At 68.0% G+C, this 47,541-nt stretch carries 45 protein-coding genes and 1 tRNA gene (1 of these 46 cut by a window edge); 10 read left to right on the top strand and 36 right to left on the bottom strand.

Annotated features, from left to right (window positions below):
• Positions 1 to 428: 428 nt before the first annotated feature.
• A complete protein-coding gene (gene murA, locus PV766_RS17320; RefSeq protein WP_064063585.1) occupies positions 429 to 1,709 on the bottom strand; it encodes a UDP-N-acetylglucosamine 1-carboxyvinyltransferase in 1,281 nt (426 codons plus the stop codon).
• Between the two features lie 57 nt (positions 1,710 to 1,766).
• Between murA and PV766_RS17315 the strand changes: the two genes are divergently transcribed.
• Positions 1,767 to 2,339: a cob(I)yrinic acid a,c-diamide adenosyltransferase gene (locus tag PV766_RS17315; RefSeq protein ID WP_421097506.1), complete on the top strand. Its 573-nt coding sequence runs from the start codon at positions 1,767 to 1,769 to the stop codon at positions 2,337 to 2,339.
• 10 nt (positions 2,340 to 2,349) lie between these two features.
• Here PV766_RS17315 and PV766_RS17310 read toward each other — a convergent pair whose 3' ends face one another.
• From PV766_RS17310 to prmC, 13 genes are all read right to left on the bottom strand, one after another.
• Entirely contained in the window at positions 2,350 to 2,784 is a 435-nt protein-coding gene (locus PV766_RS17310) for a DUF2550 domain-containing protein (RefSeq protein ID WP_421097505.1), read from the bottom strand.
• A gap of 39 nt (positions 2,785 to 2,823) precedes the next feature.
• Positions 2,824 to 3,192, bottom strand: a complete 369-nt coding sequence (locus PV766_RS17305; protein WP_026003510.1) for a F0F1 ATP synthase subunit epsilon — start codon at positions 3,190 to 3,192, stop codon at positions 2,824 to 2,826.
• A gap of 6 nt (positions 3,193 to 3,198) precedes the next feature.
• On the bottom strand, positions 3,199 to 4,647 hold the full coding sequence (gene atpD / locus PV766_RS17300; RefSeq protein ID WP_016692470.1) for a F0F1 ATP synthase subunit beta: 1,449 nt from the start codon (positions 4,645 to 4,647) through the stop codon (positions 3,199 to 3,201).
• Positions 4,648 to 4,653: 6 nt separating this feature from the next.
• Positions 4,654 to 5,637, bottom strand: coding sequence for a F0F1 ATP synthase subunit gamma (locus PV766_RS17295; RefSeq protein ID WP_016934669.1), 984 nt, complete (start codon positions 5,635 to 5,637; stop codon positions 4,654 to 4,656).
• A gap of 48 nt (positions 5,638 to 5,685) precedes the next feature.
• The gene (gene atpA / locus PV766_RS17290) at positions 5,686 to 7,329 is read right to left on the bottom strand and encodes a F0F1 ATP synthase subunit alpha (protein ID WP_064063588.1); all 1,644 of its coding nucleotides are present in this window, start codon (positions 7,327 to 7,329) and stop codon (positions 5,686 to 5,688) included.
• Between the two features lie 60 nt (positions 7,330 to 7,389).
• Positions 7,390 to 8,205 (bottom strand): F0F1 ATP synthase subunit delta, encoded by an 816-nt coding sequence (locus PV766_RS17285; protein WP_064063640.1) that lies wholly within the window; start codon positions 8,203 to 8,205, stop codon positions 7,390 to 7,392.
• A 5-nt stretch (positions 8,206 to 8,210) separates the two neighbouring features.
• Positions 8,211 to 8,774 carry a F0F1 ATP synthase subunit B gene (locus PV766_RS17280; RefSeq protein ID WP_006552592.1) on the bottom strand — a complete coding sequence of 188 codons (564 nt, stop codon included), beginning with the start codon at positions 8,772 to 8,774 and terminating at the stop codon, positions 8,211 to 8,213.
• Positions 8,775 to 8,787: 13 nt separating this feature from the next.
• Positions 8,788 to 9,036, bottom strand: a complete 249-nt coding sequence (locus PV766_RS17275) for an ATP synthase F0 subunit C (RefSeq protein WP_016935169.1) — start codon at positions 9,034 to 9,036, stop codon at positions 8,788 to 8,790.
• A 90-nt stretch (positions 9,037 to 9,126) separates the two neighbouring features.
• Entirely contained in the window at positions 9,127 to 9,825 is a 699-nt protein-coding gene (atpB, locus tag PV766_RS17270) for a F0F1 ATP synthase subunit A (RefSeq protein WP_006552590.1), read from the bottom strand.
• Between the two features lie 409 nt (positions 9,826 to 10,234).
• Positions 10,235 to 10,714, bottom strand: coding sequence for a hypothetical protein (locus PV766_RS17265; RefSeq protein WP_064063590.1), 480 nt, complete (start codon positions 10,712 to 10,714; stop codon positions 10,235 to 10,237).
• Positions 10,715 to 10,725: 11 nt separating this feature from the next.
• Complete coding sequence (locus PV766_RS17260; RefSeq protein ID WP_064063591.1) at positions 10,726 to 11,931, bottom strand: glycosyltransferase family 4 protein; 1,206 nt, start codon at positions 11,929 to 11,931, stop codon at positions 10,726 to 10,728.
• 19 nt (positions 11,932 to 11,950) lie between these two features.
• Positions 11,951 to 12,613, bottom strand: a complete 663-nt coding sequence (locus tag PV766_RS17255) for an L-threonylcarbamoyladenylate synthase (protein ID WP_064063592.1) — start codon at positions 12,611 to 12,613, stop codon at positions 11,951 to 11,953.
• A 51-nt stretch (positions 12,614 to 12,664) separates the two neighbouring features.
• Entirely contained in the window at positions 12,665 to 13,588 is a 924-nt protein-coding gene (prmC, locus tag PV766_RS17250) for a peptide chain release factor N(5)-glutamine methyltransferase (protein WP_064063593.1), read from the bottom strand.
• A gap of 183 nt (positions 13,589 to 13,771) precedes the next feature.
• Between prmC and PV766_RS17245 the strand changes: the two genes are divergently transcribed.
• Positions 13,772 to 14,251, top strand: a complete 480-nt coding sequence (locus tag PV766_RS17245; RefSeq protein ID WP_129977814.1) for a hypothetical protein — start codon at positions 13,772 to 13,774, stop codon at positions 14,249 to 14,251.
• 33 nt (positions 14,252 to 14,284) lie between these two features.
• On the opposite strand, the gene prfA is transcribed toward PV766_RS17245, so the two are convergent.
• The 8 genes from prfA to argS form a co-directional block, all read right to left on the bottom strand.
• On the bottom strand, positions 14,285 to 15,364 hold the full coding sequence (gene prfA / locus PV766_RS17240; RefSeq protein ID WP_064063595.1) for a peptide chain release factor 1: 1,080 nt from the start codon (positions 15,362 to 15,364) through the stop codon (positions 14,285 to 14,287).
• Positions 15,365 to 15,450: 86 nt separating this feature from the next.
• Positions 15,451 to 15,684, bottom strand: coding sequence for a 50S ribosomal protein L31 (rpmE, locus tag PV766_RS17235; protein WP_016933591.1), 234 nt, complete (start codon positions 15,682 to 15,684; stop codon positions 15,451 to 15,453).
• Positions 15,685 to 15,805: 121 nt separating this feature from the next.
• Entirely contained in the window at positions 15,806 to 17,905 is a 2,100-nt protein-coding gene (rho, locus tag PV766_RS17230; protein ID WP_421097504.1) for a transcription termination factor Rho, read from the bottom strand.
• Between the two features lie 373 nt (positions 17,906 to 18,278).
• Positions 18,279 to 19,208, bottom strand: a complete 930-nt coding sequence (thrB, locus tag PV766_RS17225) for a homoserine kinase (protein ID WP_421097503.1) — start codon at positions 19,206 to 19,208, stop codon at positions 18,279 to 18,281.
• 37 nt (positions 19,209 to 19,245) lie between these two features.
• Positions 19,246 to 20,337 (bottom strand): threonine synthase, encoded by a 1,092-nt coding sequence (gene thrC / locus PV766_RS17220; protein WP_421097502.1) that lies wholly within the window; start codon positions 20,335 to 20,337, stop codon positions 19,246 to 19,248.
• The gene (locus tag PV766_RS17215) at positions 20,334 to 21,620 is read right to left on the bottom strand and encodes a homoserine dehydrogenase (RefSeq protein ID WP_016933588.1); all 1,287 of its coding nucleotides are present in this window, start codon (positions 21,618 to 21,620) and stop codon (positions 20,334 to 20,336) included. Before PV766_RS17215 ends, thrC begins: the two co-directional genes overlap by 4 nt.
• A gap of 38 nt (positions 21,621 to 21,658) precedes the next feature.
• Complete coding sequence (gene lysA / locus PV766_RS17210; RefSeq protein WP_064063598.1) at positions 21,659 to 23,080, bottom strand: diaminopimelate decarboxylase; 1,422 nt, start codon at positions 23,078 to 23,080, stop codon at positions 21,659 to 21,661.
• Entirely contained in the window at positions 23,077 to 24,729 is a 1,653-nt protein-coding gene (argS, locus tag PV766_RS17205; protein ID WP_064063599.1) for an arginine--tRNA ligase, read from the bottom strand. Before argS ends, lysA begins: the two co-directional genes overlap by 4 nt.
• Before the next feature lie 156 nt (positions 24,730 to 24,885).
• Here argS and PV766_RS17200 point away from each other — a divergent pair, with 156 nt between their 5' ends.
• From PV766_RS17200 to PV766_RS17190, 3 genes are all read left to right on the top strand, one after another.
• Positions 24,886 to 25,707, top strand: a complete 822-nt coding sequence (locus tag PV766_RS17200; RefSeq protein ID WP_106200167.1) for a DUF3105 domain-containing protein — start codon at positions 24,886 to 24,888, stop codon at positions 25,705 to 25,707.
• Positions 25,708 to 25,709: 2 nt separating this feature from the next.
• Positions 25,710 to 26,417 (top strand): DUF305 domain-containing protein, encoded by a 708-nt coding sequence (locus PV766_RS17195; RefSeq protein WP_064063601.1) that lies wholly within the window; start codon positions 25,710 to 25,712, stop codon positions 26,415 to 26,417.
• A gap of 122 nt (positions 26,418 to 26,539) precedes the next feature.
• Positions 26,540 to 26,615 (top strand) — tRNA-Arg (locus PV766_RS17190).
• 68 nt (positions 26,616 to 26,683) lie between these two features.
• Here the strand turns inward: PV766_RS17190 and PV766_RS17185 are convergent.
• From PV766_RS17185 to PV766_RS17160, 6 genes are all read right to left on the bottom strand, one after another.
• Positions 26,684 to 27,043: a nuclear transport factor 2 family protein gene (locus PV766_RS17185; RefSeq protein WP_064063602.1), complete on the bottom strand. Its 360-nt coding sequence runs from the start codon at positions 27,041 to 27,043 to the stop codon at positions 26,684 to 26,686.
• Positions 27,040 to 28,041, bottom strand: a complete 1,002-nt coding sequence (locus PV766_RS17180) for an MBL fold metallo-hydrolase (protein WP_421097501.1) — start codon at positions 28,039 to 28,041, stop codon at positions 27,040 to 27,042. The genes PV766_RS17185 and PV766_RS17180 overlap by 4 nt, the downstream gene beginning before the upstream one ends.
• Positions 28,042 to 28,093: 52 nt before the next feature.
• The gene (locus PV766_RS17175) at positions 28,094 to 29,275 is read right to left on the bottom strand and encodes a 3'(2'),5'-bisphosphate nucleotidase CysQ (protein ID WP_255162602.1); all 1,182 of its coding nucleotides are present in this window, start codon (positions 29,273 to 29,275) and stop codon (positions 28,094 to 28,096) included.
• Entirely contained in the window at positions 29,272 to 31,107 is a 1,836-nt protein-coding gene (gene cysC / locus PV766_RS17170; RefSeq protein WP_371053966.1) for an adenylyl-sulfate kinase, read from the bottom strand. The genes PV766_RS17175 and cysC overlap by 4 nt, the downstream gene beginning before the upstream one ends.
• Positions 31,107 to 32,039 carry a sulfate adenylyltransferase subunit CysD gene (cysD, locus tag PV766_RS17165; RefSeq protein WP_255162600.1) on the bottom strand — a complete coding sequence of 311 codons (933 nt, stop codon included), beginning with the start codon at positions 32,037 to 32,039 and terminating at the stop codon, positions 31,107 to 31,109. The genes cysC and cysD overlap by 1 nt, the downstream gene beginning before the upstream one ends.
• Positions 32,040 to 32,154: 115 nt before the next feature.
• Positions 32,155 to 33,096, bottom strand: coding sequence for an IclR family transcriptional regulator (locus PV766_RS17160; RefSeq protein WP_421097500.1), 942 nt, complete (start codon positions 33,094 to 33,096; stop codon positions 32,155 to 32,157).
• Between the two features lie 82 nt (positions 33,097 to 33,178).
• Here PV766_RS17160 and PV766_RS17155 point away from each other — a divergent pair, with 82 nt between their 5' ends.
• From PV766_RS17155 to PV766_RS17140, 4 genes are all read left to right on the top strand, one after another.
• On the top strand, positions 33,179 to 34,345 hold the full coding sequence (locus PV766_RS17155; protein WP_129977827.1) for a hypothetical protein: 1,167 nt from the start codon (positions 33,179 to 33,181) through the stop codon (positions 34,343 to 34,345).
• Positions 34,342 to 35,133 carry an SDR family oxidoreductase gene (locus tag PV766_RS17150; protein WP_064063608.1) on the top strand — a complete coding sequence of 264 codons (792 nt, stop codon included), beginning with the start codon at positions 34,342 to 34,344 and terminating at the stop codon, positions 35,131 to 35,133. The genes PV766_RS17155 and PV766_RS17150 overlap by 4 nt, the downstream gene beginning before the upstream one ends.
• Before the next feature lie 12 nt (positions 35,134 to 35,145).
• A complete protein-coding gene (locus PV766_RS17145) occupies positions 35,146 to 36,294 on the top strand; it encodes a sulfotransferase family protein (protein ID WP_064063609.1) in 1,149 nt (382 codons plus the stop codon).
• Between the two features lie 72 nt (positions 36,295 to 36,366).
• Entirely contained in the window at positions 36,367 to 36,894 is a 528-nt protein-coding gene (locus tag PV766_RS17140) for a MarR family winged helix-turn-helix transcriptional regulator (protein ID WP_016932086.1), read from the top strand.
• 82 nt (positions 36,895 to 36,976) lie between these two features.
• Here the strand turns inward: PV766_RS17140 and PV766_RS17135 are convergent, their stop codons facing one another.
• The 8 genes from PV766_RS17135 to PV766_RS17100 form a co-directional block, all read right to left on the bottom strand.
• Positions 36,977 to 37,753 (bottom strand): enoyl-CoA hydratase, encoded by a 777-nt coding sequence (locus tag PV766_RS17135; RefSeq protein WP_016932087.1) that lies wholly within the window; start codon positions 37,751 to 37,753, stop codon positions 36,977 to 36,979.
• Positions 37,750 to 38,658, bottom strand: coding sequence for a 3-hydroxyisobutyrate dehydrogenase (gene mmsB / locus PV766_RS17130; RefSeq protein WP_064063610.1), 909 nt, complete (start codon positions 38,656 to 38,658; stop codon positions 37,750 to 37,752). Before mmsB ends, PV766_RS17135 begins: the two co-directional genes overlap by 4 nt.
• Positions 38,655 to 39,719 (bottom strand): enoyl-CoA hydratase/isomerase family protein, encoded by a 1,065-nt coding sequence (locus PV766_RS17125; RefSeq protein WP_064063611.1) that lies wholly within the window; start codon positions 39,717 to 39,719, stop codon positions 38,655 to 38,657. The genes mmsB and PV766_RS17125 overlap by 4 nt, the downstream gene beginning before the upstream one ends.
• Entirely contained in the window at positions 39,716 to 40,870 is a 1,155-nt protein-coding gene (locus tag PV766_RS17120) for an isobutyryl-CoA dehydrogenase (RefSeq protein WP_026002831.1), read from the bottom strand. Before PV766_RS17120 ends, PV766_RS17125 begins: the two co-directional genes overlap by 4 nt.
• Positions 40,871 to 40,879: 9 nt before the next feature.
• Entirely contained in the window at positions 40,880 to 42,412 is a 1,533-nt protein-coding gene (locus PV766_RS17115; RefSeq protein WP_421097499.1) for a CoA-acylating methylmalonate-semialdehyde dehydrogenase, read from the bottom strand.
• Between the two features lie 163 nt (positions 42,413 to 42,575).
• Positions 42,576 to 43,124, bottom strand: coding sequence for a DUF1360 domain-containing protein (locus tag PV766_RS17110; RefSeq protein WP_129977832.1), 549 nt, complete (start codon positions 43,122 to 43,124; stop codon positions 42,576 to 42,578).
• A 112-nt stretch (positions 43,125 to 43,236) separates the two neighbouring features.
• On the bottom strand, positions 43,237 to 44,007 hold the full coding sequence (locus tag PV766_RS17105; RefSeq protein ID WP_064063613.1) for an SWIM zinc finger family protein: 771 nt from the start codon (positions 44,005 to 44,007) through the stop codon (positions 43,237 to 43,239).
• Positions 44,008 to 46,815, bottom strand: coding sequence for a DEAD/DEAH box helicase (locus PV766_RS17100; RefSeq protein WP_064063643.1), 2,808 nt, complete (start codon positions 46,813 to 46,815; stop codon positions 44,008 to 44,010).
• A gap of 49 nt (positions 46,816 to 46,864) precedes the next feature.
• Here PV766_RS17100 and PV766_RS17095 point away from each other — a divergent pair, with 49 nt between their 5' ends.
• Positions 46,865 to 47,541 carry the 5' portion of an NADP-dependent oxidoreductase gene (locus PV766_RS17095; protein WP_255162593.1) on the top strand. 247 nt of this gene lie beyond the right edge of the window, so only the first 677 of its 924 coding nucleotides appear in the window; the start codon lies at positions 46,865 to 46,867; the stop codon falls past the right edge of the window.

The following is a 47,541-nucleotide window of genomic DNA, read 5'->3' as shown; positions in this document are numbered from 1 at the left end:
AAAAGTGAAGTGGTCGCACCAAATAATATTGGCACTGACATTCATCGGCACACTGTTGAGTTCTCAAAGAACACGCACACACCATCGATCCCGAACCTTCCGGTTCGTTCACTCCGGGGTGAGAAGTTCCATCCGGAAGTCTTTTCAACTTCCGGGGCGGCCACCGACCTTACCAGAAGAATCGGGGACTCGTAAACACGTTCAGGCGCCTTCGTCCAACCTCGTTGTCCCGTTCCTTTCGGCCCGGGTCGGTGTCCGTGTCGCTCTGACCTGGATTAAGTTACGCGAGGATCAACTGCCCGCCAAATCGCCTGGTCAGAGTGGGTGAGTCGCGAGGAATCCCCAGGTGGGCAGGTCCGAGAACCGTCTGCCGGCCCGACATCCCTTCTCGTGACGCCCGCCACAGGTGTTCGAACAGGGATGTACGCCTAGCGCGACAGGAGCCGGTCTTCGTCGACACCCACCCGCTCGATGGTTCCCCCGAGCTCCTGGAGGATCTCGACGAATCGCGGATAACCACGATCGATGTGGTACACGTCGTGCACTTCCGTGACCCCGTCGGCGCACAGGCCGGCGAGCACCAATCCGGCGCCCGCACGGATGTCCGACGCCCACACAGGAGCACTCGACAACTGCTCCACTCCGCGCACGACCGCGTGGTGTCCGTCGGTGCGGGCGTCCGCTCCGAGACGCACCATCTCCTCGACGAATCGGAATCTGGCTTCGAAGACGTTCTCGGTGATCATCGATGTCCCGTCCGCGACGGCAGCGAGACCGATGGCCATGGGCTGCAGGTCGGTCGGAAATCCCGGGTACGGCAACGTCGCGAAGTTGACGGCACGGGGGCGTTCCTTCTGCACGACGTGGAACCCGTCGGCCAGGGGCGTGACCTCGGCACCGGCGCTGCGCAACTTGTCCAGCACCAACGCCAGGTGCTTCGGGTTCACCCCATGGACGCTGAGCTCGCCTCGCGTCATCACTGCCGCGATCCCCCACGTCGCCGCGACGATCCGGTCGCCGATGCAGCGGTGTTCGGTGGGCCGGAGCGAGGCGACGCCCGAGACCCGGAGCGTCGTACTACCCGCACCGGTGATCCGCGCGCCCATCCGGACGAGCATGGTGCACAGGTCGACGATCTCGGGTTCGCGGGCAGCGTTGTCGATCGTTGTGTCGCCCTTCGCGAGGACTGCTGCCATCAGGATGTTCTCCGTCGCTCCCACCGAGGGGAACGCCAGGCGGATGGTGGCGCCGTGCAGATCGTCCGCTTCGGCGACGACGCATCCGTGTTCGATCGTCGAATGCGCGCCGAGCAGACGCAGACCCGCCTGGTGCATGTCGAGGGGGCGAGAACCGATGGCGTCACCCCCGGGCAGGGCCACGATCGCCTTGCGGCATCGGGCGACCAGCGGACCCAGCACGCAGACCGATGCCCGGAACTGGCGCACGGCCGCGAAGTCGGCGCGGTACTCCGGTTCGGCAGGTGTCGTGATGCGGACCGCGTCGCCGTCGAGTTCGACCTCGCACCCGAGTCCGCGCAGGACGTCGGCCATCAAGGGCACGTCGAGGATGTCGGGGCAGTTGGTGATCGTGGTCGTGCCTTCGGCCAGCAGAGCTGCGGCCATCAACTTGAGGACACTGTTCTTGGCACCCCCGACGACGACGTCGCCGGAAAGGCGGCTCCCACCTGTGACAAGAAAGCGTTCACTCACAACGACACAGCGTAACGGCGTGTCCGCCGGAAGAGCAGAGCCGGTACCGTGACGCCCATGGCAGTCCACCTCACACGGATCTATACGCGCACCGGAGACGACGGAACGACGGGGCTCAGCGACTTCTCCCGCGTCTCGAAGAACGACCCTCGTCTGATCGCCTACGCCGATTGCGACGAGACCAACGCGGCGATCGGTGTGGCGCTCGCACTGGGCGCGCTGCCGGAACGGCTCGTCTCGGTCCTTCGGCAGATCCAGAACGATCTCTTCGATGCCGGCGCCGACCTGTCGACTCCCGTTGTGGAGAACCCGAAGTACCCGCCGCTGCGCATCACGCAGCAGTACATCGATCGACTCGAGGGCTGGTGCGACGAGTTCAACGAAGAGCTGGAACCGCTCGATTCGTTCATTCTTCCGGGTGGCACGCCGGGCGCTGCTCTGCTGCACACCGCCAGGACGGTCGCGCGACGCGCCGAACGGTCGGCGTGGGCGGCGGTGGATGCTGCTCCGGACGACACCAACGTCTTGCCGGCGAAGTACCTGAACCGGCTCTCGGATCTTCTCTTCATCCTGTGCCGGATCGCGAACCCGGACGGAGACGTGCTGTGGAAGCCCGGAGCAGGAGCGTGACGAAGTCTCTCTAGAGGGGGCGGCGGCGCTGCGACCGGCCGTCGGGCCTGGATTCGACCCAGGACATGAAGGCCATCAAAGCGCCGCTGTCGAGCGCGATCTCGTACGAGTCGTCGCGGTCGACCACATCGAGGATCACGATGTCCTCGGTCATGATGTCGAATTCGGTGTTCTTCGGCGACCGCCGCGACCGCACGTCGATGCCCTGACGGGCCAAGCGCAGGTCGGGTCCGGTCCGAAGGCTCGAAAGCCTGTAGAACGCGAGTGTCTCGTCGCCGTAACGGACGATTCCGTGCCTCCAGCCGGAACCCTCGTTCTGAGGCATCACTCGCAGGATCGCGGCGGTACCCCCGCCGCGCAGGGTGAACAGTCGGTACAACAAAGCCGCGACGGAGACCGCGAGCAGCACCACAAGGATAGTGAGAATCAGAAATCCGAGTGACACTGCTCGTCGGCTCCGTCGCGGCTTCTCGTTGTTCGACGATCAGGCTCGTTCGACAGCCCGCAGGCGGCCTCGGGCCGCTGCGATCTCCGACTCGTCGCGATTCTCATCGTTCAGAGCCGACTTGGCTGCCTCGACGTCGATGTCCTCCACGCGGTCGGCGGCTTCGGCGAGCACCGTCACCGTCGTCGCGGTCACCGAGAGGAATCCGCCGTGGACGGCCATGACGATCCGCTGACCGTCCGCGGTCCTGACGGACACGACGCCACCCTCGACGAGCTGGCCGAGCACGGGCTCGTGACCGGGCATGATGCCGATCTCGCCCTCGGTGGTCTGGGCGGTGACGAGAGTCGCCGATCCGGACCACACACGCTCCTCGACGGCAACGATGTCCACGCTCATCTCAGCCACGGTGGCCTACTTTCCGGCGATCTTCTTGGCTGCAGCCTCGACGTCGTCGAGTCCACCGCAGCTGTTGAACGCCTGCTCGGGCAGGTGGTCGAACTCACCCTTGCACACGCGGTCGAAGGCCTCGATGGTGTCGGCGAGCGGCACGACCGAACCCGGCTGACCCGTGAACTTCTCGGCGACGATGAAGTTCTGGCCGAGGAACTTCTGGAGACGACGGGCACGGGCGACCGTGACCTTGTCCTCTTCGGAGAGCTCGTCCATACCGAGGATGGCGATGATGTCCTGCAGTTCCTTGTACTTCTGCAGGATGCGCTTGACCTCGTTGGCCACCCGGAAGTGGTCGGCACCGACGATGCCCGGCTCGAGGATTCGCGAGGTCGACGTCAGCGGGTCCACAGCGGGGTAGATACCCATCTGCGAGATCGGACGCGAAAGCTCGGTGGTCGCATCGAGGTGGGCGAACGTCGTGGCCGGCGCGGGGTCGGTGTAGTCGTCGGCGGGCACGTAGATCGCCTGCAGCGAGGTGATCGAGCGACCACGCGTCGAGGTGATGCGCTCCTGGAGCTCACCCATCTCGTCCGCGAGCGTGGGCTGGTATCCCACGGCCGACGGCATACGGCCGAGGAGGGTCGAAACCTCCGAGCCTGCCTGCGTGAAGCGGAAGATGTTGTCGATGAACAGGAGCACGTCCTGTCCCTGGACGTCGCGGAAGTACTCCGCCATCGTCAGGGCCGACAGAGCGACGCGCATACGCGTTCCCGGCGGCTCGTCCATCTGACCGAAGACAAGGGCGGTGTCCTGGAGGACGCCCATCTCTTCCATCTCGAGGTGGAGGTCGGTGCCCTCACGGGTGCGCTCACCGACGCCGGCGAACACCGACGTGCCGGAGAACTCACGCGCGATACGGGTGATCATCTCCTGGATCAGAACGGTCTTGCCGACACCGGCGCCACCGAACAGGCCGATCTTGCCGCCCTTGACGTACGGGGTCAGCAGGTCGATGACCTTGATGCCGGTCTCGAGGATCTCGGTCTTGCCCTCGAGCTGGTCGAAGGCCGGGGGCTTGCGGTGGATGCCCCACTGCTCGCCGTCGCGGCCGGTGCCCGGCGCGTCGAGGCAGTCGCCCAGCGCGTTGAACACGTGGCCCTTGACGACGTCGCCGACGGGAACCGAGATCGGCTTGCCCGTGTCGGACACCGGGGCACCGCGGACCAGTCCGTCGGTCGGCTGCATGGAGATCGTGCGGACCAGGTTGTCACCCAGGTGCTGCGCGACCTCGAGGGTCAGGGTCTTCGCCACGGACGGCAGAGTGACCTCTGCGTGCAGGGCGTTGAACAGCTCGGGCACGGCGCCACGCGGGAACTCCACGTCGACGACGGCGCCGATGACGCGGACGACGCGCCCGGCAAGGGCCGACGCCGCACCGGCGTTGTTGTCGGTTACTGCTGCGGTCATTGTGGTTCAGTCACTTCCTGCACTCGAGGCGAGCGCACCGGCACCGCCGACGATCTCGCTGATTTCCTGGGTGATCTGGGCCTGGCGGGCCTGGTTCGCCTGACGGCTGAGGGTGTTCACCAGTTCCGTGGCATTGTCCGTCGCGGCCTTCATGGCGGTACGACGGGCCGCCGACTCGGAGGCCGCCGCGTCCAGCAGCGACGCGTAGATACGCGTGCTGATGTACTTCGGCAGGAGAGCTTCGAGCAGGACTCCGGCCTCGGGCTCGAAGTTGTACACCGCCTGAGGCCCCTCGGTGCCCGTGCCACGGTGCCCGTCGGTGAGCATGTCCTCGCCGAGGTCGATCTCGTCCTCGGTGATGCTCACCTCGAGCGGAGCCATTCTGCGGACCTGGGGGGTCTGCGTCAGCATCGACACGAAGCGGGTGTAGACGATGTGCAGTTCGTCGACGCCCTCGACGGTGCCTTCGCCGTTCGGGGCGGGCACCTCGGTGCCCGAACCCGCCATGAACAGCTCGACCAGGTGGCGGCTCGCCTTCGCGGCGTCCGTGTAACGAGGATCCTGCGAGAAGCCCGTCCAGGCAGCGACCACTTCACGCTCACGGAACGTGTAGTAACCGAGGCCCTTGCCGCCCATCACGTACAGCACAGGCTCCTTGCCCTCGCTGAGGAGCAGCTGACGCAGCTCCTCGGCTTCCTTGAGGACGTTGGAGTTGTAACCGCCGGCCATACCGCGGTCGCTGGTCACGACCAGCACTGCGGCACGCTTGGGGTTCTCACGCTCGTTGAGCAGGGGGTGATCCAACGAGGCCGACGCACTCGCCAGCTCGGAGAGCACCTTGGTGATCTCCTCGGCGTACGGCTTGGACGCTGCCACTCGGGCCTGGGCCTTCGTGATACGCGACGTCGCGATCAGTTCCTGCGCCTTGGTGATCTTCTTGGTCGAGTTGACCGACTTGATCCGCGAGCGCAGTTCACGCAAGTTCGCCATTCGTCGATCACACTCCCTTCACTGGACGCTGGGTCATGGACTCCCCGCTCACTTGCGAACGGTGGTGCGCTTGACGGAGACCTGCTCCTGCTCGACCTCGTCGGCACCGAGAGCCTCGGCCTCCGCCTCGTTCACGACACGGCTGCCGTCGGAGGCGATGAAACCCTCCTTGAACTTGGCGGTCGCGGCGTGGAGAGCCTCGATCGACTCGTCGGACAGGGCCTTGCCACCGGCGATCTGCTCGTAGACGCCTGAGGCGTTGCGGTGCAGATCCTCGAGGAGCTCGGCCTCGAAGCGACGCACGTCTCCGACCGGAACCGAGTCGAAGACACCTTCGCCGGCGAGGTAGATCGACACGATCTGGTCCTCGACCGCGATGGGAGCGTACTGGTCCTGCTTGAGCAGCTCGACGAGACGCTGACCGCGCTCGAGCTGAGCCTTCGACGCGGCGTCGAGGTCGGAGGCGAAAGCGGCGAAGCCTTCGAGCTCACGGAACTGGGCGAGCTCCAGACGCAGCGAGCCGGACACCTTCTTCATGCCCTTGGTCTGGGCGGCGCCACCGACTCGGGAAACCGAGATACCCACGTTGATGGCGGGGCGGACACCCTTGTTGAACAGGTCGGACTCGAGGAAGACCTGGCCGTCGGTGATGGAGATGACGTTGGTCGGGATGTACGCCGACACGTCGTTCGCCTTGGTCTCGATGATCGGCAGGGCCGTCAGCGAACCGCCACCGAGCTCGTCGGAGAGCTTGGCGGAGCGCTCCAGCAGACGCGAGTGCAGGTAGAAGACGTCGCCGGGGTATGCCTCGCGGCCCGGCGGACGACGCAGCAGCAGGGAGATGGCGCGGTACGCCTCGGCCTGCTTGGTGAGGTCGTCGAACACGATGAGGACGTGCTTGCCCTGGTACATCCAGTGCTGGCCGAGGGCCGAACCGGTGTAGGGGGCGAGCCACTTGAAGCCGGCGGAGTCGGAGGCGGGAGCCGCGACGATGGTGGTGTACTCCATCGCGCCGTTCTCCTCGAGTGCCTGCTTGACACCCGCGATGGTCGAGCCCTTCTGGCCGATCGCGACGTAGATGCAGCGGACCTGCTGCTTCGGGTCGCCGGTCTCCCAGTTCGCCTTCTGGTTCAGGATCGCGTCGATGCAGACCGCGGTCTTGCCGGTCTTGCGGTCGCCGATCACGAGCTGACGCTGGCCACGGCCGATCGGGGTCATCGCGTCGATGGCCTTGATGCCGGTCTGCAGCGGCTCCTCGACCGGCTGGCGCTCCAGCACGGTCGCGGCCTGCAGCTCGAGGGCGCGGGTCTCACCGGCTTCGATGTCGCCGAGACCGTCGATCGGCTGACCGAGCGGGTTCACGACGCGGCCCAGGAAGTTGTCGCTCACCGGCACCGACAGAACGTCGCCGGTCCGCTTGACTTCCTGGCCCTCCTCGATGGTCTGGAAGTCGCCCAGGATAACGGCACCGATCTCGGTGGCCTCGAGGTTGAGGGCCACGCCGAGGACGCCGCCGGGGAACTCCAGCAGCTCGTTGGCCATCGCCGACGGCAGACCGCTGATGTGCGCGATGCCGTCACTGGTGTCGACGACCACGCCGACCTCCTCGCGGGAGGCCTCCGGGGAGTAGCTCGCGGTGTAATTGTCAATCGCGCTACGGATCTCGTCGGAGGAGATCGTCAGCTCCGCCATGTTCTTCCTGCTCTCGGTATCTGGTCTTCGAAAAGATCTATGTGTGTGTTCGGTAGTGGACTACGTGAGGCTCTTGCGCACTGCAGCGAGTCGACCCGCGGCACTACCGTCGATGACCTCGTCGCCCACCCGGACGACCAATCCACTGAGAAGCTCGGGATCGACCTCGACGTGCACCGTCACAGGCTTCCCGTAGATGCGGGTCAGGGTCGCGGAGAGCCGCTCCTCCTGCCGCGCATCGAGCGGTGCCGCGCTACGGACATGCGCAACGGCACGGTCCCGCTGGGCTGCTGCGAGTGCCGACAACTCGTCGAACGTGCCGGCCGGAGACTCGCTCAGCCGACCGACCGCATGGACGGCCAGCGTTTCGGTGACCGCGGTCACCTTCCCGTAGAGCAGGCGCGTCAGCAGATCGCGCTTGGCCGAAGCCGGCGTGCCGCGATCGGAGAGCGTCTGCTCGAGGTCGGGGTTGCCGGCCACGATGCGACCGAGGCGGAACAGTTCGTCCTCGACGGTGTCGAGCTGGTCCTGGTCCGCTGCAGCCTTCAGCAGCGCCTCCCGACCGAGCTGGACGAGAGAGTTCGTCAGATCGGACTGGGCCGACCAGTCCTGCCCCGCTGCTGCCTTGACGGTCGCGAGGGTCTGAGCCGAAACCTTGCCGCCGAAGACCTGCTCGGCCAGCCGCTCACGAACGGCAGCCGGGGCCGAGGCGTCGGCCAGCGCGGTCCGAAGAGCCCGCTGGCTGTCGAGCGCCTCGACCACCGAGAAGAGTTCGGAACCGGCCTGAGCCGCAGCGGCAGTCGCGGCACCCGAGCCCAGGGCGGACTGCAACGCGGAACGCGTATGAGCGAGTGCCTCACGGCTTGCTGCGTACATGGTGCTCACTTTCCGGATGCAGAGTCAGCGCTGAGGGAGTCGAGTTCGTCGAGGAATCGATCGATCGAGCCGGCACGCTTCACGTCGTCCGCGAGCGCTTCGCCGAGGATCTTCTCGGCGAGATCCACGGAGCTGCGTCCGAGATCGCTACGCAGCTCGGCCACGATCTGCTGGCGCTGGGCCTGCAGCTGGTTGTGACCGGCGGCGACGATACGGTCGCTCTCCTCCTGGGCCTGCGCCTTCATGTCGGCGATGATCTGCTGGCCCTGTGCACGGGCCTCTTCACGGATCTGCGCCGCCTCGGTGCGGGCCTCGGCGAGCTGGCTACGGTACTGCTCGAGCGCGGCCGCAGCCTCCGCCTGAGCTTCCTCTGCCTTCTTGATGCCGCCTTCGATCAGCTCCGAACGCTCGTCGAGCACCTTCTGGAACATCGGAAGCACGAACTTCCAGAAGACGAATCCGACGAGAATCAGGGCGACCAGCGACCAGACGATGTCGTATGTCGCGGGAAGGAGGGGGTTGGGAGTCTCCCCTTCCTCGGCCGCGAGAATCAGGATGCTGTCAGCCATGGTGATCGTCGGATCAGAAGATGAAGCCGGCGACGATGCCGATCAGCGCCAGGGCCTCGGTGAACGCGATACCGAGGAACATCGTGGTGCGCAGCTGGCCGGCCATCTCGGGCTGACGAGCCATGCCCTCGATCGCCTTGCCGACGACGATGCCGATGCCGATGCCGGGGCCGATGGCGGCGAGGCCGTAGCCGATGGCGCCTGCACCCGAGATCGTGGTGTCCTGGGCGAGGACGTCTGCTGCCTGAAGCGCAACGCTCATTGGTGTTCCATTCCCTTTCTTGTGGCTCGGCCCCGGGAGTCGGCAACCGAGTCAGTCTGTGTGTAGATGTGGGTCGTGCCGTTCGTCGAGCTAGTGCTCTTCGGCGTGCAGCGCCAGATCGATGTACACCGCGGTGAGCAGCGCGAAGATGTAGGCCTGCAGGACGATCACCAGGAGCTCGAAGAAGGTGAACGCGATTCCGCCGATGAGAGAACCGATGCCGAACACCTTCATGAAGCCGTCGGAATCGAAGAAGAAGAACTGGGTGGCACTGAAGAACAGCACGAGCATGATGTGACCGGCCAGCATGTTGGCCATGAGACGAATGGTCAGCGTGAACGGCCGCAGAATGAACGTCGAGACGAACTCGATCGGGATCACCAGCACGTGGAGAGCGGGCGGCAGGTTCGGAATGACGATGCTGCTCTTGACGTAGCGGAAGAATCCGTACTTCTTGATGCCCACATAGTTGAAGACGATGTAGGCGAGTGCCGCGAGCACGATCGGCATACCGATTCGTGCGTTGGACGAGATGTTGAGGAACGGGATGACCGATGTGAGGTTCAGACCGACCACCAGGAAGAAGATGGTGACGATCACCGGAAGGAACCGGCGTCCCTGTTCCTTACCGAGGATGTCCTCGGCGATATGGATCCGGACGAAGTCGAGCATGATCTCGGCGACGTTCTGCACGCCCCGCGGCACGATCTTCGGACTCCGCAGCGCGAAGAAGAAGAACAGAGCGACGATCAGGGCGACGGCGACGCGGATGAGCATCAACCGGTCCATCTCGAAGGGGGTGCCTTCGAACAGGACTGCCGGTGGGAAAAAATCAGCTAGTGACGGCGCGTGGAATTCTCCGGCTGCCAAGGTGGTGACGCTCAGCGCTCTCTCCCGTAGTCGGCCGCAGGCATGCCGTCTGCGGTTCGATCGGACATTGACGATCCAGAAGTCGACCAGGTCGGCTCGCGTATTCGCCAGTGTTCCGAACCGCGTGAACGGTCCTGCTTCCTGCCGGTGTCGGCGACTCTCGTCGACTCGGCGGCCATTTGAACACGGCCGCCTACGAAGTCACAACTGCGCACCGTTTCCAAACCGGATGCGGCCAGTGTCACTCTCGCAGAACTCACCCTACCAACTGCTCTACGACAGCGCGTAGGTGGGTTCCTACGTGGGGGGTTATGGACATCCGGCGCTACTACCGATCGTCGTTGTTCACCTCGGGCGACGGGCGGGGATCGACGTACAGGGCGCGCTGCGAGAGCACCCCGTAGGTCTCCGCTCCCAGAACGATGACCAGCGCGAAAACGATCGTGAGCACCAGCGCGTTGCGGTTGTAGAAGTCGAGCGAGTCGAGCGAACCCATCACGACGATGGCGAGGATCAACTTCAGCAACCAGGTGCCGAGAAGAACGGCACCGGCGGTCATCGCCGGCATCTTCGACGTCAGGAGCACACCGAGCGCGGTGAAAAGGATGAATCCTCCGCCGACGGCCGCGCCGATCAGCGCGCCCCACAGTCCCGGCATCCCGGCGACGAGCACCGAGACCACCGATGCCACCACGGCGAGCGCGAGAAGACCGAGGACGCCGTAGCGCACCGCCGCGCGCATGGGTGCGATCGGGTCGGGCAGCGAGGGCAGACCGTGGTCGGGTTCGGGATGATCCGGGTTCGTCACGATATCCGAGCCTAACCGACCTCTCGGGAGTGCTCCGGTGGTGTCTCCCCCGACTCGTCGTGCCGCCGCAGCGACGGCACCGCGGTCACGACGAGAGCGAACACGAGACCGCCCGCGAGAATCAGCACCACGGCCCTCCGATCGAGCAGCGAGGAACCGACGGCCCCGAACGCGAGGATGCCGACCCACAGGTAGAGCAGGAGCACCACGCGACGGTGGGAGTGCCCGATCTGCAGGAGGCGGTGATGGAGGTGCATCTTGTCCGGGCTGAACGGGCTGACACCGGCCCGGGTGCGGCGCACGATCGCGAGGAGCAGGTCGAGGATCGGGATGAACATCACCGCACCCATCAGAATGAGCGGTGAGAGCAGACCCAGCAGGTCGCGCGAGCCGTATGCGCTCAACGGGATGAGCCCCGAGGCGCTCGTGGAGATCGCGGCGAGCATCAGGCCGATGAGCATCGATCCGGAGTCGCCCATGAAGATCTTGGCGGGCTGGAAGTTGTGCGGCAGGAAGCCGAGGCACGCACCCGCGAGGGCCGCAGCCATGAGGGCCGGCGGGTAGGCGGAGACGTCGCCACCCTGATCGAGCAGCAGACCGACGGAGAACGCACAGATCGCCAGCGCGGCGATGAGACCCAGCCCGGCCGCGAGTCCGTCGAGCCCGTCGACGAAGTTCATCGCGTTGATCATCACGGCGGCGACGACGACGGTGATGAGCCCGCCCTGAAGTTGGTCGAGCACGAGCGTCGACGCGCTGAAGGGGTCGTAGATGACGATCCAGCTCACGCCCATGACCACGAGCACGCCGGCCGCGGTGACCTGCCCGACGAACTTGGTGAGCGCGTCGAGACCCCACCGGTCGTCGACGATCCCGACGACGACGATGATCGAAGCTGCGACGAGCGCCGCTCCCATGTCCGGGGTGTATTCGAAACCCCTTGTCAGAGCTGGCAACTGCTGAGCGAAGATGATTCCCGCAACGAGACCGATGTACATGCCGACCCCACCCATCCGGGGTGTCGGCGTCACGTGCACGTCGCGATCACGAGGCACCGCGACCGCCCCGAACTTCAGTGCGAGGATCCGCACCACGCCGGTCGCGAGGAAGGTCACCACCGCGGAGGTGAGCAGGACGAGGAGAAGCTCCCGGATGGGAACGCCGGCGCCGCGCCCGGCCTGAGCGAGCAGTACGGCGGTGGTGTCGGCTGCAGTCACGTGCTCCGTTCCTCCGCCGCTACTCCCCGCCGGAACGAAGACGCTCGGGATCGTCGCCGAGCACCTCCGCGAGCGCTTCGGCCGTCACGGCGCCTTCGCGCAGGATGCGCGGACGGTCACCCGTGAGATCGACGATCGTCGAGGCGATGCCGTGTTCGGCGGGACCACCGTCGAGATAGACACTCGCCGACGCTCCGAGTTGCTCGCGCGCCTCGGTGACGTTCGTCGCCGGCGGCCGGCCGGAGACGTTCGCGCTGGACACCGCGAGCGGGCCGACCTCGCGCAGCAGTTCCAGGATCACGGGGTGCAGCGGCATGCGGAGCATGACCGTGCCGCGCGTGTCCCCGAGGTCCCAGGCCAGGGAGGGTGCCTGATGCACCACGAGGCTGAGCCCACCCGGCCAGAAGGCACGGATCAATTCCCGCGCCTCGGGACGTACCGAGGCGACGAGGCCGTCGATGGTCGTCCAGGAGCCGACGAGGACCGGCACCGGCATGTCGCGTCCGCGGCCCTTCGCGCGCAGGAGCGAGGTCACGGCGTCGGAGTCGAACGCATCTGCCGCGATGCCGTACACCGTGTCGGTAGGTACGACGACGAGTCGTCCGGCCTTGAGTGCACCACGCGCCGCGTTGAGTCCGGCGGCGCGCGAAGCTTCGTTGTTGCAGTCGTACACGGTGCTCACGCGCTCATCCTTCCACTTCGGCCGGAGTCGGCACCGGACGGGTCCTGCCCGTCAGCCGTCCGCAGCAGACCGTACCGACTTCATGCGGTCGGCCTCCACCGCGGTGGGAACCCGGTGGGCGGTGACGAACCGGGCCTTACCGGCGAGGTCGGGGTGCCGGACGACATCGCCGAAGACGCGTCGCTGTTCGAACAGTTCGGCGACGAGCAGACTGTGTGTGTCGTCGTGCTCGACCGCGGCCGCTCCCCCGATCCGCAGCCATCGCGCGATGTTCGACACCATCGGGCGGATGACGGACAGACCGTCGACCCCTCCGAAGAGCGCCGAGTGCGGGTCGTGCTCGATCACCTCGGGTTCCAGTTCGGCGCCTTCCGGGATGTAGGGCGGATTGGCGACCACCAGGTCGACGGTGCCTTCGAGGTTGCTGAGCAGGGTGCGGTCGGTGACATCGCCCTGATACAGCCGGATCGGGGTGTCGCCTTCCTGCGCGCGGGTCTCGGCGTTGCGTCGGGCCCACCCGAGGGCCTTCGCTTCGAGTTCGACGGCGTGGACCTCGGCGTCGGGCCGGGCGTGCGCGATCGCCAGTGCGAGTGCGCCGGATCCGGTGCACAGATCGAGCACGATCGGATTGCGGCTTCCGTGACGTTCGAGGAAGGCCAGGGCCCATCCGAGGAGCAGTTCGGTCTCGGGTCGGGGCACGAAGACACCCGGTCCCACCGCGAGGTCGATCTCCCCCATCGGCGAGGTGCCGGTGATGTACTGCAGCGGTATCCGTTTCGCTCGCTGTTCGACCATGGATCGATAGGCGTCGATGGTCGCCGCGTCGACGAGCGGGACCAGGCCGAGTCGGCCGCGCTCGATGCCGAGCAGGTGCGCGGCGAGAAGTTCGGCGTCGACCCGGGGACTCGGGACTCCTGCCTCCTCGAGGACCGATGCCGCTTCGATGACGGCCAGGCGCAGAGGTTGACGGCTCACGCCTTACAGCGTGCCACGACTCCGGTCCTGCGCTACGCGGAGGTAGCCCTCACATTGCACGCATACGCCGCGGACCGGACATCCGATGCGTTTCCGGCGACGTGATTGACGGCACGGTGGGGCGGGCACCCGAACAGGGACCGATACCTTGCGGTCGGTTTCATCGACAGAAAGGGATTGCCCATGAAGTCACGGACTGTGCGTGGAATCACCGTTCTCGCCGCAGCGGGCGCGGCCGCTTTCGCGGCCCCCGCCCTCGCGAGCGCGGACCCTATCGATTTCCAGCCGATCCCCGTCGGATGCCCGGCGGGGATCGGTCCGGTCGATACGGAGACCGCCGTCGCCGAGGAGGATGCGGAACCCGGCTCGATCGAGTACGAGATCGAGCAGGAGGGCAGCGGCGGAGGCCGGATCGGCTGGGTGAACCTGAGGACGCTCCAGCTGGGGACGGGTGCGCTGCCGGGACCCCTGGAAGGTGAGGAGCCCGCGGTGGTCCTCGAGACCGGTGAGGGCCTCGTCGTCAGCGCAGTCTGGGGTGCCCATGAGAACTCCGACGGTCAGGGTTGCTTCCTGCTGCCGGGCGTCGATCTCACCGACGTCCCGCCGGCCGCGGCGGCCGATCCGGAGGTACCCGCAGTAACCGACCCTGCGGGCAACGAGTAACCCTGCTCCCCCGTCGAGGCCCGGCTCCTGCGGTTACTCGGCCGCGAGCCGGGCTTCTCGGTCTGCAGCGCCCAGGGCATCGAGCAACGCATCGAGTTCGCCGTCGAGCACCGCGTCGAGGTTGTGGGCCTTGAAACCGATGCGGTGATCGGTGATCCGGTTCTCCGGGAAGTTGTAGGTGCGGATGCGCTCCGACCGGTCGACGGTGCGCACCTGGCTGGCCCGACCTGCCGATGCTTCCGCGTCGGCTGCCTCTTCGGCCGCCGCCTGCAGGCGCGCCGCGAGCACCTGCATCGCGCGGGCCTTGTTCTGCAGCTGGGAGCGTTCGTTCTGGCAGGTCACCACGATGCCGGTGGGAAGGTGTGTGATGCGCACGGCCGAGTCGGTGGTGTTGACGCCCTGACCGCCCTTGCCGGACGACCGGTAGACGTCGATGCGCAGGTCGCTCTCGTCGATCTGCACCTGCTCGACCTCGTCGGGCTCGGGGTAGACGAAGACGCCGGCCGCGGAGGTGTGCACGCGGCCCTGCGATTCGGTGACGGGCACCCGCTGGACGCGGTGCACGCCACCCTCGAACTTGAGGCGGGACCACACGCCGTCGCGCACATCGGTCTTCGACTTGACCGACAGGGTGATGTCCTTGTAACCGCCGAGATCGGAGTAGGTGGCGCCGAGAACTTCGACGCGCCACCCGGCGCGTTCGGCATAGCGGGTGTACATCCGGGCGAGGTCGGAGGCGAACAGAGCGGACTCCTCACCGCCCTCACCGGACTTGACCTCGAGGACCACGTCGTCGCTGTCGTGCGGATCACGAGGAGCGAGCAGGTCGGTGAGGGACCGGTCGAGCTCGGCGACCTGCGATTCGAGGTCGTCGACCTCCGACGCGAACGACGAGTCGTCGGTGGCGAGTTCGCGCGCCGCTTCGAGATCGTCGCGGGCCTGCTTCAGAGCGTTGTAGGTCGACATCACCGGGGCGAGTTCGGCGAACCGCTTGCCCACCCGGCGGGCCGCCGCGGGATCGTCGTGCAGCGACGGGTCGGACAACTGCTGCTCCAGACCCGCGTATTCGGCCAGGATGTCGTCGATGGCCGACGGCTTGGTCTGCCCCGCCATGATGTGCTCCGCTCTGATTCGGTCCGTGCAACGAAAATGCCGACGCCCGGCCTGCACGGGGGCAGTACCGGGCGTCGGCGTGACAGCTAGCTGTCGGAATCGGCCTTCTTCGATGCACGCTTGCCGTAGCGAGCCTCGAAGCGCGCGACACGACCGCCGGTGTCGAGGATCTTCTGCTTGCCGGTGTAGAACGGGTGGCAGTTGGAGCAGACTTCGACGGTGATCCGTCCGGCCTCCGACGTGCTGCGGGTCTCGAACGTGTTGCCGCAACCGCAGACGACGGTCGTCGTCACGTAGTTGGGGTGGATTCCTGCCTTCATGGTGTCCCTTTCGTGGCCGCCGGGTCGCCTTCGCGGATCGAAGACGTGAACCGGAGCCGGACTGAGCCTGTCGATTATGCCAAACGTAGGGCCCCGGGAAGAAATTCCCGGGGCGCCGACGTCAGTCGTCGAGTGCCCCCGGTGCGGTCTTCGCCACATTCATGAGGAACTCGATGTTCGTCTTGGACTTCTTGAGCCGGTCGATGAGCAGATCGATCGCCTGGTGCGAATCGAGACCCGAGAGCACGCGGCGCAGCTTGTGCACCACGGCGAACTCGTCCGGGCTCATGAGCAGCTCGTCCTTGCGCGTACCGGACGGGTTGACGTCGACCGCCGGGAACACGCGACGCTCGGCGATCTTCCGGTCGAGCTTGAGCTCGGCGTTGCCGGTGCCCTTGAACTCCTCGAAGATGACGGTGTCGCCGGTGGAGCCGGTCTCGACCATCGCGGTGGCGATGATCGTGAGCGACCCGCCGTTCTCGATGTTGCGGGCAGCACCGAGGAAACGCTTCGGCGGGTACAGCGCGGTCGAGTCGACACCACCGGAGAGGATGCGTCCGGATGCCGGCGACGAGTTGTTGTACGCGCGGCCGAGACGGGTGATGGAGTCGAGGAGCACCACGACGTCCTGGCCCATCTCCACGAGACGCTTGGCACGCTCGATGGCGAGCTCGGCGACCGAGGTGTGGTCTGACGGCGGCCGGTCGAAGGTCGAGGCGATGACCTCGCCCTTCACCGAACGCTGCATGTCGGTGACCTCTTCGGGACGCTCGTCGACGAGCACGACCATGAGGTAGCACTCGGGGTTGTTGACGGCGATCGCGTTCGCGATGTCCTGGAGGACCGTGGTCTTGCCGGCCTTCGGCGGCGACACGATGAGCGCGCGCTGCCCCTTACCGATCGGCATGACCAGGTCGATCACGCGCGTGGTGAGGATGTTCGGCTGGGTCTCGAGCCGCAGACGCTGGTTCGGGTACAGCGGCGTGAGCTTGTTGAACTCGGGGCGGCGCTTGGCCGAGTCGACGTCGCGGCCGTTGACCGTGTCGAGGCGGACCAGCGGGTTGAACTTCTGGCGCTGGTTGCTCTGCTCGCCCTCGCGGGGAACCCGCACGGCACCGGTGATGGCGTCGCCGCGGCGCAGGCCGTTCTTACGCACCATGTTCATCGACACGTAGACGTCGTTCGGGCCGGCGAGGTAGCCGGACGTGCGCACGAACGCGTAGTTGTCGAGGACGTCGAGGATGCCGGCGACCGGCTGCAGGACGTCGTCCTCGCGGATCTCGGGCTCGCGCGAGTCCGAACCGCCTTCGTTGCGGTCACGTCCACGGCGACGCTCACGGAAGCGACGGCCCCGGCGGCCGCGGCCGCCTTCCTCGTCGTCTCCCCCACGGTTGTCCTGGCTCTGACGCGGGCCCTGGTTTCCGCCGTCACGATCGCCGCCGTCCTGACCGCGATCACCCTGGTTACGGTCACCCTGGTTGCGGTCACCCTGGTTGCGGTCACCCTGGTTGCGGTCACCCTGGTTGCGATCGCGCCGCGAGGAGCCGTCGCCGGAGTTGCGGTCCTGGCCCTTCTCGCGCTGCGAGTCGCGGTCCTGGCGGCCGTCCTCGGACGACTCGGCACCTTCGGTCTGCTGGTTCTGGTCGGCGTTGTCGCCACCACGACGTCCGCGACGGCCACGGCCGCGACGGTTTCCGTCGGATTCGTTGTCGCCGCTGGGGGTCTGGCCACCCTGCTGCTTCTCCTGCGAGCCGTCCACGGCCGACTTCGCGTCGGCCTTCTGCTCGGCCGACTTCGCGTCGGCCGGGTTCGCGTCGGCCTTCTGCTCGGGCGCGGCGGTCTCGTCGGAGGCGGCACGGCCACGGCGACCGCGGGTGCCACGCGAGGGCGCTCCCTCGGGCTTGTCTGCCGTCTCGGTCTTCGCTGCCGCTTCGGCCTTCTCGGCGGACGCGGTCTTGTCGGTGCCGGTGTCCGACGCGGCTGCAGGCTGCTCGGTGGCAGGTGCGGCGCCGCCGCCTCCCTGCCGCTCCTTGATGGCAGCGATGAGATCGCCCTTGCGCATCCCGGAGGTGCCCTTGATTCCGAGCTCGGCGGCAAGTGTCCGCAACTCGGCAAGCACCATGCCCGAAAGGCCTGCTCCGCGGCGACCGCGCGTGGTCGTCCGGCTACCGGCCTCGGGAATGTCGAGCGCAGGTGTAGCGATCAGGTCCGTATCTGTCACGGAGATCCTTCCTTCCCTCGCTCGCTTCATGCGCAGCAGAGGGTTCGTCCCGCAGATCAGTTCGTCCACTGAGCTGGGATTTGCCGTACGAGTTCAGGGAAAACGAACGGTCGGCACGTCCGCCACCACACCGAAATCCGGTAGGTGCGGTCTGTCCCCCTCCCGGATCCGGGAGCAGGTGAGGATCGATCCAGGTTCGACGCCCCGATGGAGCTGGAGTGATTGCCCTGGAGAATCCGGCGACTGATACGCACGACGTGCGGACACCCCACAGAATAGCGACGATCTGTACGTAGGGCAAGAATCGCCGTGCCGGACGGGACGTGTGTGTTGCACCACCGTCCACTCCCGCATCCGGCACCGCGCGCCGGTCTCAGTCGACCTGGACGCCCTCGGCGATCTCGAGGTCCAGCACCGTCAGATCGTCGGCCTCGGCCGCGGCTCGCAGCTCGTCGGGCAGCGCGGAGGTCGTCAGCGCCAGCACCGTCGGCCCTGCACCGGAGACGACGGCGGAGATACCCGCCTCGCGCAGTGCGGCCACCCATTTGGTGGTGAGCGGAAGGGCAGGGGCCCGCTGGGCCTGGTGGAGCAGATCCTGCGTCGCCGGCATCAGCAGTTCGGGTCGCTCGGTGAGCGCGACGACCGCGAGAGCCGCCCGGCTGACGTTGAACGCCGCGTCCCGATGCGGCACGATCTCGGGCAGCAGTCCCCGGGTGTGGGCCGTGGAGGAACGGACCGACGGGACGAAGGCGTACGCCTTGATGTCGGGGTGCACGCGCAGGTTCACCGCGCGGTAGGTCCGCTGCTGGGAGTCGACCTCGACCTCGGTCCACGACACCACGGCTCCGCCGAGCACGCTGGCGGAGGCGTTGTCGGGATGTCCCTCGAACTCGGACGCCAGTTGCACGAGCTGCTCGTCGTCGAGGACACGCTCCGGCGCGATCTTGCGGACCAGCCCGTTGGCCGCCGCCAGCCCTCCCACCGCCGCGGAGGCCGAGGACCCGAGCCCGCGGGAGTGCGGGATGACGTTGTGGCACACGACGTCCAATCCGTCGGCCCACACACCGGCGGCCTCGAGTCCGCGCTCGACGGCGCGGACGACGAGGTGGGAAGGTCCCCACGGAACCTCTTGCGCGCCTTCCCCCTCCACCCGCACGTCGAGGCCGGAAGCCGTTGTCGTGACGGTGATCTCGTCGTACAGGCCGAGGGCGAGGCCCAGGCAGTCGAAGCCGGGACCGAGGTTCGCGCTCGAGGCCGGAACCCGTGCCGTCACCGAGAGCCCCACGGGCAACGTCTGCGTCATGTCCTGATTCCCAACGGAGGAAGGCGTGGCGGTCAACTCAGGCCAACTCGAGCGCGGAGGCGACCGCGACCGGGTCGACCGGGATCGGCTCGACCACGGGCACATCGCGCAGGGCCGTGTCGGGGTCCTTGAGGCCGTTGCCGGTCACGGTGCACACGACCTTCAGGCCGCGTTCGAGCCAGCCTTCCTTGCTCGCCGCGAGCAGACCGGCGATGGACGCGGCCGACGCCGGCTCGACGAAGATCGACTCGGACTTCGCGAGCAGCCGGTACGCCTCGAGGATCTCCTCGTCGGTCGCCGCGCGGAACGCGCCGTTCGATTCATCCTTGGCGGCCACCGCGCCGTTCCACGATGCGGGAGCACCGATGCGGATGGCGGTCGCGATGGTCTCGGGATCCTTCACCGGATGGCCGAGGACGAGCGGTGCGGCACCGGCGGCCTGGACGCCGAGCATGCGCGGGCGGCGCGTGCTGAGGCCGTCGGCGGCGTACTCGCTGTAGCCCTTCCAATAGGCGGTGATGTTGCCGGCGTTGCCCACGGGCAGCACGTGCACGTCGGGCGCGTCGCCGAGCGCGTCGACGATCTCGAAGGCCGCGGTCTTCTGGCCCTCGATACGCACCGGGTTCACGGAGTTGACCAGCCCGATGGTGGAGAACTCCGCGGTGGTCTTGCGTGCCAGCTCGAGGCAGTCGTCGAAGTTGCCCTCGACCTGCACGATCTTCGCGCCGTGCATGACGGCCTGGGCGAGCTTGCCCATCGCGATCTTGCCCTGCGGCACGAGCACCGCGCAGCCGATGCCGGCGCGTGCGGCGTAGGCGGCGGCCGAGGCAGAGGTGTTGCCGGTGGACGCGCACAGCACGGCCTGCTTGCCGGTCGCGAGGGCCTCGGTGACCGCCATGGTCATACCGCGGTCCTTGAACGAACCGGTGGGGTTGAGACCCTCGACCTTGACGTGGACCTCGCAGCCGGTGATCTCCGACAGGCGCGGAGCCGGGAGCAGCGGCGTGCCACCCTCACGCAGCGTGACCGTCTTCCAGTCGTCACCGATCGGCAGGCGCGAACGGTACGCCTCGATCAGGCCCGGCCACGGCGTGTGCACGGGGGTGGTGTTCTTCTCGGCCGCGCTCATTCGGCGGATCCCTCCAGTCTCAGGACGCTGGTCACAGCGATCACGGATTCGAGTTTGTCGAGCGCTGCGACGGTATCCGCCAGCGCACGGTCGGTGGCCTGGTGGGTGAGTACCACCAGACGGGCAGCGTCGCCGGCGCCTTCCTGGCGGACCGCTGCGATGCTCACGTCCCGCGTGGCGAACTCGGCGGCGACCGCCGAGAGCACACCGGCACGATCGGCGACCTTGAGGTTGACGTAGTAACGCGTGAGGATGTCGCTCATGGGTGCGATCTCCAGTTGCGCATACTTCGACTCGCGCGGACCACGCCCACCCTGAACCCGGTTGCGGGCGGCCATCACGAGGTCGCCCATCACCGCGGAGGCGGTGGGGGCGCCACCTGCACCCTGGCCGTAGAACATGAGCCGGCCCGAGGATTCCGCTTCGACGACGACGGCGTTGAACGCACCGTTGACCGAAGCCAGCGGATGCTCGCGGGGCACGAGCGCCGGGTAGACGCGGGCGGACACGCGGTCCTTGCCGTCGGCGGACGGGACGCGCTCGCACAGCGCGAGCAACTTGATCGTGCAGTTGAGCGCACGCGCCGAGGTGAGATCGGCGGCGGTGATCGAGGAGATGCCCTCGCGGTAGACGTCGGCCGCCGTCACACGGGTGTGGAAGGCGATCGACGCGAGGATCGCCGCCTTGGAGGCGGCGTCGAAGCCTTCGACGTCGGCGGTGGGATCGGCTTCGGCGTACCCGAGGCGACTCGCCTCGGCGAGCGTCTCGTCGTAGTCGGCGCCCGTCTCGTCCATGGCCGAAAGGATGTAGTTCGTGGTGCCGTTGACGATGCCGACGACCCGGTTGACCTTGTCGCCCGCGAGCGACTGGGTGAGCGGGCGGATCACCGGAATCGCGCCGGCCACAGAGGCCTCGAAGTACAGGTCGACGTTGCGGGACTCGGCGGCCTCGGCCAGTTCACCGGTGTAGGCGGCGAGCAGCGCCTTGTTCGCGGTGACGACGGACTTGCCTGCGTCGAGCGCCGTACGCACGAGCTTGCGGGGCAGTTCGATGCCACCGATGAGCTCGACGACGATGTCGACGTCGTCACGACGGATCAGCGCCTCGGCGTTCGTCGTGAGCAACTCCGCGGGAAGTCCCCTGTCGCGGGAGACGTCGCGGACCGCGACCCCCCGCAACTCGAGGGGCGCACCGATGCGCGCCTCGAGATCTGCGGCGTCCTCGCGGATGATCCGCGCGACCTCGGCACCGACTGTGCCGTGCCCGAGAACCGCCACACCCACCGGACGCCGGCCCGAAGCATCGGTCGCCGTTGCACTGGTCACTCCGAAACCTCCAAATTGAGCAGATCTTCCACGGTCTCGCGGCGCAGCAGAACGCGCGAGACACCGTCCTTGACCGCCACGACGGCGGGGCGAGGCAGCAGGTTGTACCTGCTCGACATCGAGTAGCAGTATGCACCCGTCGCCGCGACCGCCAGTAAATCACCGGGTGCGACGTCGGCGGGCATCCAGGCGTCGCGGATGACGATGTCGCCGCTCTCGCAGTGCTTGCCGACGACCCGCGAGACCACCGGTTCGGCCTCGCTCACGCGGGAGACGAGGCGCGATTCGTACTCCGCCTGGTACAGCGATGTGCGGATGTTGTCGCTCATGCCGCCGTCGACGCTGATGTAGCGGCGGACGTGTCCGGAGCCGACCTCGACGTCCTTGAGGGTTCCCACCTCGTAGAGGGTGACGGTGCCCGGTCCGGCGATGGCCCGCCCGGGTTCGACCGCGAGGGTCGGAGCCGGGAGCCCGGCGAGTGCGGACTCGTTCCGGACGATGTCGCCCAGCTTGGCGGCGAGATCGGCGACCGGCGGCGGATCGTCGCTCGGCACGTACGAGATGCCCAGGCCACCGCCGAGGTCGACGATGCTCATCTGCGCGGTCTTGTCGACACCGAACTCGGCGACGATGTCGCGCAGCAGACCGATGACGCGGTGCGCGGCGAGTTCGAAGCCGTCGACGTCGAAGATCTGCGAGCCGATGTGGCTGTGCAGGCCGACGAGTCGGAGGTTGTCGGCGCCGAAGACCCGGCGCACGGCCTGCATGGCATGGCCACCGGCGAGTGAGAGCCCGAACTTCTGGTCCTCGTGCGCGGTGGAGATGAACTCGTGGGTGTGGGCCTCGACGCCCACGGTCACCCGGATCAGCACGTCCTGGACGACACCGGCCTCACCGGCGACCGCATCGAGCCGGTCGATCTCGGCGAGCGAGTCGAGCACGATGTGCCCGACCCCGGCGCTCACGGCGGCCTGCAGTTCGCGGACGGACTTGTTGTTGCCGTGCATCGCGATCTTCTCGGCGGGGAAGCCGGCGTGCAGGGCGACGGCGAGCTCACCGCCGGACGCCACGTCGAGCGAGAGTCCCTCCTGGTGGACCCACCGCGCGATCTCGCTGCACAGGAACGCCTTCGACGCGTAGTGCACCTTCGCCGTCGGACCGAAGGCTTCCGCGATCTCCCGGCAGCGGGAGCGGAAGTCGTCCTCGTCGACGACGAACAGCGGCGTGCCGTACTTCTCGGCGAGCTCGGTCACCGGGATACCGGCGATGCGCATGACGCCGTCCTCGCCGCGCGCGGCGTTGCGGGGCCACACGTGCGGGGCCAGCGTGTTGAGCGCCGCGGTGTCGGCCGGACGGTCGGGCAGGTTCGGGGCGTGCGGGATCTGGGCGTGACGCGGTCCCGCGGGGTGCGCGTTCACATCCGCTCCGGAGCGCCGACGCCGAGCAGGCCGAGGCCGTTGGCGAGGACCTGCCGTGCGGCCGCGCACAGCGCGAGTCGCGCGGTGTGCAGCGGGCCGGCCTCCTCGTCGCCCTGCGGCAGGATCCGGCAGGCGTCGTAGAAGCGGTGGTAAGTGCCCGCGAGTTCCTCGAGGTAGCGGGCGACGCGGTGCGGTTCGCGCAGTTCGGCCGCCTTCGCGAGTACCCGGGGGTACTCGCCGAGGGTGCGGATCAGGTCGCCCTCGCGCTCATGGGTGAGCAGCGAGAAGTCGGCGCCCTCGGTGCTCAGACCGAGATCGGCGGCGTTGCGCGCGATCGACGACAGTCGGGCGTGGGCGTACTGCACGTAGTAGACCGGGTTCTCGTTCGTGGTGCTCGCCCACAGTTCGAGATCGATGTCGATGCTCTGGTCGACCGAGGACCTCACGAGCGAGTAGCGCGCGGCGTCGACGCCGATCGCCTCGACGAGGTCGTCGAGGGTGATCACGGTACCGGCCCGCTTGCTCATCTTCACGGCCTCGCCGCCGCGGACGAGGTTGACCATCTGGCCGATCATCACCTCGACGGTGTCGGGATCGTCGCCGAACGCCGCCGCGGCGGCCTTCAGGCGCGCGATATATCCGTGGTGGTCGGCTCCGAGCATGTAGATGCACAGGTCGAAGCCGCGCGAGCGCTTGTCCTGGAAGTAGGCGATGTCGCCGGCGATGTAGGCGGCGTTGCCGTCGGATTTGATGACGACGCGGTCCTTGTCGTCGCCGTAGTCGGTGCTCTTGAGCCACCAGGCGCCGTCTTCGAAGTACAGATTGCCGGACGCCTTCAGGGTCTCGACGGCCTTCTCGACGGCTCCGCTCTCGAAGAGGGAGTTCTCGTGGAAGTACACGTCGAAGTCGACACCGAACTCGTGGAGGGTGCGCGTGATGTGCGCGAACATCAGCTCCACGCCGATCGAGCGGAACGTCTCGTTCCGCTCGTCCTCGGGGAGTTCGAGAGCGTCGGGGCGCTGCTCGAGCACGGAGGAGGCGATGTCGACGATGTAGGCGCCGGCGTAGCCGTCCTCGGGGGCGGGCTGTCCGAGCGCGGAGGCGATGAGCGACCGGGTGAAGCGGTCGATCTGCGCGCCGTGGTCGTTGAAGTAGTACTCGCGGGTGACCTCACCGCCCTGAGCGGTGAGGATGCGTCCGAGCGCATCGCCGACCGCGGCCCAGCGGGTGCCACCGAGGTGGATCGGACCGGTGGGGTTGGCGGAGACGAACTCGAGGTTGATCCTCGTGTTCGCGAGATCGGTGCCGTTGCCGTAGGCGTCGCCCTCGGCGAGCACCTTCGCCACGATCGCTCCCTGGGCGTCGGCGGCGAGCCGGATGTTCAGGAAGCCGGGACCTGCGACCTCGGCCGAGTCGATGCCCTCGGCAGCGGTCAGGGCCTCGGCGAGCCAGGTGGCGAGTGCGCGGGGATCGGCACCGACCTTCTTCGCGACCTGCATCGCGACGTTGGTCGCATAATCGCCGTGCTCCGGGTTGCGCGGGCGCTCGACGGTGAGGGTCTCGGGAAGAACGGACGCGTCGAGACCACGGTCGGTGAGGACACCGGCGGCGGTTCCGCGGAGCAGCTGAGCAAGGTCGGAGGGAGTCACAGGTATCCATCCTATTGGCTGGTCGATCGTGGCGCCGACGCTCCCCCTACCGGCAGCTCCCACCGCCGCGCGCGGGCACGCCCGTAAAGTTGTGGGTGTTTGTGCGCCCGATGGGCGCGCGTCCGCCTGTCCACCCCGTCGAAAGAGCACACAGCGATGCCCAGCGGTTCGGTTAGTGGCGGCTCCGGTAACAAGAAGACCGGAGCCAAGTCGTCGAAGGCCATCCAGGCCGCCAAGAAGAAGAGCGGCGGCGCTCGCGGGGTCCCCGCCCAGCGCCAGATCCCGTGGCTCACGATCGGCGGCGTGGCCCTGGTCGTCGTCCTGGTCGCCGTGATCGCTGTGAGCCTGATCCCCAAGTATCAGAACCAGCAGGAGCTGTCGGCGTGGACGCCGTCGGAGTCCAACCAGGATCCGTCGGACGACATCGAGGGTGTCCTGAAGCTCGAGTACCCCGCCGGTGTGCACGTCGCAGCGAACCAGCGTGTCGCCTACGACCAGTCGCCGCCGTTCGGTGGCCCTCACGACTCCGTCTGGGCGACCTGCACCGGAACGGTGTACGAGCAGCCGGTGCGGAACGAGAACATGGTGCATTCGCTCGAGCACGGTGCGGTGTGGGTGGCCTACAACCCCGATCTGCTCGACGACGCCGGGGTCGACACGCTCCGCGCGAAGGTCGACGGCCGCACCTACATGGTGATGTCACCCTATCCGGGACTCGAGGCTCCCGTCTCACTGCAGTCGTGGGGTCACCGGCTCGAGGTCGACAGCGTCGACGACGAACGCATCGACCAGTTCATCAGTGCGCTGCGCCTGAACCAGTACACCTATCCCGAGGTGGGTGCGAGCTGCTCGACGATCCCCGGCTCGTTCGATCCGGCGAACCCGCCGCCCTTCGACGCCTCCGAGCCCGGCCCCGACGCGGTGCCGATGAACGGGGAATCCATCGGCGACATGCAGCAGGCACCGGCCGGGAGCTGACGATGAGCGAAACCTCCCCCACCATCTCCACCTCCGAGCGCGGTGGGCACAACCGGCTGCTGCTGGTGCTGCTCACCGCCACCGCGGTCGCGGTCGGCTTCCTCGCGGGGTTCCTGTCCCGGATCCCGTTCGAGGATTCCGCCCCGGCCGCGCCGGGCGCAGGCTCGGTCGATGTCGGATTCGCGCAGGACATGATCGTGCACCACGACCAGGCCGTCGAGATGGCCGCCGTCGTGGTCTCCAATTCGGAGGACGATCGGATCCGCAACCTCGCGTACGACATCCTCACCACCCAGCAGAACCAGATCGGTCGGATGCAGGGCTGGTTGTCGCTGTGGGGACAGCCGGCGCTGCCGGCAGGTGACTACATGGCGTGGATGACCGAACCGGGTCACGGCCACGGTGATCACGGCACGACCGCGAACTCCGCGGATTCCGGTGGTTCACATCTGATGCCGGGTATGGCGACCTCCGAGGATCTCGCGAATCTCCGAGCCGCTCGTGGTCCCGCCCTGGACGTGCTCTTCCTCCAGCTGATGCTGCGCCATCACGAGGGTGGCCTGCCGATGATGGAGTACGGCGAGCAGTACGCGAGCACCTCGGCGGTCCGCAACCTGGCGGGCACCATGGTCGCAACGCAGCAGGGAGAATCGGATCTGATGAGGTCTCTGCTCGCCGAGCGCGGCGCCGAAGCCCTGCCTCCGAACTGAGCCATTCGCTCGGGCCGACCCCCGATTTCGGGCCGAGAACCGGCTCTGACCTGGCGATGTGGAGTTGAGCGCTCGATGCGCTAGGCTAACTCCCGCGCCTCCGGTCATCCGGTGGTCCGGATGCCCTCGTAGCTCAGGGGATAGAGCGCTTGCCTCCGGAGCAAGAAGTCGCAGGTTCGAATCCTGCCGAGGGCACCACGAAGGCCCCGCTTCTCACGAAGCGGGGCCTTCGGTGTTCGTCCGGTCGGTTCGGTCTCCGGTGTCGGTCAGGTGCCGGTGAACGACGTGGGGTCGAAGTAGTCCCGGCAGGCCGCGATCTTCCCGTCGACGATCTCGAACACGCCCGTGACGGGAAGTTCGATCGTCCGGCCGTTCATGGTGAACACGTCGGTGCGTTCGTTGAGCACGACGGTGCCGGAGACCGCCTGGTGGTGGATGCGGTAGTCGATGGCACCGAAGGACGTCACGAAACCCGCGATGTACTCCTCGATCGCCGCGCGGCCGCGGATCGGTTCCATCGGGATGTTGTGGAAGACAGCATCGTCGGTGAAGAAGGCCGCGAGCTCGGCCGGGTCGGGATCGGCCCACCGCCGGCAGAAGTCGGTGACGATCTCGTCGGGCCTCATTCGTTCACCGCGATACGCGCGAAGCGGGCAGGTTCGGTGCCCGGCACGCGACGGACCCGTCCTCGTTCGATGAGCTGGCGCACGTGCGCAGACCCTTCCGCGAGCGCCATCCTCTTACCGTGCACGGGAGTCTCGGTCCACGGCCGGTACCAGCGCATGCGAGCGGTGGCCTCCCACAAGGTGAGTTCCTCGTCGCCGAACGCGTCGTAGAGATCGTCGAGGCGCCGGTCGTGGTGGGCGATCAGTTCGCCCGCGCGATGCGGCAGGTCGTCGATCTGCTGTCGGTGTGCGGGAAGAGCTCGTCGCACGGGCAGATCCGCGACCGCGCGCAGTGAGTCGAAGTACTCGCCGAGCGCATCACGTTGCGGCAGGGGAAAATCGAACTCTCCGACATGCGGAGTCGTGGTGGCCAGGACGTGGTCGCCGGTGAACAGCACACCGTGTTCTTCGAGAAGGAAACAGGCGTGGCCGGGCGTGTGACCCGGGGTGAGCACGGTGCGCAGGGAACGCCCCGACAGCGGGATCGTCTCGTGGGCGCCGAGTTTGCGGTCGGGGAGCACGTCGGGACGACCGACGGCCGGCACGGCGGTGGTGAGCACTTCGTCGATCGCATCCTCCGGCGCTCCGGCGCGGCGCAGCAGTTCGGCCTCCCGGGGACGTCGATCGACATCGGAGAGCATGACTTCGAGGTGGGCGAAGTCGGCCTCGTTCATCGCCACCCAGCATCCGGAGGCTTCCTGGATCCGCCCGGTCAGACCGACATGATCGGGGTGGAAATGGGTGACGACCACTCCTTCGACGTCGGTGACCGACAGACCCGCCGTGGCCAGGCCGTTCTGCAACGCCGCCCACGACCGGTCGTCGTTCCAGCCGACGTCGACGAGGACGACGCCGCGTGGGGATTCCATCACGTAGACCTGAGTATCGCCGACGGGCAGGTCCCCCACCGGGACGGGGACGACATGGATGCCGTCCCCGATATCACGCGCTTCGGCCATGGTGATGCCTCTCGATCATGGTTACTTTCGTTCGAAAGCTACAACAATGACTTCAACTATTACCCTGCACGGGCTCGATGATCGCGACGATCGACCTGATCTCCCCCGCCGGGATGTCGAAGTGCTCCGTCACCACGACCGATGTCTCGGCGCTCGGACCCGCTGCGATGTCCAGGACGAACCGCGCGACGACGCTGTGGTGCCATTCACGGAACTGCAGGTCGCGGATGCGGCGGATGGGCCGGTACTCCGGGCCGTTCTCGAGGCGATCGCGGATCTCGATGCCGCTGTCGCCGGTGCGCTCCCCGTTCTCGACCCGCCAGGCGTCCTCGGCGAGCCGCACATGAGACGCGTCGTGGCTGACCAGGGACCGGATGTACGCGCGTGCCATCGCGACGCGGGGGCTGTCGGTCGGTCCCGTGGCGTACACGGCCAGCGCGGACATCACGTCCGGTGCCCAATCGGCACGGCAGATCACCAGGTCGGGCAGATACGGATGCGGCCGGTTGTATTCGAGTTCGCTGCCGTCGATCCGGGCGCAGTGCAGACCCGCGGCACGCGCGACCGCGACCGGCGCCGCCGAATCCCACTCCCACTGACCGCCGGCGTGGATGTAGGCGTCGGCCTCCCCGCGCACCACCGCCATCGCCTTGGCACCGGCCGAACCCATCCGGATCAGATCGGCACCGAGATCGCGGGCCAGATCGAACACGAAGGCGGGCGGCCTGCTCCCGCTGATGACGATGCGGGGGCGGCGCCGGGCCGGTTGCGGTGCCGGAACAGGATCGGCGGTGCTGTGAACGACGCCGATCGCCGGTTGCGCGACCGCGGCGGCGGTGAGTCCTCGTCCTGCCTCCCAGAGCGCGATGTGGACCGCCCAGTCGACGTGGTCGGGCATCCCGTACTCCTTCGACCCGTCGAGGGGGTCGATGATCCAGACGCGGTCTGCGCCGACCCGGGCCGGATCGTCCGCGGATTCCTCCGAGAGCACCGCGTCACCGGGTCGTGCGGCCGCCAGCCGTTCGAGGATGTACGTGTTGGCGGCGTGGTCGCCGCGCCGGCCCAACTCGCGCCCGGTGAGAGCATCCGATTCGATGGCACGGACCGTGAGCAGCAGTTCACCTGCGCCGGAGGCCGTCTCGGCTGCGAGTCGGGCGTCGTCGCCCTCGGCTGCGAGCCGGGCCGTGTCACCCTCGGCCGCGAGCCGGGCCGTGTCACCGTTGTCGTGCGTCATGTTCTCAACAATTCCACGACAAGGCCGGCCTGCACGGCAGGCGTGCCGTCGTGGGGGCGCACGACCAGGTCGGGATCGGACGGTGGTTCGTAGGGATCGTCGACGCCGGTGAAGCCGGTGATCTCACCGGCCCGTGCCCGCGCGTACATGCCTTTCGGATCGCGGGCCTCGCAGTCGGCGAGCGGAGTATCGACGAAGACCTCGACAAAGCGGATTCCGGCCTCCTCGTGTTGCCGGCGGATGCGGTCGCGGTCCTGTCGGTAGGGACTGATGAGCGCGCAGATCGCGACGAGTCCGGCGTCGGCCATCAAGTGTGCGACCGCGCCGACGCGGCGGACGTTCTCCGCGCGGTCCTCCGGACCGAATCCGAGATCGGCGTTGAGCCCGTGCCTGAGGTTGTCGCCGTCGAGGCGGTAGGCGGGGATGCCCTCGGCGAGCAGCCGTCGTTCGAGTTCGACGGCGAGGGTGGACTTGCCGGAGGCGGACAGCCCGGTGAGCCACACCGTCGTCCCGGCCCTTCCCCGCTCGGCCCGCGAGACCGCCGCCGAGTGCCAGACCACCCGGCTGTCCGCCAGTGTCGGACCGGTGATCATTCCGGCCGCGACGGTGTTGCCGGTGCGTTCGTCGACGAGCACGAAGCTTCCGGTGGTGCGGTTGCGCCGATAGGGATCGAACAGCAGCGGCTGTTGTGTGCGCAGGTGCACGCGGCCGATCTCGTTGAGACCGAGCGTCGTCGCGGCCTCGTCGCGGTGCAGGGTGTTGACGTCGAGACGGTAGTCCAGGCGTGCCACCCGCGCGGTGGTCGAGCGCGTGGTGTGCAGGAGGGCGTAGCGGGCGTCGGGGTCGAGTGCGGAGCGTTCGTCGAACCAGCACACCATGGCGTCGATCTCGTGCCCGACGAGAGGACGATTGTTGGGTCGGCACAGCATGTCGCCGCGTCCGACGTCGAGGTCGTCCTCGAGTTCGACGCACACCGCCGCACCGGCGAAGGCGTGCTCGAGTTCCGTTCCGCCCGGCCCCCACAACGTCCGCACCCGCGTTCCGAAACCGGAAGGGAGAACGACCACGTCGTCGCCGGGCGCGAATCCGCCGGCCGCGACCGTTCCGGCGTAGCCGCGGAAGTCGCGGTGCTCACCCTCGCCGGGGCGGATGACGTACTGCACGGGCAGTCGCGCGTCGATGAGGTTGACGTCCGAGGCGATGTGCACCTGTTCGAGATGGTGCAGCAGCGAAGTGCCCTCGTACCACGGCATGTTCGCGGTGCGGGAGACGACGTTGTCGCCGTGCAGCGCGGAGACGGGAACGAAGGCGAGGTCCGGCATGTCGAGTTTCGCCGCGAAATTCCGGAATTCGTCGCAGATCTCGTCGAAGCGGCGCTGTGACCAGTCCACCAGGTCCATCTTGTTGATGCACAGCACCACGTGCCGCACCCCGAGCAGCGACGCGAGGAAGGCGTGCCGGCGGGTCTGTTCGACGATGCCCTTGCGGGCGTCGACGAGGACGAGCGCCAGGTCGGCGGTGGACGCCCCGGTGACCATGTTGCGCGTGTACTGCTCGTGACCGGGAGTGTCGGCGATGACGAATGTTCTGTGCGCCGTAGCGAAATAACGATAGGCGACGTCGATCGTGATGCCCTGCTCACGTTCGGCGCGCAGGCCGTCGGTGAGCAGCGCGAGGTCGGCGCGGTCGGACCCGCGGTCGAGGCTCGTGCGGGTCACCGCCTCGAGCTGGTCCTCGAAGACCGCCTTCGAGTCGAACAACAGCCGGCCGATGAGCGTGGACTTGCCGTCGTCGACGCTGCCGGCGGTCGCGATGCGCAGGAGGCGGGACATCAGAAGTATCCTTCCCTTTTGCGGTCTTCCATTCCGGCGTCGGAGATCCGGTCGTCCGCCCGGGTAGCGCCGCGCTCGGTGACACGGCTCGCGGCGACCTCGGCGACCACCTCGTCCGCGGTGGCGGCGGCAGATTCGACGCAGCCGGTACACGTCGCGTCGCCGACCGTACGGAAGCGCACGAGACTTTCGCGCGGCACCTCTCCGCCGTGCAGGGTGAGAAACGGGTTGTGCGCGAGCAGCATTCCGTCACGTTCGACGACGGACCGCCGGTGGGCGTAGTACAGGGAGGGGAGCTCGACGCCCTCGTCGCGGATGTAGCGCCAGATGTCGAGTTCGGTCCAGTTGGACAGCGGGAAGACCCGCATGTGCTCGCCGCGGCGGTGCCGGCCGTTGTACAGGTGCCACAGTTCGGGGCGCTGTGCCTTCGGGTCCCACTGCCCGAATTCGTCGCGCAGGCTGAAGATTCGTTCCTTGGCGCGAGCCTTCTCCTCGTCGCGACGGGCGCCACCGAAGACGGCGTCGAATCCCCCTTCCCGCAGAGCGCGCAGGAGGGTACCGGTCTGCAGCCGGTTGCGGGTGGCGTGCGGCCCGTCGTCCTCGACGGCACGCCCGGCGTCGAGGTCGTCCTGTACCGAGGCGACGATCAGCCGGAGCCCGAGGCGTTCGACGGTGTGGTCGCGGAAGTCGATCACCTCGTCGAAGTTGTGTCCGGTGTCGATGTGCAACACGGGGAACGGAAGCGGCGCGGGCCAGAACGCCTTGGTGGCCACGTGCAGCATCACCGCGGAGTCCTTACCGCCGGAGAACAGCAGGACGGGCCGCGAGAAGGTCGCGGCGACCTCGCGGAAGATGTGCACGGACTCGGCCTCGAGCGCACCGAGCAGCGGCAGTTCGTAGATCGGTGGTCGTTGCGGCGGCACCGTGGTCACTCGCGCCCCTCTCACCCGGTGCGGTACACATGTGTACCGACGCGGTCGAAGATTACCCCGCAACAGTAGAACGAGTTTCAATTCCAGGTCAACGGGTGACCGCGGTGACCGTCCGTCAGCGCCCCGGCCGGCGTCCACCGAGATCGGCGGTGATCGCATCGGCGACCGCCACGAGCGCCGCGCCGCACCGCTCGATCCCGGCGGCGTCCACCTCCCGCTCGAGGTGGAGTGTGAGCACGAGCGACTGGTGACCGTCCGGATCGTAGGCGGGGGCCGCCACGAGGTTGACCGCCCGCTTCTCCCCCGCGGCGAAGGCGTCGGGCATCAGCACGCGCTCACCGGGACTGGTCACGAGTTCCGCCAGCATCTCCCGCATCTCGGGTGCCAGGTCGTGCGAGACCACCCCCGCCATGAGCGCATACAGGCGGCGACCTCCGGGCGTGAGGGATTCGGCGAGATAGCCCGCGCGGCGACAGTCGGTGACGATCCGCCACAGGTCGTCGCGGTCGACGGACACGGGCAGGGTCGGCTCCCGCCGCAGCCACTGCTCGATGCGCTCGTCGGTGTCCCACAACACGTACATCAACCCCACCGGCGGTGCGAAGGGATACACCTCCCCCACCCGCGCCGCCGCAGCCGTGCCGTGCCCACCGACGACGTCGAGCACCGCGATGCGGTCGCCGACGACCGCCGACGCGGAGCACATCACGCCGAACTCCTCGGCGAGTGCGGCGAGATGCCGGCGCGCGACCGGCCCGGACGCGAATCCACGCTGCGCGGCGCGTCCCGCGACGATCAGCGCCGGCCCGAGCCCGTAGGTCTTGTCGACGGGGTCGCGGATCAGATAACCGGCGTCGGTGAGCGCCGTGAGGATGCCCAGGCAGGTGGGCTTGCTCAGCTCGAGTTCGCGCGCCAGTTCCGACAATCCGAACCGGACGCCGGGTCGCGCGACGAGGTGGTCGAGGACCTGTACGACGCGCTTTGTGGGCGGCGACCGGCGGGCGGTCCCCGCCCCGGCAGCCGACTCCGCGAGCGCCTCGGTCTCGCGACGACCCATTGACCCTCCCTGGAACACGTTCTACTCTCGGCGCAACGGAAGACTACCGCAGCGGTACATATTTGGACCACAGGAGATCGCAGTGCTCACCGATCCGCTCACCGCGGCGATAGCCGAGGCCGAGAAACTCGTCGCCACCGCCCCCCACATCCGCACCGAGCAGGACCTCGTCGAGGGATACGGCTATCTGGCCGGTGGGATCTCCGCGTGCGTCCACGCCACGTTCGCGTACAGCCGCTCCCATCCGGTCTTCGTCACCGGCACCGGCCCCTACACGAAGATGGGCCTCGACAATCCCGACACCCTGTACTGGGGCGCGTCGATCCGAGACGACGCCGAGTACGTCGTCACCGGGCGCCGCGGCACGACCTGCGACCTCAGCTTCCAGGTGCTGGCCGGCAACTACACGGACGCCGAGGTACCCGGCAACGTCACGGCCTTCGACGACCGCGCACTGACCATCGCCGACGACGGCACCTTCGAGGTGCGGTTCGGTCCCGGCCCCCGCGACCCGGATCGGAACTACTTCCCGCTCGCGCCCGGCTCGTCGCAGCTCGTCGTCCGCGAGGTCTACAGCGACTGGACGCAACGCCGCGGCACGCTGAGCATCCACAGGCTCGACAGCCTCGGCGTCCCGGCCCCCGAACCCACCCACCAGGACGTGGTCACCCGTTACGAACGTGCCGGTCGCGCGCTGGTCTCGCGGGTGAAGACCTGGCTGCAGTTCCCCGAGTGGTTCTACCTGAAGCTGCCGGTGAACACGGTGACGGAACCACGCCGCACCCCCGGCGGTCTGGACACGCAGTACTCGTCCGTCGGGCACTACGAACTCGGCGACGACGAGGCGATGGTCCTGACCCTCCCCGCGAGCGACGCGCCCTATCTGGGCTTCCAGATCGGCAGCCTCTGGTACATCTCCCTGGACTACATCCATCACCAGACCTCCCTGAACAACAGCCAGGCGCAGGTCGATCCCGACGGGATGGTCCGGATCGTGGTCTCGGCCCGCAATCCGGGACTGACGAACTGGGTCGAGACCCTCGGCCGCAGCCGCGGGATCCTGCAGTTCCGCTGGCAGCGCCTCGATCGCGAACTGACCGCGGCCGACGGCCCGACCGCCGAGGTGGTGCCGGTCGATCGGCTCTCCGAGGTCCTGCCCTTCCACGAGTCGAACCGCATCACCCCCGACGCCTGGGCGCAGCGCATCGCGGACCGCCAGCGGGGCGTCGCCGATCGGATGCTCGGATGAGCGCGACAGCGGGACTGCTCCGCGACCGAGTCGTCGTGATCTCCGGGGTCGGCCCGGGACTGGGACGCACGCTCGCGCTGCGGTGCGCCGAGCACGGCGCCGACGTGGTGCTCGCCGCCCGGACCCGGGAGCGGCTCGAGAAGGTTGCAGCGGAAGTCGAGGGCACGGGCCGCCGGGCACTGGTCGTACCCACCGACATCACCGACGACGAATCCGCCGCCGCACTCGTCGAGAGGGTGGTCTCGGAATTCGGACGGGCGGACGTGCTCGTGAACAACGCTTTCTCCGTTCCGTCGATGAAGCCGTTGGCTCGCACCGATTTCCAGCAGATCCGGGACAGTGTGGAGCTCACCGTCCTCGGCGCATTGCGACTCACCCAGTTGTTCGCCCCCGCCCTCGCCGAATCGGCCGGTGCGGTGATCAACATCAATTCGATGGTGCTGCGGCACTCCCAGGAACGTTACGGCAGTTACAAACTCGCGAAGTCGGCACTGCTGGCGATGTCCCGATCCCTCGCGACCGAACTCGGAGTCCAGGGCATCCGGGTGAACTCCGTTGCACCGGGCTATATCTGGGGTCCGATCCTGCAAGGGTACTTCGAACACCAGGCGGACAAATACGGTACCACCGTCGAACAGATCTACGAGCACACCGCCGCCGCCTCCGATCTGAAGCGTCTCCCGACCACCGAGGAGATCGCGGATGCGGTGATCTTCCTGGCCTCGCCGATGGCGTCGGCGATCACCGGCCAGTGCCTCGACGTCAACTGCGGCGAATACCACCACTGAACGGGACAGCACATGAGCGAACGCACCACCGTCGGCACCGCCCCGGATCTGCATGCCTCCGCGACCCGCCTGACGGGCCTGACCGATTTCGGCGACGACGCCTACCTCGACGGACTCGAGGTGCTGCTCGAATCGTATGCGCGGGACGAGAAGCTCACCCCGCTCGGCAGCAAGATGTCGCGGGTCTTCCTGCGCGGTGCCCTCGTGGCGCGGTTGCTGTCGGAATCTGCCTGGGCCGCCCATCCCGAGCACACGGACGTCCCGATCACCCGGCCGATCTTCGTCACCGGCCTGCCCCGCACCGGAACGACGGCACTGCACCGCCTGCTCGCCGCGGATCCCGCCCACCAGGGGCTCGAGATGTGGCTGACGGAGATGCCGCAGCCCCGGCCGCCCCGCGAGACCTGGGCGGAGAACCCGGTGTTCGCCGGTATCGAGGCCGGATTCGCGCAGCACCACGTCGAGCACCCCGAGTTCATGGGTGTGCACTACATGTCCGCCGCCGAGGTCGAGGAATGCTGGCAGTTGCTGCGCCAGTCGTTCCGGTCGATCTCCTACGAGTGCCTGGCCCACCTGCCCACCTACTCGCAATGGCTTGCCGGGCAGGACTGGACCGCGGCGTATGCCCGGCATCGGAGGAACCTGCAGCTCATCGGTCTTCCCGATGCCGGCAAGCGGTGGGTGCTGAAGAATCCCAGTCACCTGTTCGCACTGGACGAACTGCTCGAGGTGTACCCGGACGCGCTCGTCGTCGTCACCCATCGCGATCCGCGTACCGTCATCCCGTCGGTGTGCAGCCTCGCGGCGCAGGCCACAGAGGGGTGGTCCGAGGCGTTCGTCGGAGAGACGATCGGTCGCAGTCAGCTCGATCTCTGGGCACGGGGTTTCGACGATTTCACCGAGGCGCGCCGCCGACACGATCCTGCCCGTTTCGTCGACGTGGACTACCGGGATTTCGTCGCCGATCCGCTCGGTACCGTCGGGGGCCTCTACGACCGGTTCGGTCTGCCGTTCACTGCGGAGGCCGAACACGCGATGACCGCACTGCACGAAGAAAGCCGCAGCGGGGCAAGGAAACCCGCACACCGGTACACCCTCGAGGAGTTCGGTCTGAGTGTAGGCGAGGTCGACGAGCGTTTCCGCGACTACGCATACCGCTGAACCCGGCAGGAACGGCACCGGAAACCGGTGTGCCCTGGCTACCTGCGCGTTCGTCCGTGGGATGATGGAGACATGCCCGCACCACTCCCCCTCGACCCCATCGCCGAAGCCCACCGCCAGTGGACCGCCCACGGCTGGGGCGAAGTCGCCGACGGCATGGCCGCGGTCACCTCGGTGATGCGGGCGCAGCAGATCATGATGGCGCGGGTCGAGGAGGTGCTCAAACCCTTCGGCCTGACCTTCGCCCGTTACGAACTGCTCACGCTGCTGCATTTCACCAGGTCCGGAGCGTTGCCGATGGCGAAGGCCAGCGCGCGCCTGCAGGTGCACCCCACCAGCGTCACCAACGCCGTCGACCGCCTCGAGAAGGCCGGGCTGGTCCGGCGCACCCCGCATCCGAGCGATCGACGGGCCACTCTCATCGAACTCACCGACGAGGGACGGGCATCGGCGATCCAGGCGACCGAGAAGCTCAACACGGAGGTCTTCGCCCGGCCCGGCATTCCCGAGGGGCACATCGACACGTTGTTGCGCATCCTCGCGACGATGCGGCACGACGCCGGCGACTTCGACACCGGCGGTGCGCCTTCCAAGTGGTGAGGCGCGAGAACGGTCGAATGCCGAAAACGAGAAGGGCCGCCCCGTTCGGGGCGGCCCTTCGTCGCATGCGGGGTGATGCCTGTCAGGCGTGCTTGAACTCCGGCGCGCGCTTCTCGACGAAGGCCGCCATGCCTTCCTTCTGGTCGGCGGTGGCGAACGTCGAATGGAACACGCGGCGCTCGAACTTCACGCCCTCGGCCAGCGTCGTCTCGAAGGACCGGTTGACGGCCTCCTTCGCCATGATCGCGACAGGCAGCGACATCGACGCGATGGTCGTCGCCGTCTCGAGAGCCACGTCGAACAGTTCCGCGGCGGGAACGATGCGCGAGACGAGTCCGGCGCGCTCGGCCTCCTCGGCGTCCATGTTGCGTCCGGTCAGACACATGTCCATGGCTTTGGCCTTGCCCACCGCGCGGGTGAGGCGCTGCGATCCGCCGATACCGGGGATGACGCCGAGCTTGATCTCGGGCTGACCGAACTTGGCGGTGTCGGACGCGATGATGAAGTCGCACAGCATCGCCAGCTCGCAGCCGCCGCCGAGCGCGTAACCCGACACCGCGGCGACGATCGGCTTGCGGACGGACGAGAGCCGATCCCACTGCGAGAACAGATCTTCCGCGTACGCCTCGGCAAAGGTCTTCGGCGCCATCTCCTTGATGTCGGCGCCGGCGGCGAACGCCTTCTCCGACCCGGTGAGCAGGATCGCACCGATCTCGCTGTCCGCGTCGAGTTCCTCGACGGCAGCAACGACCTCGCGCATCAACTGGCTGTTGAGCGCGTTGAGCGCCTTCGGCCGGTTGAGGGTGACGATGCCGACGCGGCCCTTGCGGTCGAGCAGGATGGTCTCGAAATCTGTCACTTGCTGTCCTTCGCGGTCGAGCGGTCTCGGATATCGGTGATGATGGCGGAGAAGTCGAGTCCTCCACCACCCTCGGTATTGAAACGATGGTAGAGCTCGGCTGCTCGCAACCCGAGTTCGGCTTCGACACCGTTGGACCGCACCGCGTTCGCGGCCAGTCCGAGATCCTTGTCCATGAGCGCGGCCGCGAAACCCGGCTGGTAGTCGTTGTTCGCGGGCGTGGTCGGGACCGGCCCCGGCACCGGGCAGTTGCTCGTCAGCGCCCAGCACTGCCCGGACGCGTTGGACGCGACGTCGAACAGTGCCTGGTTGTCGAGGCCGAGCTTCTCGCCGAGGACGAAGGCCTCGCTGATGGCGATCATCGAGATGCCCAGGATCATGTTGTTGCAGATCTTCGCGGCCTGGCCGTTGCCCGATCCACCGCAGTGGACGATCTTGCGTCCCATCGCCTCGAGCAGGGGTTGCGCGGTGGCGAAGTCGTCCTCGCTGCCGCCGACCATGAAGGCGAGCGTCCCTGCCGTGGCTCCGGCGACACCCCCGGAGACCGGTGCGTCGACGGCGCGGTGGCCGGCCTCGTGCGCCTTTTCCGCGGCGGCGCGGGCGTCGGCGACGTCGATGGTCGAGCTGTCGACGAACAGCGTGTCCGGCTCGGCGGCGGGCAGGATCTCGTCGTACAGGTCGAGGACGAGTTTGCCGTTCGGCAGCATGGTGATCACGACCTCGGCGCCACGCACCGCGTCGACAGCGGCCTCGGCGACGGTGATGCCGTTCTTCGTGGCCTCTTCCTGCGCAGCGGGAACCGGGTCGTAACCCGTGACGGTGTACCCGGCGCGGACCAGGTTCGCGGCCATCGGTCCGCCCATGTGTCCGAGGCCGAGGAAGGCGACGGCGGGAAGTGCACTCATCGGTCGTTCTCCTTGGGAGCGGCGAGCCCGAGTTCGAGATCGCCGAGCGGCTGGAAGTAGGCGTCGACGTCGGCCTCGGTGACATCGGCGAGGGTGGCCGGCGACCACTGCGGGTTGCGGTCCTTGTCGACGACCTGCGCGCGGATGCCCTCGACGAGGTCGTGCGACTTCAGCGAGGCGGCCGAGACCCGGAACTCCTCGTTCAGCACCTCTTCGAGGCTGCCGAGCTGCCGGGCGTGCCGCAGCGACCGCAGGGTCACCTTCAGCGCGACAGGCGATTTCGAGAGCACCTGATCGGCGGTCTCGCGTGCCTCCGGCACGTCCGAGGCCCGGAGGCGCTCGACGATCTCGTCGACGGTGTCGGCGGAGTACGCCGCGTCGATCCACTCACGCTGAGCGAGCAGCGCCGATTCGGGTGCGGGCTGCGAGTATTCGGCGAGTGCGTCCTCCACCGAGCCGGACTCGAGTGCGGCGACGAACTTGTCGAGCGCCTCGGACGGCAGGTAGTGGTCGGCGAAACCCAGGGCGATGGCGTCGCCGGCCTTCATCCGCCCGGTGGTCAGCGCGATGTGGGTACCGATCTCGCCGGGTGTGCGCGAGAGCAGGTAGGTGCCGCCGACGTCGGGGACGAATCCGATTCCGGTCTCGGGCATGGCGATGCTCGAACGTTCGGTAACGATCCGGACGTTGCCGTGCGCCGAGATCCCGACGCCGCCGCCCATGACGATGCCGTCCATGATCGCGATGTACGGCTTCGGGTAGCGGCCGATGGCGGCGTTGAGGATGTACTCGTCGCGCCAGAAGTCCTGCGATCCCGTGCCGCCGTCCTTGGCGTCGTGGTAGATCGAGACGATGTCGCCGCCGGCGCACAGGCCGCGTTCACCGGCACCGCGTACCAGCACGGCACGCACCGAGTCGTCGTTCTCCCAGGCGTTCAGGGCCTTCGACATCTCGAGGACCATGGCGTGGTTGAGGGCGTTGATGGCCTTGGGCCGGTTGAGCGTGATACGGCCGATGCCGTCCTTCACGTCGATGAGGATCTCGGGTTCCTGCCCGGTCATGCCGCTCCGTTCTGCGCTGCGGCCACCACGCTCCGCGCGACGACCACCCGCATGATCTCGTTGGTTCCTTCCAGGATCTGATGCACGCGCAGATCGCGCACGATCTTCTCGATCCCGTACTCGGCAAGGTAACCGTAGCCACCGTGCAACTGCAGCGCCTCGTTCGCGACCTCGAAGCCGGTGTCGGTCGCGAACCGTTTCGCCATCGCGCACAGCTCCACGACGTCGTCGGCGCCGCGGTCGAGCGCGTCGGCGGCGCGCCACAGCAGCGTGCGCGCGGCCTCGAGTTCGATCCGCATGTCGGCGAGGCGGAACTGCAGGGCCTGCGAGTCGAGCAGACGCTCCCCGAAGGCCTTGCGCTCGGCGAGATAGGCGACCGCCCGGTCGAGAGCGGTCTGACCGCCACCGACGGAGCACGCGGCGATGTTGATGCGACCGCCGTTGAGCCCCTGCATGGCGATTCGGAAGCCGCCGCCCTCGGTACCGAGGAGGTTTTCGGCGGGCACCCGGGCACCGTCGAGGATGACCTGCCGGGTGGGCTGGGCGTTCCAGCCCATCTTCTTCTCATTGGCGCCGAAGGAGAGTCCGGGGGTGTCCTTCGGGACGATGAACGCGGAGATGCCGCGGGCGCCGGTGTCGCCGGTGCGGGCCATGACCACGTACACGTCGGACGTGCCGGCTCCGGAGATGAACTGTTTGACCCCGGTGAGCACGTACTCGTCACCGTCACGAACGGCCTTGGTGCTCAGGGCCGCCGCATCGGAGCCGGCACCCGGCTCGGTGAGGCAGTAGCTGCCCAGATGCTCCATCGAGCACAGCTTCGGCACCCACTGGTGACGCTGTTCGTCGTTGCCGAACTTGTCGATCATCCACGTGACCATGTTGTGGATGGAGATGTACGCCGCGACGGACGGGCAGCCCTTCGCCAGCTCCTCGAAGATCCGGACGGAATCGAGGCGGCGCAGCCCCGATCCGCCCACGTCCTCGCGGACGTAGATGCCGCCCATGCCCAGCTCGGCCGCCTTGCGCAGTACGTCCACGGGGAAGTGCTTGTTCTGGTCCCAGTCGACCGCGTTCGGGGCCAGATACTCGGTGGCGAAGTCCCGGGCGGTGTCGCGGATCGCCCGGTCGTCGTCGGTGAGGAGAAACATGCCGGCCGCCTAGTCCATCGTCGGGATGACGAAGTGGTCGGTGTCGGCGACGTGCGCACCCTCGATGTCGCCTTCCTTGACACCGGACGGCCAGCGCTGCGTGACCGTCTTCGTCTTGGTGTAGAAGCGGAAGGCGTCGGGGCCGTGCTGGTTGAGATCGCCGAAGCCGGAGGCCTTCCAGCCGCCGAAGGTGTAGTAGGCGATCGGCACCGGGATCGGGACGTTGACGCCCACCATGCCGACCTGGACGCGGTTGGTGAAGTCGCGGGCGGTGTCGCCGTCGCGGGTGAAGATCGCCACGCCGTTGCCGTACTCGTGCTCGGTGGGCAGGGCCAGGGCGTGCTCGTAGTCGCGGGCACGCACGACCGTGAGCACCGGTCCGAAGATCTCTTCCTTGTAGATCGACATGTCGGTGGTGACCTTGTCGAACAGGGTCGCACCGGAGAAGAAACCGTTCTCGTGGCCCTCGAGAACGAAATCACGCCCGTCGACGACGAGTTCGGCACCTTCGTCCACGCCCTGGGCGATGTAACCGTGGACGCGGTCGCGGGCGGCGGCGGTCACGAGCGGACCGAAGTCGGCCTTCTCGTCGAAGCTGGTACCGATCCGCAGGTCGGCGATACGCTCGGTGAGCTTGGCGACGAGACGATCCGCGGTCTCCTCACCGACGGGAACGGCCACCGACAGCGCCATGCAGCGCTCACCGGCCGAGCCGTAGGCGGCACCGACGAGTGCGTCCGCGACCTGGTCGAGGTCGGCGTCGGGCATGACGATCGCGTGGTTCTTCGCACCGCCGAAGCACTGTGCGCGCTTGCCGTTCTTGGCGGCCGTCTCGTAGATGTACTGCGCGATCGGGGTGGAGCCGACGAAGCCGACGGCCTTGATGCGCTTGTCGTTCAGCAGGACGTCGACGGCTTCCTTGTCGCCGTTGACGACGTTGAACACCCCGGCGGGCAGGCCGGCCTCGAGGAACAGCTCGGCCAGGCGCAGCGGCACCGAGGGGTCGCGCTCGGAGGGCTTGAGCACGAAGGCGTTGCCGGCGGCGAGCGCCGGGCCGGCCTTCCACAGCGGGATCATGGCCGGGAAGTTGAACGGGGTGATCCCGGCGACGACACCGAGGGGCTGACGCATCGAGTACACGTCGATGCCGGTGCCGGCGGATTCGGTGTATTCGCCCTTGAGCAGGTGGGGAGCGCCGAGCGCGACCTCGACGACCTCGAGTCCGCGCTGGATGTCGCCCTTCGCGTCGGGAATCGTCTTACCGTGCTCGCTCGAGAGCATGCGGGCGAGTTCGTCCATGTTGTCCTGGGCGAGCTGGAGGAACCTCATGAGCACGCGGGCCCGCTTCTGCGGGTTCCACGCCGCCCATTCCTTCTGGGCCACTTCGGCATCGGCGATCGCAGCCTCGACCTCGCTCACGGCGGCGAGGGGTACGCGCGCCTGGACGTCGCCGATGTTGGGGTCGAAGACGTCGGCGTAGCGGCCGGAGGTGCCGCTGACGTGCTGTCCGCCGACGAAGTGGGTCAGTTCTCGAACGCTCATGTCCGATCCCGTCCTTTACTGGTGTGCGATGACGTGGGATGTGCGATTTTCGGCGCGAACGGGCGCAGGCCCGAAGTCTTCGCCCATCCTATAGTTGGAAGTCCACGTATGTCTACCGTCACACCGCACCGGAGCGGCCGGCGCACTTCATGGGGGCTGTATGTCAGCCTTCTGCGATCTGCTGTGCCTTCGCGTAGGCGAGATGCAGGAAATCCGCACCGGTGAGCGCAGCGAACGACCCCGCCACCAGACGCGTGAAACCCGGAGCATAGACCCGGCCGACGACGAGGGCCGTCACCGTCCACAGGTCCAGGCAGAACGGGCACGCCAGCAGTTCCCCGACCGCGTGACGGACCCGCGACGACGTACGGGGCTGCTCCATCACCTCGGCCGGACCACCCGGCCCGTCGAACTTCGTGAACGGCGCCCGGACCGGGCTGGTCACCGCCGCCTTGCTCACGATCCGGGAGATCTTGTGGCCGGCCAGCGCAGTGACGACGAGGTCACCGGCATCGGGCCTGGGCAGCGGTCGGCCCCTCTTCGCCGCGACCGCCGAGAGTGCGCCGACGAGGGTGAGATAGATCGACATCAGGACCGCGTAGCCCCCGAGCGGACGATCCTCGTCGCCCCGATAGGTCTCGGCTTCCTCTTTCACGGCATGAACCGCGCGTTCCGCGTGCTCCTTGGCCGACGGCTTCTCGGATGTTCCCATGAATCCTCCACTCGAGCGGTTCGCGTGCCGGTGCACGAAGGCCACCCGCATCCTCACCCGGGCAGGCATACCCCCGCGTCCCCTGTCGCAACCCGGATCGGAGGGCCGAGGGTCAGCGCATGCGGCGGTACAGGTCCCCGAGATCGGTGATACCGCGGATGACCACGGCCTCGTCCGTTCCGCCGGCCCGCAACGCGCGGCGCAGGAGCATCGGGTCGAGATCCTCGAGTGCGGGCCGGAACCGCTCCGCCGGCAGGTCGGGCAGCTCGGTGTCGTCGCCGTAGAAGTCCTGCACCGCGGCCGCGTCGTCGTCGGGCTCGGCCTCGTCGATGCCGCCGATCAGCGTCGCGAGGTCGACCCCCCGAAGCGTCAGCACGGCGAGCGGTTGATCGTCGACGTGCTCCGCGAGCAGATAGCCGACGGCCGCGGCGTGCTTGCAGGGCCACCCGTCGTCGGGGCACGTGCACTCGAAGTCGAGCTCACCCGCGCGTCGCGGAAGGAGGGAGGATCCGAGTTCCTCGGGGAGGATGCCCGCGGCCAGCCGGGCCAGCATGCCCGGCGACGAGCGGACCAGCGTCACGAGTTCGCGCACCGCATCCTCGTCGAGCGTGCGCACACGTACCACCGAGGTGAACGGGGTGAGCCGACTGCCCTGCACGTCTCCCACGGCCGCGCCCGGTTCGAGTCGCATGGAGATCACCTGACCGGCGCGCGCGTACGCGCGTCCCCGTGTCAGGCGTCCCTTCTCGGCGAGCTCCTCCATGACGGAGATCAGTTCCTTCGACCACCAGCTCCGGCCGATCGCGCCACGCTTGGTGCGTGCCTCGATGCCACCGTCGATCCGACGTGCCGTGCCGTAGCGGCGTACATCGCCCCGCGCCATCTAGTCCCCCACCGCGTCGTCGCCGAGGGTGAGCAGGGACTGCAGCTGGTCGGTGGACAACTCGGTGATCCAGTTCTCCCCCGCGCCGACCGCGATCTCGGCCAGTTCCTGCTTGCCGGTGAGCATCTCGTCGATACGCTCCTCCACCGTTCCCACACAGACGAGCTTGCGGACCTGGACGTCGCGGCGTTGCCCGATCCGGAACGCGCGGTCGGTCGCCTGGTTCTCCACCGCGGGATTCCACCACCGGTCGAGATGGACGACGTGGTTGGCGGCGGTGAGATTCAGTCCGGTACCACCCGCCTTGAGGGAGAGCACCATGATCGGCGGGCCGGCCTCACCCTGGAACGCCGTGACCATCGCGTCGCGCCGGCCCTTGGACACTCCCCCGTGCAGGAAGGGCACCGTCGCCGCGAACCGCTCCTCGAGATACGGGACGACGAGTTCGCCGAATTCGCGGAACTGCGTGAACAGCAACACCTTCTCGCCGTCGGCCAGCACGGACTCGACGATGTCCTCGACCAGACCGAGCTTGCCCGAGCGATGCCGGCCGCGGCGCAGGACGGGCGAGCCGTCGCTCAGATAGTGCGCGGGATGGTTGCACACCTGCTTGAGCCGGGTCAGCGCCGCGAGCACCGCTCCCTTGCGGGCCATGCCCTCCTTGTCGCGGATCCGGCGCATCATGTCGTCGACCACCGCCCGGTACAGGGCGGCCTGTTCGGCGGTGAGGTTGGCCCGTACGGTCTGCTCGAACTTCTCGGGCAGATCGGAGATCACGTCGGGGTCGGTCTTCACCCGGCGCATCACGAACGGCGCCGACAGGGACCGCAGCCGCGCCGCGGCGACGGCGTCGTGGTCGCGTTCGATCGGCACCGCGAAGCGGGCCCGGAAGGACGCTGCGCTGCCCAGCAGGGACGGATTCGCGAAGTCCAGGATCGCGCGCAGTTCCTCGAGGCGGTTCTCCACGGGTGTGCCGGTGAGCGCGATCCGGTGCGCCGCGGGCAGCGCGCGCGTGGCGCGGGACTGCGCGGTCGCGGTGTTCTTCACGTGTTGTGCCTCGTCGAGGACCACGCGTTGCCACGACAACGCCGCGAGTTGCGCGACGTCGCGGGCGGCGATGGCGTAGGTCGTCACCACGAGATCGTGGTCGGCGGCAGCCGCGGCGAGCATCGGTCCGCTCAGTCGCTGTGCGCCGTGGTGGACGTGCACCCTCAGATCGGGCACGAACCGCTCGGCCTCGCGTTGCCAGTTGCCCACGACCGACATCGGGCACACGAGCAGTGTCGGTGCGTGCCGCAGGCCCGACTCGCGTTCGTGGGCGAGCAGCGCGAGCACCTGGATGGTCTTGCCCAGGCCCATGTCGTCGGCGAGCACGGCGCCGAGGCCGATCCGGCTCATGAACGCGAGCCAGTCGAGGCCGCGCTGCTGGTACGGCCGCAGTTCGGCGTTCAGGCCCGCCGGCACGGGAACCGGCTCGGGACGCGCCTGTCCGTCGAGCAGCATCTCGACCCAGCCGGAGGCGGAGACCTCGGTGACCTCCGCGGGCGGCGCGTCGTCGCCGGTGAACTGGGCGAACAACGATCCGAGGGTGGCGTTCTCGGCGGAATGCGCCGTCACGTAGCGCGCGGCGCGGGCCAGTGCCTCGGCGTCGGCCCGTACCCACTTGCCGCGCAGCTTGACCAGGTCGCTGTTCGCCGCGACGAGCTCTTCCATCTCCGACGGGGTGAGCAGCATGTCGCCGACGGCGAGCTGCCATTCGTACGAGACGATCGCGCTCATCCCGACGACGCTGTCGTCGGCGCTCACGGGTGTCACGGGCGACTCGACCTGCAGGCGCAGGGACGGATCGACCCTCGTCCAGGCGCGCGGCAGCAGCACCGCGATCCCGGCGGCGTCGAGCGCCCGGGCACCGTGCTCGACGAGGTCCACGACGACCGGGGTGGGCAGCAGCAGGTCGAGGCTGTCGGGGTCGCGGGGTACGTCCTGCAGGCGCGGATAGGACTGGAGCGCGATCCCGAGCTTGCGCACGCCGATCTGCAGCAGGTGCGGATCGGTGTCCGCGACGGGCAGGGGCATCGGTGCCTGGCCCTCCGCGCGCAGGCACACCTCGAGACGCCAGAGGGAATCGGCACCGACACCGTCGTCGACGTCGTCGGGCTCGACGAGACGCAGTACCAGATCGGGTTCGTATCCGGCCAGGCTCGCACGCCATTCCTCGAGCGCGTCGGCCATGCGCTGGGTGCCCCGGGGGTGGGGGTTGCCCTCCGCCAGGGCGGCGACGAGCGGATGCAACGAGGTGGAGGCGCCGTGGAGCGTGCGCACGATCGGGTCGGTCAGTTCGCGGCACAGATCGTCGAGCAGATCGACCGGTCGTCCGAGCTGTCGCTGCGCAGGAGACATCGCGGCCGCCAGTTCCGCGGACCAGGCCCGCGTCTTCTCGCCACCGAGCAGACGCCACCGCGCCCACCACTGCTTCTCGACCCGCACCAGCTCCGGTGCGACGCGACCGGCCTGCGCCCACCTCTCGATGCCGCGGGCGACGTGCGCGAGATACCGCAGGTCGCCGCCCACGCCTCCGGGACGCCGGGGTATGTCCAGCAGCAGTTCGGCCGCGTCCGGTGGTGCCACGGCGACGGCGGGCACCGTGCTCGGCTCGGTCTCCGTGGGGAAGGTGAGGGTGACGCGGTGGCGGAACGGGCGGTCGATCCGCCGGCGCAGCGCAGACGGCAGCGCGTCGGGATCGGGCTCTGCGGCGGGGTCCCACCACAGCATCAGGCCGGATCCCGGTGACCACAGCCCGTGCAACATGCCCACTATCGTGCCAGCCGCACCCGACCCCGATGGCAGGCTGGGTCCCATGGCACGCGCATACGGCTTCGTGGAGTACGGCGGTCCGGAGACACAGCAGCTGTTCGACACCCCCGTCCCCTCACCCGGCCCGGGGCAACTCCTCGTGGCGGTCCGGGCCGCGGGTGTGAATCCCGCCGACTGGAAGGTGCGGTCCGGACAGCGCAGGAACAGTGTCACGGTGCGCTTTCCGGCCGTGCTCGGCCGGGAGGTCGCGGGCGTGGTGGAGGCGGCCGGTCCGGACGCCGGCTTCACGGCGGGCGACGCCGTCTTCGGAGCCACCGCGGAGGGTCATGGCGGCTACGCCGAGTACACACTCGTCGATACGCGCGCTGCCGCGCACAAGCCCGGGTCCGTGCCGTTCGAGGTGGCGGCCACTCTTCCGGTCGCGGCCGGAACGGCCTTCGACATCGTCGAGCACCTCGACATCGTGGACGCGGACACCGTGCTCGTCCTCGGTGCCGGTGGCGGTGTGGGAACGGCGACCACGCAACTCGCGCACGCCGCGGGCGCCGCCGTGCTCGGCGTGGCGAGTGCGGGGAAACGCGATCTCGTCGAATCGTGCGGCGGGCTGTGGATCGAATCCGGTGCGGGCTTCGGCGAGCGGGTCGCGGCCGCCGCGGAGCGGTGCGGGGCGGTGACCGCGGTCGTCGATCTCGTCGGCGGCGACGTGCTGGAACGGGCGGT

Origin of the sequence: Rhodococcus sp. As11 (assembly GCF_048957735.1) — a bacterium.
Classification (GTDB): Bacteria; Actinomycetota; Actinomycetes; order Mycobacteriales; family Mycobacteriaceae; genus Rhodococcus; species Rhodococcus gordoniae.
Note: the sequence above shows the minus strand (reverse complement) of the source record. Positions and strands in the feature narration are given on the sequence as shown.

What these genes read in the sequence shown, in the direction of transcription:
- thrB (WP_421097503.1), bottom strand. Translation starts at nt 19,208, where the DNA reads ATGACGCAGACGTTGCCCGTGGGGCTCTCGGTGACGGCACGGGTTCCG.
- PV766_RS17140 (WP_016932086.1), top strand. Translation starts at nt 36,367, where the DNA reads ATGCCCGCACCACTCCCCCTCGACCCCATCGCCGAAGCCCACCGCCAG.
- PV766_RS17245 (WP_129977814.1), top strand. Translation starts at nt 13,772, where the DNA reads ATGAAGTCACGGACTGTGCGTGGAATCACCGTTCTCGCCGCAGCGGGC.
- PV766_RS17145 (WP_064063609.1), top strand. Translation starts at nt 35,146, where the DNA reads ATGAGCGAACGCACCACCGTCGGCACCGCCCCGGATCTGCATGCCTCC.
- cysC (WP_371053966.1), bottom strand. Translation starts at nt 31,107, where the DNA reads ATGTCCCGCCTCCTGCGCATCGCGACCGCCGGCAGCGTCGACGACGGC.
- PV766_RS17160 (WP_421097500.1), bottom strand. Translation starts at nt 33,096, where the DNA reads ATGGGTCGTCGCGAGACCGAGGCGCTCGCGGAGTCGGCTGCCGGGGCG.
- PV766_RS17115 (WP_421097499.1), bottom strand. Translation starts at nt 42,412, where the DNA reads ATGAGCGTTCGAGAACTGACCCACTTCGTCGGCGGACAGCACGTCAGC.
- PV766_RS17120 (WP_026002831.1), bottom strand. Translation starts at nt 40,870, where the DNA reads ATGTTTCTCCTCACCGACGACGACCGGGCGATCCGCGACACCGCCCGG.
- mmsB (WP_064063610.1), bottom strand. Translation starts at nt 38,658, where the DNA reads ATGAGTGCACTTCCCGCCGTCGCCTTCCTCGGCCTCGGACACATGGGC.
- PV766_RS17150 (WP_064063608.1), top strand. Translation starts at nt 34,342, where the DNA reads ATGAGCGCGACAGCGGGACTGCTCCGCGACCGAGTCGTCGTGATCTCC.
- PV766_RS17110 (WP_129977832.1), bottom strand. Translation starts at nt 43,124, where the DNA reads ATGGGAACATCCGAGAAGCCGTCGGCCAAGGAGCACGCGGAACGCGCG.
- PV766_RS17185 (WP_064063602.1), bottom strand. Translation starts at nt 27,043, where the DNA reads ATGAGGCCCGACGAGATCGTCACCGACTTCTGCCGGCGGTGGGCCGAT.
- prfA (WP_064063595.1), bottom strand. Translation starts at nt 15,364, where the DNA reads ATGGCGGGGCAGACCAAGCCGTCGGCCATCGACGACATCCTGGCCGAA.
- PV766_RS17280 (WP_006552592.1), bottom strand. Translation starts at nt 8,774, where the DNA reads ATGGCTGACAGCATCCTGATTCTCGCGGCCGAGGAAGGGGAGACTCCC.
- PV766_RS17275 (WP_016935169.1), bottom strand. Translation starts at nt 9,036, where the DNA reads ATGAGCGTTGCGCTTCAGGCAGCAGACGTCCTCGCCCAGGACACCACG.
- PV766_RS17315 (WP_421097506.1), top strand. Translation starts at nt 1,767, where the DNA reads ATGGCAGTCCACCTCACACGGATCTATACGCGCACCGGAGACGACGGA.
- PV766_RS17100 (WP_064063643.1), bottom strand. Translation starts at nt 46,815, where the DNA reads ATGTTGCACGGGCTGTGGTCACCGGGATCCGGCCTGATGCTGTGGTGG.
- PV766_RS17175 (WP_255162602.1), bottom strand. Translation starts at nt 29,275, where the DNA reads ATGACGCACGACAACGGTGACACGGCCCGGCTCGCGGCCGAGGGTGAC.
- PV766_RS17285 (WP_064063640.1), bottom strand. Translation starts at nt 8,205, where the DNA reads ATGTACGCAGCAAGCCGTGAGGCACTCGCTCATACGCGTTCCGCGTTG.
- thrC (WP_421097502.1), bottom strand. Translation starts at nt 20,337, where the DNA reads ATGAGCGCGGCCGAGAAGAACACCACCCCCGTGCACACGCCGTGGCCG.
- PV766_RS17180 (WP_421097501.1), bottom strand. Translation starts at nt 28,041, where the DNA reads ATGGCCGAAGCGCGTGATATCGGGGACGGCATCCATGTCGTCCCCGTC.
- rpmE (WP_016933591.1), bottom strand. Translation starts at nt 15,684, where the DNA reads ATGAAGGCAGGAATCCACCCCAACTACGTGACGACGACCGTCGTCTGC.
- PV766_RS17200 (WP_106200167.1), top strand. Translation starts at nt 24,886, where the DNA reads ATGCCCAGCGGTTCGGTTAGTGGCGGCTCCGGTAACAAGAAGACCGGA.
- PV766_RS17295 (WP_016934669.1), bottom strand. Translation starts at nt 5,637, where the DNA reads ATGGCGAACTTGCGTGAACTGCGCTCGCGGATCAAGTCGGTCAACTCG.
- atpA (WP_064063588.1), bottom strand. Translation starts at nt 7,329, where the DNA reads ATGGCGGAGCTGACGATCTCCTCCGACGAGATCCGTAGCGCGATTGAC.
- PV766_RS17125 (WP_064063611.1), bottom strand. Translation starts at nt 39,719, where the DNA reads ATGACCGGGCAGGAACCCGAGATCCTCATCGACGTGAAGGACGGCATC.
- PV766_RS17195 (WP_064063601.1), top strand. Translation starts at nt 25,710, where the DNA reads ATGAGCGAAACCTCCCCCACCATCTCCACCTCCGAGCGCGGTGGGCAC.
- PV766_RS17105 (WP_064063613.1), bottom strand. Translation starts at nt 44,007, where the DNA reads ATGGCGCGGGGCGATGTACGCCGCTACGGCACGGCACGTCGGATCGAC.
- atpB (WP_006552590.1), bottom strand. Translation starts at nt 9,825, where the DNA reads ATGGACCGGTTGATGCTCATCCGCGTCGCCGTCGCCCTGATCGTCGCT.
- atpD (WP_016692470.1), bottom strand. Translation starts at nt 4,647, where the DNA reads ATGACCGCAGCAGTAACCGACAACAACGCCGGTGCGGCGTCGGCCCTT.